Annotated in this window: 52 protein-coding genes (2 of these 52 running past the window's edge); 29 read left to right on the top strand and 23 right to left on the bottom strand. The window is 71.7% G+C overall.

Features of this window, described 5'->3' with window-relative positions; genetic code table 11:
* Positions 1-502, top strand: partial view of an ROK family protein gene (locus tag NBW76_RS11400; protein WP_056554490.1) — the 3' portion only. 728 nt of this gene lie to the left of the window's left edge; 502 of the gene's 1,230 nt are visible here — the last part of the coding sequence; its start codon lies off the left edge, out of view; its stop codon occupies positions 500-502.
* A gap of 22 nt (positions 503-524) precedes the next feature.
* On the opposite strand, the gene NBW76_RS11395 is transcribed toward NBW76_RS11400, so the two are convergent.
* From NBW76_RS11395 to xylB, 3 genes are read right to left on the bottom strand one after another with little or no spacing between them, the layout of a single operon-like run.
* A complete protein-coding gene (locus NBW76_RS11395) occupies positions 525-1,673 on the bottom strand; it encodes an ROK family protein (protein WP_056554491.1) in 1,149 nt (382 codons plus the stop codon).
* Between the two features lie 2 nt (positions 1,674-1,675).
* A complete protein-coding gene (gene xylA / locus NBW76_RS11390; protein WP_055967922.1) occupies positions 1,676-2,836 on the bottom strand; it encodes a xylose isomerase in 1,161 nt (386 codons plus the stop codon).
* Between the two features lie 44 nt (positions 2,837-2,880).
* Positions 2,881-4,275, bottom strand: a complete 1,395-nt coding sequence (gene xylB / locus NBW76_RS11385) for a xylulokinase (protein WP_055967924.1) — start codon at positions 4,273-4,275, stop codon at positions 2,881-2,883.
* Positions 4,276-4,405: 130 nt separating this feature from the next.
* Between xylB and NBW76_RS11380 the strand changes: the two genes are divergently transcribed.
* Genes NBW76_RS11380 through NBW76_RS11365 form a run of 4 tightly spaced genes read left to right on the top strand, consistent with a single transcriptional unit; the run spans position 4,406 to position 9,563 of the window.
* A complete protein-coding gene (locus NBW76_RS11380; protein WP_235492958.1) occupies positions 4,406-6,160 on the top strand; it encodes an alkaline phosphatase in 1,755 nt (584 codons plus the stop codon).
* A 50-nt stretch (positions 6,161-6,210) separates the two neighbouring features.
* Complete coding sequence (locus NBW76_RS11375; RefSeq protein WP_055967926.1) at positions 6,211-6,714, top strand: flavin reductase family protein; 504 nt, start codon at positions 6,211-6,213, stop codon at positions 6,712-6,714.
* Between the two features lie 46 nt (positions 6,715-6,760).
* Entirely contained in the window at positions 6,761-8,650 is a 1,890-nt protein-coding gene (dxs, locus tag NBW76_RS11370) for a 1-deoxy-D-xylulose-5-phosphate synthase (RefSeq protein WP_055967931.1), read from the top strand.
* A gap of 10 nt (positions 8,651-8,660) precedes the next feature.
* On the top strand, positions 8,661-9,563 hold the full coding sequence (locus NBW76_RS11365) for a PAC2 family protein (RefSeq protein ID WP_055967934.1): 903 nt from the start codon (positions 8,661-8,663) through the stop codon (positions 9,561-9,563).
* A 36-nt stretch (positions 9,564-9,599) separates the two neighbouring features.
* Here NBW76_RS11365 and NBW76_RS11360 read toward each other — a convergent pair whose 3' ends face one another.
* Entirely contained in the window at positions 9,600-10,262 is a 663-nt protein-coding gene (locus tag NBW76_RS11360; RefSeq protein WP_056554497.1) for a hypothetical protein, read from the bottom strand.
* Between the two features lie 106 nt (positions 10,263-10,368).
* Here NBW76_RS11360 and NBW76_RS11355 point away from each other — a divergent pair, with 106 nt between their 5' ends.
* Complete coding sequence (locus tag NBW76_RS11355) at positions 10,369-11,235, top strand: acyl-CoA thioesterase II (protein ID WP_055967940.1); 867 nt, start codon at positions 10,369-10,371, stop codon at positions 11,233-11,235.
* Positions 11,236-11,247: 12 nt separating this feature from the next.
* Here NBW76_RS11355 and NBW76_RS11350 read toward each other — a convergent pair whose 3' ends face one another.
* The 3 genes from NBW76_RS11350 to NBW76_RS11340 all read right to left on the bottom strand — a co-directional run bounded on the left by NBW76_RS11350 (position 11,248) and on the right by NBW76_RS11340 (position 15,458).
* Positions 11,248-13,167: a CocE/NonD family hydrolase gene (locus NBW76_RS11350; protein ID WP_056554501.1), complete on the bottom strand. Its 1,920-nt coding sequence runs from the start codon at positions 13,165-13,167 to the stop codon at positions 11,248-11,250.
* Between the two features lie 69 nt (positions 13,168-13,236).
* Positions 13,237-14,115, bottom strand: a complete 879-nt coding sequence (locus tag NBW76_RS11345; RefSeq protein ID WP_156364785.1) for a MaoC/PaaZ C-terminal domain-containing protein — start codon at positions 14,113-14,115, stop codon at positions 13,237-13,239.
* Complete coding sequence (locus tag NBW76_RS11340) at positions 14,112-15,458, bottom strand: 3-oxoacyl-ACP reductase (protein ID WP_056554504.1); 1,347 nt, start codon at positions 15,456-15,458, stop codon at positions 14,112-14,114. Before NBW76_RS11340 ends, NBW76_RS11345 begins: the two co-directional genes overlap by 4 nt.
* A gap of 247 nt (positions 15,459-15,705) precedes the next feature.
* On the opposite strand from NBW76_RS11340, the gene NBW76_RS11335 reads away from it, so the two are divergent.
* The gene (locus NBW76_RS11335; RefSeq protein ID WP_082481913.1) at positions 15,706-17,136 is read left to right on the top strand and encodes an acetyl-CoA C-acetyltransferase; all 1,431 of its coding nucleotides are present in this window, start codon (positions 15,706-15,708) and stop codon (positions 17,134-17,136) included.
* Between the two features lie 100 nt (positions 17,137-17,236).
* Here the strand turns inward: NBW76_RS11335 and NBW76_RS11330 are convergent, their stop codons facing one another.
* Positions 17,237-17,977 carry a TetR/AcrR family transcriptional regulator gene (locus NBW76_RS11330; RefSeq protein ID WP_082480822.1) on the bottom strand — a complete coding sequence of 247 codons (741 nt, stop codon included), beginning with the start codon at positions 17,975-17,977 and terminating at the stop codon, positions 17,237-17,239.
* Between the two features lie 81 nt (positions 17,978-18,058).
* On the opposite strand from NBW76_RS11330, the gene uvrB reads away from it, so the two are divergent.
* From uvrB to NBW76_RS11305, 5 genes are all read left to right on the top strand, one after another.
* The gene (gene uvrB / locus NBW76_RS11325; protein ID WP_055968588.1) at positions 18,059-20,143 is read left to right on the top strand and encodes an excinuclease ABC subunit UvrB; all 2,085 of its coding nucleotides are present in this window, start codon (positions 18,059-18,061) and stop codon (positions 20,141-20,143) included.
* Positions 20,140-20,958 carry an aldose 1-epimerase gene (locus tag NBW76_RS11320; protein ID WP_056554509.1) on the top strand — a complete coding sequence of 273 codons (819 nt, stop codon included), beginning with the start codon at positions 20,140-20,142 and terminating at the stop codon, positions 20,956-20,958. The genes uvrB and NBW76_RS11320 overlap by 4 nt, the downstream gene beginning before the upstream one ends.
* A 52-nt stretch (positions 20,959-21,010) precedes the next feature.
* Positions 21,011-21,745 carry an N-acetylmuramoyl-L-alanine amidase gene (locus NBW76_RS11315; protein ID WP_056554512.1) on the top strand — a complete coding sequence of 245 codons (735 nt, stop codon included), beginning with the start codon at positions 21,011-21,013 and terminating at the stop codon, positions 21,743-21,745.
* A gap of 54 nt (positions 21,746-21,799) precedes the next feature.
* Entirely contained in the window at positions 21,800-23,449 is a 1,650-nt protein-coding gene (locus NBW76_RS11310) for a hypothetical protein (protein WP_056554516.1), read from the top strand.
* 200 nt (positions 23,450-23,649) lie between these two features.
* The gene (locus tag NBW76_RS11305) at positions 23,650-24,723 is read left to right on the top strand and encodes a TerC family protein (protein ID WP_082480823.1); all 1,074 of its coding nucleotides are present in this window, start codon (positions 23,650-23,652) and stop codon (positions 24,721-24,723) included.
* 31 nt (positions 24,724-24,754) lie between these two features.
* On the opposite strand, the gene NBW76_RS11300 is transcribed toward NBW76_RS11305, so the two are convergent.
* Together NBW76_RS11300 and NBW76_RS11295 are read right to left on the bottom strand one after the other, a co-directional pair.
* Positions 24,755-25,060: a putative quinol monooxygenase gene (locus tag NBW76_RS11300; RefSeq protein WP_056554519.1), complete on the bottom strand. Its 306-nt coding sequence runs from the start codon at positions 25,058-25,060 to the stop codon at positions 24,755-24,757.
* Positions 25,053-26,501, bottom strand: coding sequence for an APC family permease (locus tag NBW76_RS11295; RefSeq protein WP_055967963.1), 1,449 nt, complete (start codon positions 26,499-26,501; stop codon positions 25,053-25,055). The genes NBW76_RS11300 and NBW76_RS11295 overlap by 8 nt, the downstream gene beginning before the upstream one ends.
* Positions 26,502-26,613: 112 nt before the next feature.
* Between NBW76_RS11295 and NBW76_RS11290 the strand changes: the two genes are divergently transcribed.
* Positions 26,614-27,891, top strand: coding sequence for a cytochrome P450 (locus NBW76_RS11290; protein WP_055967966.1), 1,278 nt, complete (start codon positions 26,614-26,616; stop codon positions 27,889-27,891).
* A gap of 18 nt (positions 27,892-27,909) precedes the next feature.
* Here NBW76_RS11290 and NBW76_RS11285 read toward each other — a convergent pair whose 3' ends face one another.
* Together NBW76_RS11285 and NBW76_RS11280 are read right to left on the bottom strand one after the other, a co-directional pair.
* Positions 27,910-28,308: a hypothetical protein gene (locus tag NBW76_RS11285; protein WP_055967970.1), complete on the bottom strand. Its 399-nt coding sequence runs from the start codon at positions 28,306-28,308 to the stop codon at positions 27,910-27,912.
* Positions 28,309-28,420: 112 nt separating this feature from the next.
* A complete protein-coding gene (locus NBW76_RS11280; RefSeq protein ID WP_056554521.1) occupies positions 28,421-29,074 on the bottom strand; it encodes an MBL fold metallo-hydrolase in 654 nt (217 codons plus the stop codon).
* Positions 29,075-29,126: 52 nt separating this feature from the next.
* Between NBW76_RS11280 and NBW76_RS11275 the strand changes: the two genes are divergently transcribed.
* Together NBW76_RS11275 and uvrA are read left to right on the top strand one after the other, a co-directional pair.
* Positions 29,127-29,330 carry a hypothetical protein gene (locus NBW76_RS11275; RefSeq protein WP_055967976.1) on the top strand — a complete coding sequence of 68 codons (204 nt, stop codon included), beginning with the start codon at positions 29,127-29,129 and terminating at the stop codon, positions 29,328-29,330.
* Between the two features lie 99 nt (positions 29,331-29,429).
* Positions 29,430-32,297: an excinuclease ABC subunit UvrA gene (uvrA, locus tag NBW76_RS11270; protein ID WP_056554524.1), complete on the top strand. Its 2,868-nt coding sequence runs from the start codon at positions 29,430-29,432 to the stop codon at positions 32,295-32,297.
* Between the two features lie 100 nt (positions 32,298-32,397).
* Here the strand turns inward: uvrA and NBW76_RS11265 are convergent, their stop codons facing one another.
* On the bottom strand, positions 32,398-32,907 hold the full coding sequence (locus tag NBW76_RS11265; RefSeq protein ID WP_156366957.1) for a hypothetical protein: 510 nt from the start codon (positions 32,905-32,907) through the stop codon (positions 32,398-32,400).
* Positions 32,908-33,612: 705 nt separating this feature from the next.
* Between NBW76_RS11265 and uvrC the strand changes: the two genes are divergently transcribed.
* The 10 genes from uvrC (at position 33,613) to NBW76_RS11215 (ending at position 42,880) form a co-directional block, all read left to right on the top strand.
* Entirely contained in the window at positions 33,613-35,553 is a 1,941-nt protein-coding gene (gene uvrC / locus NBW76_RS11260; RefSeq protein WP_055967986.1) for an excinuclease ABC subunit UvrC, read from the top strand.
* A complete protein-coding gene (gene rapZ, locus NBW76_RS11255; protein WP_055967989.1) occupies positions 35,550-36,410 on the top strand; it encodes an RNase adapter RapZ in 861 nt (286 codons plus the stop codon). The genes uvrC and rapZ overlap by 4 nt, the downstream gene beginning before the upstream one ends.
* A 44-nt stretch (positions 36,411-36,454) precedes the next feature.
* Positions 36,455-37,390, top strand: a complete 936-nt coding sequence (gene yvcK, locus NBW76_RS11250) for a uridine diphosphate-N-acetylglucosamine-binding protein YvcK (RefSeq protein WP_056554920.1) — start codon at positions 36,455-36,457, stop codon at positions 37,388-37,390.
* 37 nt (positions 37,391-37,427) lie between these two features.
* Positions 37,428-38,411 carry a DNA-binding protein WhiA gene (gene whiA, locus NBW76_RS11245; RefSeq protein ID WP_055967991.1) on the top strand — a complete coding sequence of 328 codons (984 nt, stop codon included), beginning with the start codon at positions 37,428-37,430 and terminating at the stop codon, positions 38,409-38,411.
* Positions 38,401-39,192, top strand: a complete 792-nt coding sequence (locus tag NBW76_RS11240; protein ID WP_056554923.1) for a putative protein N(5)-glutamine methyltransferase — start codon at positions 38,401-38,403, stop codon at positions 39,190-39,192. Before whiA ends, NBW76_RS11240 begins: the two co-directional genes overlap by 11 nt.
* A 63-nt stretch (positions 39,193-39,255) precedes the next feature.
* Positions 39,256-40,260 carry a type I glyceraldehyde-3-phosphate dehydrogenase gene (gene gap / locus NBW76_RS11235; RefSeq protein ID WP_056554530.1) on the top strand — a complete coding sequence of 335 codons (1,005 nt, stop codon included), beginning with the start codon at positions 39,256-39,258 and terminating at the stop codon, positions 40,258-40,260.
* A gap of 25 nt (positions 40,261-40,285) precedes the next feature.
* Positions 40,286-41,479 (top strand): phosphoglycerate kinase, encoded by a 1,194-nt coding sequence (pgk, locus tag NBW76_RS11230; RefSeq protein WP_156364807.1) that lies wholly within the window; start codon positions 40,286-40,288, stop codon positions 41,477-41,479.
* Entirely contained in the window at positions 41,479-42,273 is a 795-nt protein-coding gene (gene tpiA, locus NBW76_RS11225) for a triose-phosphate isomerase (protein ID WP_055967999.1), read from the top strand. Before pgk ends, tpiA begins: the two co-directional genes overlap by 1 nt.
* A gap of 15 nt (positions 42,274-42,288) precedes the next feature.
* A complete protein-coding gene (gene secG / locus NBW76_RS11220) occupies positions 42,289-42,525 on the top strand; it encodes a preprotein translocase subunit SecG (protein WP_055968002.1) in 237 nt (78 codons plus the stop codon).
* A gap of 1 nt (position 42,526) precedes the next feature.
* Positions 42,527-42,880, top strand: coding sequence for an RNA polymerase-binding protein RbpA (locus NBW76_RS11215; protein WP_056578594.1), 354 nt, complete (start codon positions 42,527-42,529; stop codon positions 42,878-42,880).
* A 74-nt stretch (positions 42,881-42,954) separates the two neighbouring features.
* Here the strand turns inward: NBW76_RS11215 and pgl are convergent, their stop codons facing one another.
* Genes pgl through tkt form a run of 6 tightly spaced genes read right to left on the bottom strand, consistent with a single transcriptional unit; the run spans position 42,955 to position 51,032 of the window.
* Positions 42,955-43,677: a 6-phosphogluconolactonase gene (pgl, locus tag NBW76_RS11210; RefSeq protein ID WP_056554536.1), complete on the bottom strand. Its 723-nt coding sequence runs from the start codon at positions 43,675-43,677 to the stop codon at positions 42,955-42,957.
* Positions 43,677-44,576, bottom strand: a complete 900-nt coding sequence (locus NBW76_RS11205) for a glucose-6-phosphate dehydrogenase assembly protein OpcA (protein ID WP_056554539.1) — start codon at positions 44,574-44,576, stop codon at positions 43,677-43,679. Before NBW76_RS11205 ends, pgl begins: the two co-directional genes overlap by 1 nt.
* Positions 44,576-46,108, bottom strand: coding sequence for a glucose-6-phosphate dehydrogenase (zwf, locus tag NBW76_RS11200; RefSeq protein ID WP_055968015.1), 1,533 nt, complete (start codon positions 46,106-46,108; stop codon positions 44,576-44,578). The genes NBW76_RS11205 and zwf overlap by 1 nt, the downstream gene beginning before the upstream one ends.
* Positions 46,105-47,709, bottom strand: a complete 1,605-nt coding sequence (locus tag NBW76_RS11195; RefSeq protein WP_156364787.1) for a glucose-6-phosphate isomerase — start codon at positions 47,707-47,709, stop codon at positions 46,105-46,107. Before NBW76_RS11195 ends, zwf begins: the two co-directional genes overlap by 4 nt.
* 3 nt (positions 47,710-47,712) lie before the next feature.
* Positions 47,713-48,801, bottom strand: coding sequence for a transaldolase (gene tal, locus NBW76_RS11190; RefSeq protein ID WP_056554542.1), 1,089 nt, complete (start codon positions 48,799-48,801; stop codon positions 47,713-47,715).
* Positions 48,802-48,839: 38 nt separating this feature from the next.
* Complete coding sequence (gene tkt / locus NBW76_RS11185) at positions 48,840-51,032, bottom strand: transketolase (RefSeq protein ID WP_055968025.1); 2,193 nt, start codon at positions 51,030-51,032, stop codon at positions 48,840-48,842.
* Positions 51,033-51,243: 211 nt separating this feature from the next.
* Here tkt and NBW76_RS11180 point away from each other — a divergent pair, with 211 nt between their 5' ends.
* From NBW76_RS11180 to NBW76_RS11170, 3 genes are read left to right on the top strand one after another with little or no spacing between them, the layout of a single operon-like run.
* Positions 51,244-52,158 carry a heme o synthase gene (locus NBW76_RS11180; protein WP_055968594.1) on the top strand — a complete coding sequence of 305 codons (915 nt, stop codon included), beginning with the start codon at positions 51,244-51,246 and terminating at the stop codon, positions 52,156-52,158.
* Entirely contained in the window at positions 52,155-52,511 is a 357-nt protein-coding gene (locus NBW76_RS11175; protein ID WP_056554545.1) for a hypothetical protein, read from the top strand. Before NBW76_RS11180 ends, NBW76_RS11175 begins: the two co-directional genes overlap by 4 nt.
* Positions 52,508-52,972, top strand: coding sequence for a GNAT family N-acetyltransferase (locus NBW76_RS11170; RefSeq protein ID WP_056554548.1), 465 nt, complete (start codon positions 52,508-52,510; stop codon positions 52,970-52,972). The genes NBW76_RS11175 and NBW76_RS11170 overlap by 4 nt, the downstream gene beginning before the upstream one ends.
* 25 nt (positions 52,973-52,997) lie before the next feature.
* Here NBW76_RS11170 and NBW76_RS11165 read toward each other — a convergent pair whose 3' ends face one another.
* From NBW76_RS11165 to NBW76_RS11150, 4 genes are read right to left on the bottom strand one after another with little or no spacing between them, the layout of a single operon-like run.
* A complete protein-coding gene (locus NBW76_RS11165; protein ID WP_156364788.1) occupies positions 52,998-53,699 on the bottom strand; it encodes a hypothetical protein in 702 nt (233 codons plus the stop codon).
* Between the two features lie 59 nt (positions 53,700-53,758).
* Positions 53,759-54,721 carry a heme A synthase gene (locus NBW76_RS11160; RefSeq protein WP_235492959.1) on the bottom strand — a complete coding sequence of 321 codons (963 nt, stop codon included), beginning with the start codon at positions 54,719-54,721 and terminating at the stop codon, positions 53,759-53,761.
* Positions 54,712-55,485 carry an ABC transporter permease gene (locus NBW76_RS11155; RefSeq protein ID WP_056554553.1) on the bottom strand — a complete coding sequence of 258 codons (774 nt, stop codon included), beginning with the start codon at positions 55,483-55,485 and terminating at the stop codon, positions 54,712-54,714. Before NBW76_RS11155 ends, NBW76_RS11160 begins: the two co-directional genes overlap by 10 nt.
* Positions 55,482-56,402 carry an ABC transporter ATP-binding protein gene (locus NBW76_RS11150; protein ID WP_200931154.1) on the bottom strand — a complete coding sequence of 307 codons (921 nt, stop codon included), beginning with the start codon at positions 56,400-56,402 and terminating at the stop codon, positions 55,482-55,484. Before NBW76_RS11150 ends, NBW76_RS11155 begins: the two co-directional genes overlap by 4 nt.
* Before the next feature lie 60 nt (positions 56,403-56,462).
* Here NBW76_RS11150 and NBW76_RS11145 point away from each other — a divergent pair, with 60 nt between their 5' ends.
* A protein-coding gene (locus NBW76_RS11145) for an ATP-dependent DNA ligase (protein ID WP_056554559.1) crosses the window boundary here: on the top strand, positions 56,463-57,305 show its 5' portion. It continues 246 nt past the right edge of the window; 843 of the gene's 1,089 nt are visible here — the first part of the coding sequence; the start codon lies at positions 56,463-56,465; the stop codon falls past the right edge of the window.

Raw genomic sequence — 57,305 nt, 5'->3', positions numbered from 1 at the left:
GGGTGGGTACGCCGGAGAGATCGGGCACATGTCCCTCGACCCCGCCGGCCGGGAGTGCCACTGCGGCAACCGAGGGTGCTGGGAGACCCAGGTCGGCGCGCACGCGATCGCCGAGGCGATCGGCTGCCCGCCGGACCGGGTCGGGTCCCTGGGGGAGATGCTCGACGGGCTGCAGGAGGTCGACGACGACCTGCGGGAGGTCGGTCGGCTCCTCGGCCGTGGGCTCGCGAACGCCGTCAACCTGCTCAACCCGCGGGTCGTCGTCCTCGGCGGCTTCCTGCGCTCGCTGTACCCGCACGTGCAGGACGAGGTCGACCGCACGCTGCACGACACCGCCCTCGTGGCGCCGCGCGAGCTGGTGCGGATCGAGCTGCCGGGACTCGGCGCCGACGCCGTGCTCGTCGGTGCGGCCGAGACGGCCTTCGAGCGGCTGCTCGCGGACCCCGTCACCTGCCTGGCGGCGGCGCAGGTCGACGTCGAGTCAGCGCTCAGCGTCGCCTGAGCACGACACGACCGGCGGGTCCTCAGAGCGCGACGGAGCCCTCGAGCACGTCGGTGAGGGCCTGCTCGGCCGCGCCCAGGGCGGCGGCCTCGATCCCGAGCGTGCCGACCCGGACGTCCGGGCGCTGGTGGTGGGCTGCGGGCAGCCGTCGGTGCACCACGTCCTGCGCGCTGTGCAGGATCCATGGGGCCAGCGGCTGGAAGTAGCCACCGAGGACGATCACCTCGGGGTCCAGGACCGTGCACAGGGTGGCCAGTCCGTGACCGAGCTGCGCGCCGAGCACGTCCAGCGCGGTCGCCACGTCGGCGTCGGTCTCAGCCCTCGCCGCCACCTTCGCCGCACGTTCCATCGGAGTGCCCGAGGCTCGCATCCCGACGGCGGCGAGCGCGGCACGCAGTCCCACGGTGGTCTCCCAGCACCCCTGCCGACCGCAGGCGCAGCGGCGACCCAGGTCGCCGATCGGCATGTGGCCCACCTCGCCGGCGAATCCCGATCCCCTCACCAGGCGGCCGTCCTGCACGATGCCGGCGCCGATGCCGACGGTCCCGGTGATGTACAGCGTCGAGACGGACTGCTGGGCGGCTCCGTGCGTCGACTCGGCCACCGCGGCGAGGTTGGCGTCGTTGTCCACCAGGACGGTGACGCCCAGCGCCTCAGCGAGCACGTCACCGGGCCGTGTGCCCGTCCAGCCGAGGTTCGGCGCGAGCGCGACCGTGGCGTGGTCACGCTCCACCAGCCCCGGCACGGCGAGGTGTGCCCCGACGATGCGCCCGGGGGCCTGGTCGGCGACCTCGAGGGCGAGCTCGACCAGGGTCTCGAGCGCGTCGGCACCGTCGGGCACCTGGCGCGTCGTGGTGAGGACCTGCGTGGCGGCGAGGTCGACGAGTGCGGCGGCCACGTAGTCGACGTTGACCTCGAGGCCCAGGCCGAGCACGGAGCCCGCCGCGAGCTCCACCGGCCGGGACGGTCGGCCCCGGCCCTGCGACGACGCGTCTCCCTCGACGACGACAGCCCGCTCCGACAGCTCCCCGACGATCGCCCCGACCGTGGCCTTGGCCAGACCGGTGCGTCGGGCCAGCGACGTGCGGCTGCTCGGGCCGGCGTCGCGCAGCGTGCGGACGACGAGCGCCGTGTTGGCCCGGCGCAGCTGGTCGGGGGCGGCCGGGGGCATGCTCAGCGCACCCCGTACAGGTGCTCGAGCGCGAGCTGGTCGAGGTGCTCGAAGGCCATGCCGCGGGCGCCGAGGACCTCGGGGTCCTCGCCGGTCTCGGCCTGCAGGTCGGCCCAGGTCTCGCCGGCGGCCAGCGTCGGCTCGGAGAGCTCGGGCACACGCGCTGCGCCGAGCGCCTCCTGGACCTCGGGGTCGGCACGGAAGGCCAGGGCCTTCTCGCGCAGCACGAGGTAGTTGGTCATGCAGGCGGCGGCCGCCGTCCACACGCCGTCCTCGTCCTCCGTGCGCGGGGTCTTGAAGTCGAAGTGCACCGGCCCGTCGTACCCGCCCTGCAGGAGGGTGTCGACGATCCAGAACGCGCCACGCGCGTTGCCGGCGCCGAAGCGGAAGTCCTGGTCGTAGCGCGGCCCCGACTGGCCGTTGAGGTCGATGTGGAACAGCTTCCCGTGCCACAGCGCCTGGGCGTAGCCGTGGGCCGCGTTGAGCCCGGCCATCTCCTCGTGCCCGATCTCGGGGTTGACGCCGACCATCTCGGGGCGCTCGAGGCTGTCGATGAAGGCGAGCGCGTGCCCGATGGTGGGGAGCAGGATGTCGCCGCGGGGCTCGTTGGGCTTGGGCTCGATGGCGAACTTCAGGTCGTAGCCCTGGTCCACGACGTACTGGCCCAGCAGGTCGAAGCCCTCCTTGTAGCGCGAGAGTGCCGCCTGCACGTCCTTGGCGGCACCGCTCTCGGCGCCCTCGCGCCCGCCCCAGCAGACGTAGACCTGGGCGCCCAGCTCGGCGGCCAGGTCGATGTTGCGCATGACCTTGCGCAGGGCGAACCGGCGAACGGCGCGGTCGTTGGACGTGAAGCCGCCGTCCTTGAAGACCGGGTGGCCGAAGAGGTTGGTGGTCGCGGTCGTCACGGCGAGCCCGGTCTCGGCCAGGCCCTTGCGGAACCGGTCGAGGATCGCGTCGCGCTCGGACTCCGAGGAGCCGAAGGGCACCACGTCGTCGTCGTGGAAGTTGACGCCGTAGGCGCCGAGCTCGGCCAGCTTCTCCAGCGCGTGGACCGGGTCCATCGCCGCGCGGGTGGGCTCGCCGAAGGGGTCGCGGCCGGCGTACTGCACCGTCCAGATGCCGAAGGAGAACTTGTCGGTGGGGACGGGGGTGGGGACGGTCATGTCAGGCCTTTCGAGGGGTTCGGGTGGTCGGTCGTGAAGGGAGGTCAGGTGGTCCAGGGCGCCGTGAGCTCGCGCAACGAGGCGTAGGCGTCACGGACGTGGGGGAGGGGGGCGGCCTCGAGCACGCGGCTCTCGGGCAGCGCCCACACCGGCGGCTCGGCGGAGCCGGAGAGCGACCAGGCGGCCTGTCGGGCCGCGCCGAGGGCGACGTACTCCGCGTCGCCCGGGAGCGTGACCGCTCGGCCGAGCACGGCCGGCGCCAGGGCCTGGACGGCGCGGTTCCGCGCGCCACCACCGATCATCAGCACCCGCTCGACGGTGCCGGGGCTGTCGAAGCCCTGGGCGACCGCCTCGAGGGCGTCGGCGAGCGAGCAGAGCAGGGCCTCGACCGCAGCCCGTGCGACGTCCTCGCGGCTCGTCGAGGGGGTCAGTCCGGCCCAGGTGCCGGTGGCGTCCGGACGGTTCGGGCTGCGCTCGCCGGCGTAGTAGGGGCTGACCGTGAGCCCGTGGGCGCCGGCCGGTGCGGCGAGGGCCAGGTCCGCGAGGCCGTCGTGGTCGACCCCGAGAAGCCTCGCGTGCAGGTCGAGGATGCGCGCGGCGTTCATGGTGGTGGCCATGGGGAGGTACCGGCCGGTCGCGTCGGCGAAGCCGGTGACGACGCCGGTCGCGTCGGCGACGGGCTTCTCGCTGACCGCCGAGGCGACCCCGGAGGTGCCGATCGACAGCGACACGTCGCCGGCCACCAGTCCGAGACCGAGGGCCGCGGCCATGTTGTCCCCGGTGCCCGCGGCGACGACGCACCCGTCGGCGGTCGTCGTCACCTGCTCCGCCGGCTGGGCGACCCGCGGCACGTGCGGGACGCGGCCGAGCGCCAGCTCCAGCAGGTCGGCCCGGTACGCGTCGTCGACGGCGGAGTAGTAGCCCGTGCCGGAGGCGTCGCCGCGATCGGTCACGGGCTCGGCCCGCTGACCCGAGGCGTGCCAGGTCACGTAGTCGTGCGGCAGCATCACGCGGACGGTCCGCCGTGCGGCGTCGGGCCGGTGGTCGCGGAGCCAGCGCAGCTTGGTGATGGTGAAGGAGGCCACGAGCACGCTGCCCACGGCCTCCGCGCACGCGGCGGGGCCACCCATCTCCTCGACGAGGTCCGCCGCGGCGCCGGCGGAGCGGGTGTCGTTCCAGAGCAGGGCGTCGTGCACCGGGAGGTCGTCGGCGTCGAGTGCCACCATGCCGTGCTGCTGCCCACCGACGGCCAGCGCTGCCGCCCGCGGCAGCAGGGGCCCGGCGGCCTCGTCGAAGGCGGCCAGCCAGGCGCGGGGATCGACGCTCGAGCCCTCGGGGTGCCGGGCGGTGCGCGACTCGACGACGGTGCCGTCGTCGGCGTCGACGAGCAGCGCCTTGGTGGACTGCGTCGAGGAGTCGACGCCAAGCACGAGGGGCATGTCCCGATTATTCGTTCAGTGTCCGAACAAAGTCAAGCGCGGACGTGTCCCAGGTCACGACGCCGTTCGGACCACCGACGCTTCCCTCCGTGTCGGACGGCGTTCACCCAGTGCCGCTGCGATGAGCGGCGTGAGCCACTCCAGCCCTCGTCCACCCGTCCCCGTGTCGCAGGCAGGCCCTCGGACCGACCCGACCGGACCCGCCGCCACCGCCTCCCGGCGTCGGCTCCTGGGCGGTGGCCTGGCGCTCGGCGCCGCCGCCGTCGCCGTGCGACCGACGACGGCCTCGGGGGCCGCCGTCGACCGCCGCACCCACGCGGTCTCCCTGCGACGGTCGCCGTTCACGCTCGGCGTCGCGTCGGGCGACCCGGTTCCCGACGGGTTCGTGCTCTGGACCCGGCTCGCGCTCGACCCGACGGCAGCCGACGGGCTCGGCGGGATGCCCCCGCGTCCGGTCGAGGTGAGCTGGCAGGTCGCCGCCGACGAGGGGTTCCGCCGCGTGCTGCGCAGGGGCAGCGTGACGGCCCTGCCGCGTGACGCGCACAGCGTGCACGTCGAGGTCGACGGCCTCGACCCCGGCCGTGAGCACTGGTACCGGTTCCGTGCGGGGCGCCACGTCTCGACCGTCGGACGGACCACGACGTCGCCCTCGGCCGGCAGCATGCCGACGTCGCTCAGCATGGCGTTTGCGTCGTGCGCCCAGTACGAGCACGGGTTCTTCACCGCGTACCGACGTCTGGCCGAGGACCGGCCCGACCTGGTCCTGCACCTCGGCGACTACCTCTACGAGTACACCGCGAACGACTACGTGGCCCCGGGTGGGAACGTGCGCAACCACGAGGGGCCCGAGACGGTCGACCTCGCCTCCTACCGCCAGCGCCACGCGCAGTACAAGGCCGACGCCGACCTGCAGGCCGCGCACGCCGCCGCACCCTGGCTCGTCGTGTGGGACGACCACGAGGTCGACAACAACTGGGCGGGTGGGACCCCGGAGGACCCGCTCGAGACGCCCGGGTTCGCCGCCCGGCGTGCAGCCGCGTTCCGTGCCTACTACGAGAACATGCCGCTGCGACGCTCCTCGATCCCGCGCGGGGACCACCTGCAGCTCTTCCGGCGTCTGCACTGGGGCAGGCTCGCGTCGTTCCACATGCTCGACACCCGGCAGTTCCGCGACGACCAGGGGTGCGGCGACGGCTACCGGGCCGACTGCCCGGCCGCGGTCGACCCGAACCGCACGATCGTGGGCCCGGCCCAGGAACGGTGGCTCCTCGACGGCTTCCGCAGGTCGCGGGCCCGGTGGGACGTGATCGGCCAGCAGGTCTTCTTCGCCCAGCGCGACAGCACCGACGGGCCGGTCAAGACCGTCTCGATGGACGCGTGGGACGGCTACCGGGCCTCACGCGACCGGATCACCCGCGGCTGGGTCGACGCCGGCGTGCGCAACCCGGTCGTGCTCACCGGGGACGTGCACGCGCACTGGGCCGGCGAGCTCAAGCTCGACTACGACGACCCCACCACGCGCAGCGTCGGGACCGAGCTGGTGTGCTCGTCGATCACCTCGGGCGGCAACGGGGCGGACGGGCCCGTGGACGGGCACGCCTGGCTGCGGTGGAACCCGCACCTGCGCCTCCAGAACAACCTCCGCGGGTACGTCAGGACCAGGATCACGCCCGAGGACATGACGGCGGAGTTCCGCTGCCTCGCCCAGGTCCGGGCGCCGGGGGCCGAGGCCTTCACCAGGGCGACCTTCGTGGTCGAGGACCGGGTCCCCGGGCTGAACCTCGTGCAGGACCGCGGTGTGCCCGGAGCCCGGACGTTCGCCGGGAGGTCGGCCGAGCAGGACACGCGCGAGACGATCGAGCGGGAGACGGACCGGCCGGACTGAGGCGACGGCTCACGCGGTGGGGGACGAGGTGGCGGGCCTAGGCTGGCGAGGTGACGATCCACGACGAGCACCCCTTCGCGTCCCCCGAGGGTGACCGGGACGGATTCCGTCGTCTGCGCGGACGCCTGCCCGCCGCCGTGACGGTGTGGGCGGCAGGGGAGGGGCGGGCGCGCGTCGGCCTCACCGTCTCCTCGCTGCTGCTCGCCGCCGGCGATCCGCCCAGGGTCCTGGCCCTCGTGGACGAGGAGTCGACGCTCTGGGACGCGCGGCCGACCACGGTGGTCGTGAACGTGCTCGGGCCCGACCACGCCTTCCTCGCCGACGCGTTCGCAGGGACCGCACCGGCCCCGGGAGGACCGTTCACCCTCGGGGCCTGGGACGACGGCCCCTGGGGCCCGCGGCTCGCCGACGCCGTCGGCTGGGTGGGGGTGCGCCTGGACGCGACCGAGCCGCGTCGCGAGGGCTGGGGGCTGCTGCTCGCCGGCACCGTCGAGCACGTCGACCTGCGGGACGGGGAGGCCCTGACGCACGTGCGGGGTCGCTACCGGACCTGAGCGGAGGCAGACGGCGGGGGTGGGACGGGATCGCTAGACTGACCGAATGGCGTTGCTCGACCAGATCACCGGCCCCGCGGACCTGCGGGCCCTGTCCGACGCCGAGCTGGAGACCCTCGCGCACGAGATCCGCGAGCGGACGATCGACGCGGTCGCCGCGCACGCCGGTCACCTCGGACCCAACCTCGGCGTGGTCGAGCTGACCCTCGCCATCCATCGCGTCTTCGAGTCCCCGCGCGACCGCGTCGTCTGGGACACCGGGCACCAGGCCTACGTGCACAAGATGGTCACGGGGCGCGCCGGCGACTTCGACACGCTGCGCCAGGAGGGTGGCCTGTCGGGCTACCCCTGCCGCGGCGAGTCCGAGCACGACTGGGTCGAGAACTCGCACGCGTCCACGAGCCTCTCCTACGCCGAGGGCATGGCGCGGGCCAACCAGGTCCTCGGCCGCGACGACCACGTGGTGGCCGTCATCGGCGACGGCGCCATGACCGGCGGCATGGCCTGGGAGGCGATCAACAACATCGCCGCCTCTCAGGACCGGCGCCTCGTCATCGTGGTCAACGACAACGGCCGGTCGTACCAGCCCACGGTCGGCGGCCTCGCCAACCGGCTCACCGACATCCGGACCAACCCGCGCTACGAGCCTGCCCTCAGCGCCATCCGCGACCGGCTCAACCGCGGCGGACCGGTCGGACCTGCGGCGTACGGCGCCCTGCACGCCATCAAGAAGGGCGTCAAGGACGCCCTCGCGCCCCAGGGCATGTTCGAGGACCTCGGCCTCAAGTACGTCGGTCCGGTGGACGGTCACGACCGCGCGGCGCTCGAGCAGGCCCTCACGCTGGCCAAGCGGTTCGGCGGGCCGGTCCTCGTGCACGTGCTCACGACCAAGGGGCAGGGCTACGACATCGCGGTGGCCAACGAGAACGACCAGATGCACCAGGCCCCGCCCTTCGACCGTGAGACCGGCGACGCGGTCTCCGTCGCCCCCGCCGGCTGGACCTCGGTGTTCCGGGACGAGGTCGTGCGGATCGCCGACGAACGCCCCGACGTCGTCGGCATCACGGCGGCCATGCTCTACCCCGTCGGCCTCGACGCCTTCGCCGACAAGTTCCCCGACCGGGTGTTCGACGTCGGCATCGCCGAGCAGCACGCCGCCACCAGCGCGGCCGGCATGGCCATGGCGGGCCTCCACCCGGTGGTGGCCGTCTACGCCACGTTCCTCAACCGCGCCTTCGACCAGGTGCTCCTCGACGTCGCCCTGCACCGATGCGGCGTGACCTTCGTGCTCGACCGGGCCGGGGTCACCGGTGACGACGGCGCCAGCCACAACGGCATGTGGGACATGTCGATGCTGCAGATCGTCCCGGGCCTGCGGCTCGCCGCGCCCCGCGACGGCACGCGGCTGCGCGAGCTGCTGCGCGAGGCCGTGGCCGTCGACGACGCCCCCACGGTGGTCCGCTTCGCCAAGGGCGCCGTGCCCGCCGACGTCGACGCGATCGACACGGTCGGCACCGCCGACGTCCTCGCGCGCGGGGAGTCCGACGACGTGCTCGTCCTCGCCGCGGGATCCATGGTGCCCGTGGGCCTCGGAGCCGCCGAGAGGCTGTCCGCCGAAGGACTCGGCGTCACGGTCGTCGACCCCCGCTGGGTCAAGCCGTTCGACCCGGCCGTCGTCGCGCTCGCGGCGTCCCACCGCCTCGTGGTCACCATCGAGGACAACGGTCGCATCGGCGGTGTGGGTGCCGCGTTCACGCAGGCGCTGCGCGACGTCGAGAGCGACGTGCCGGTCCGCGTGCACGGTGTCGCGCAGGAGTTCCTCGACCACGCCAAGCGCCCGGTGATCCTCGAGCGCCTCGGGCTCACGCCCGATGCCGTGGCCGCCGACACCCGTGCCGCCTGGCAGCGGGTCGTCGGGAACAATCTCGAGCCGTGAGGCCTTGACCATGAAGTGGCCCTCTCGACGTGACCCCGAATCCCAGGACCCGACGCCGCGTGGCGACGGACCGGTCCTCATCCATGCCCTCGACGGCTTCCTGACGGCGGGTGGGGCCTCGCGGATCGCGGCCGAGCACCTCGTGAGCGGACGGGGCGAGGTGGTGCGCAGCTTCGACGTCGACGAGCTCTACGACTACCGTGCCCGTCGGCCCATGATCACGTTCCGGCAGGACCACTACGTCGACTACGACGAGCCGCGCCTCGACATCGTGCGCGAGCACGACCGCTCCGGCACGCCGTACCTGGTGCTCGCCGGTCCCGAGCCGGACTTCCGCTGGGAGTCCTTCGTCGACGGCGTGCAGGAGGTCGTCGAGGACCTCGACGTCAGCCTGACCCTGGGCCTGGGTGCCGTGCCGATGGGCGTCCCGCACACGCGGCCGCCCATGATCACGGCCCACGGCTCGCGACCGGAGCTCGTCGACCGCAAGAACCTGTGGCAGGCCGAGGTGCGCGTGCCGTCGTCCGCCCAGTCGCTCCTGGAGTACCGGCTGACGCAGCGCGACATCGACAGCGCCGGCTACGTGGTCCACGTCCCGCACTACCTCACCCAGGTCGACTACCCGCCGGCCGCGCTGGCGCTGCTCGAGGCGGTCGTCGACCGCACCGGGCTCGACCTCGACCTCGACCCGATCCGCGCGGTGCAGGGCGCCACGGTGGCCGACATCGAGCGGCAGATCGCCGAGCAGGGCGGCGCCGAGGTGCTCTCGGGGCTGGAGGAGCAGTACGACGCCTTCACCCGTGGAGCGGCCCAGTCGCTGCTCGCCGACGACGACTCGATCCCGAGCGGCGAGGAGCTGGCCGACCAGTTCGAGCAGTTCCTGGCGCGGCAGCGCAAGAACGACGAGGGATAGCCCGACCACGAGGGTCGGCCCGGCTCCGGCTCCGGCTCAGGTGCCGCCTGCGTCGGCTGCCGGCACGGGATGCGTGCTCAGGAGGCCGGTGGGCCCCGAGCGCCGACCGCGCCCCCGGAGTCCGTGGACGACGATCGCGGCGACGACGCAGCCGAAGGAGCCCAGCGCGAGGTCCGCGAGCGTGTCCCCGTAGGCGCTCCGGCGCTCGCTGGACCGACTGATGAAGGCGAAGTACTCCGCGATCTCCCAGAACACCGCAGCCGGCACCCCGAAGGCGAGCGACCGCTCGAAGGTGGCGCCGAAGGTGGCCGTGCGGGGCAGCGTGAGCAGGATGAACGCAGCCGCGAGGAGGCCGGTGTTCATGAAGTGCATCCAGTCGTCGAACCAGACGATGCGGTCGTAGAGGTCGAGCCGGTTGCCGAGGACGTCGGTGAAGCAGGTGATGGTGACCATGAGGTCGGCCGCCCAGGGGAACGGACGACGCTCGCGCCAGAAGATCCACCAGACCACCGGGACGGTGAACGAGAGCAGCGGGTAGGCGACGGCTCGAAGACCGGCCGCCTTGTCGGCCATGTTGCCGAGGTCCGGCGCGGACATGGCCAGCGCCAGGAGCAGCACGAGGGCAGCCTTCGCGACGAGGTCCAGGGTGCGGACGAGCTGCGGGACGGGGTGGCGCGCGGGAGCGGGAGCGACGGACATCTGTGTGAACTCTAGGTGATGTGCCTGGACGCCGGGTCGCCGCTGCGGCGAGGCCGTCGCGTCGGGTCGTGGCGTCGGTGAGGCCTCGAGTCGATACGATCTCGGCGTGCCCGCCTCACTGGACCAGCTCGTGACCCTCCTGGACCTCGAACCCCTGGAGGTCGGCCTCTATCGGGGCGGGCAGCCGGAAGGATCGAGCCTCACCCGCGTCTTCGGTGGTCAGGTGGCCGCGCAGGCGGTCACGGCCGCGCAGCTGACGGTTCCCGAGGACCGCTACATCCACTCCCTGCACGCCTACTTCCTGCTCGGCGGTGACCCGTCGATCCCGATCGTGTACGACGTCGAGAACGTCCGCGACGGTGGCTCCTTCACCACGCGCCGGGTGGCCGCACGCCAGCACGGCGAGACCATCTTCTACATGACCGCCTCGTTCCAGAAGGCCGAGGAGGGCTGGGACCACCAGGACGTCATGCCCACGGTCCCCGCGCCGGCGGACTCCACACCGCTGCTCGAGGTGATCCGTGCCGTCCGTCCGGACGAGGTCGACACCTGGAAGCGGGAGTGGTCGTCCTTCGACCTGCGCTACATCGGCGACAACCGACCGGAGGACGACCCGACCCGGCAGAGCGTCCCCGCGGTCCAACGACTCTGGTTCCGCGCCGACGGCACGCTCCCGGACTCGCGCATCGTCAACACGGCGGCCTTCGTCTACATCAGCGACTTCAGCCTCCTCGGCGTCGCGCTGATCCCGCATGGACAGTTCATCGGATCCCCGGAGGTCGTCCCGGCCTCGCTCGACCACACCATCTGGTTCCACCGGCCCATCCGTGCCGACCAGTGGCTGCTGTACGACCAGACGTCGCCGTCCGCCTCCGGCGCGCGCGGGCTCAGCACGGCCCGCGTGTTCACCGAGGACGGCACGCTGGTGGCCACCGTGGCCCAGGAGGGCCTGATCCGTCGCCGTCGCTCCTGAGCGGACCGCCGCTCAGGGGGTCCCGAAGGTCAGCGCCGACGGGTGCTGCGGGCCCGTGTGGACGGTCATCGGGGCCAGCGATGGCAGCAGGGATCCCAGTGTCGGCAGCAGGTGCGGCACGTCGAACCCCTGCACCGAGACCCGCAGGCGGTGCCCCTTGGCCAGTCGGGCGCGCGTGGGGAACACCTCCACGTCGACCGGGGCGACGGTGCCGGCGGCCAGGGGCGCCTGGGCCTGCTTCGTGAACGGGTGGTGAGGCTGGACCAGGGTGCCGCGGACGTAGCGGGAACGCGTCGTGTCGAGGGCCCGGTGGGACACGACCTGCCAGCCGCCGGTGAGCCGTGAGACGGTCCCGTCGGGCGCCACGTCAGAGATCGTGACCGAGAGCATCCCGTCGCCCGTCGGCGTCGACGTGTACAGCCGGGCATTGAGCGGGCCGTGCACGACGACGTCGGAGGTCAGCGGTGCGGTCTCGAAGACCGGCCCGAGGGTGTCGTTGAACTGGTTGTTCGTGAAGCAGGGCAGGTCGGGCATCACCAGTCCGACGACGCCGGCCGTCCACTGGTTGGTGGACCGGCTGCACAGCCCCTGGACGGGGATGGCGGGCACGGTCGTCCGGCCGGCGGTCGGCGTCCCCGTGGTCAGGCCTCCGGCCGACCCGGCGGTCCGGGCGGTCCCGCTGAGGCGGAACGTGCGCGGCGTGAGGCTCGACGGCATCCACTCCGTGCCGCGGACCCAGCGTCCGCTGCCCTGCTCGAAGTAGCTGAGCCCGGCGATGTCGGAGAGTCGCTGGTTCGGCAGCTTCTTGACGTAGTGGTCGAACCACCGGAGCTGGAGCTCGCCGAGGCTGCCGTAGCCGGCCGACTCGAGGCCCTGGCCGCCGGAGGCCTGGAGGTGGTCCCACGGGCCGACGATCATCTTGGTGGGCACGCCTCGACGCTGGAGGTTCTCGTAGAGCAGGGGAGTCCCACGCTGGAAGAGGTCGTACTCACCGGCCACCAGGAACGTGGGCGTGGTGATCCTCGAGACCACCTCGATGGGGGAGCGCTGCGTGTAGAACGCGCCGTCGTAGGCGGGCTCACCGCCGCCGAGGGCACTGACGAGGAGGTCGAGGCTGAAGGCGCCGTTGCCGAGCAGGTGCGTGACGAGGGTCCCGAGGCCTCCGGCCGGGTCGGTGGCGGAGAGGTAGGGCGGGATGATCGCGGTGCCGTTGACGAGACCGATCCACAGCGGGATGAACCCGACGTCGAGCGCGCCGCCGGAGGCGACCACGTCGCGGTACACGTCCGCGCCCGGGACCTGCGGGAAGATCGCCTCGAGGCCGGCCGGTCGGTCGGCGGCCGCGAACATCTGCGCGATGCCCATGTAGGAGGGCCCTCGCATGGCGGTGCTGCCGTTCGACCAGGACTGCTTCGCGGCCCAGGTCATGACCTCGCCGAAGTCCTTGCCCTCCCGCGAGCAGAAGGCGCACCAGGTCCCGGCCGAGCTGCCCGTCCCGCGGGCGTCGACGGTCAGCTGCAGGTACCCGCGCTTGACCAGGTAGGAGCCGTCGCCGCCCCCCAGCCCGCCGGCCTGGTCCTGCACGTTCTTGTTGTACGCGGTGATGGTGACGACCACCGGCAGCCGACGGGTCTCGACGCGTCCGGCTGCGTCGACCGGCCGCATGAGGTTGCCCCTCAGGACGGTCCCGTCGGACATCGGGATCGCCAGGTCACGCTCGGTGGTCGTCGTCGGGTACTGCTCGGGACGTGGCGACCACGCACCCGTGGCCTGCGCGGGTCCCGCTGCCGCGGCCACCGACCAGGCAGGTGCACCGGAGGCGGGCGAGGGTGCCGCCGCGGAGGCAGGGACGCTCGAGAGCGCGAGCGCCGTCGTCGCGGCCAGGGCGGCCGCGACGACGGCGAGGGGACGACGTGTGGTGCGACGGGTCATGACGGGCTCCTCCTGGGGTCCAGGAGGTCCAACGAGGAGACGCCCGTCACGTCACTGCCGGTCCGTCGCTCAGGACGGGGTGATGCGTCCGACCAGGTGCGTCGAGTCCTTCTTCTGCGCACGGACCCCGAAGTCGGTGCCGTCGTCGCCGGTCGTCGACCCGAACACCACGGTCGTGGGCAGGAGCACCGGCTTCTTGAACTCCACGTCGACGCTGAACGCGTCGGGGAGCCGGTTCTGCAGGGCCGCCAGGCTGCGGGCCTTCGTCCACATGCCGTGCGCGATGTTGCTCGGGAAGCCGAACGCCTTCGCGGTGACGGGGTACAGGTGGATGGGGTTGCGGTCTCCGGACACGGCGCCGTAGCGCCGGCCCAGGTCACCGGCGAGCCGCCAGTGGACGACGCCCCGGGGTGCCTCCACGCCCTCCAGGGGCGCGGGCGACGTCTCCGGCGCTCCGCCACGACCACGCGAGAAGAGCGTCGTGACCTCGTCCCACACGAGCTCGCCGTCGATCGTGACGGCCGTGAGGAGGTCGACGAGTCGTCCCTTCGGGTGCGGTCGCAGGTCGGCGGCCCGCACGGACACGTCGAACACCTCGTCGGCGCCGATGGGACGGTGCTGCGTGATGCGGTTCCGCAGGTGCACCAGGCCCATGGGGGCGAGGGGGAACGCGGTGTCCGTCATGAGTGCCATGTGCAGGCCGAACGCCGCCATGTGCGGGTACGTGGCGGGCAGGTGCTCGACGTGCGGGAAGCCGCACACGTCGAGGTAGCGCTCGAGGTGCGCCGGGTCCGTGCCGACGCCGGAGCGCTCCAGCACGAGGTCGGGCACCGCGCCCGACGCGTGCTTGACCCCCGGCAGCGAGCCCACGACGGGCAGGGCCGGCAGGGCGGCCTTCAGCATGAGGGGCAGCGTGGACGGTGCGTCCTCGAAGCGCCTGGTGGTCACGAGGCCCCCAGCAGCATCTGGCCGTTCACGCCGAGGACGTTCCCGCTCACGGCACCCGAACCCGGGTTGGCGAACCAGGCGATCGCCTCGGCCACGTCGACCGGCAGCCCGCCCTGGGACATCGAGTTCATGCGGCGCCCGGCCTCGCGGATGCCGAGCGGGATGGTCTTGACCATCTCGGTCTCCATGAAGCCCGGGGCGACGACGTTGGCCGTGATGCCGTCGGCGGCGACCCGCTCGGCGAGCGACTGGATCCAGCCGATCACGCCGGCCTTGGCCGACGCGTAGTTCGTCTGGCCGTTGTTGCCCGCGATGCCCGCGATCGATGCGATGCCGATGATCGTGCCGCCGGTGTTGACGAGGCCCTGGGCCAGCAGCTCGTCGGTGATCCGCTGGGGCGCGCCCACCGAGATGTCGACCACCAGCTGCCAGTTCTCGGCCTTCATGTTCCGCAGGCGCTTGTCGCGCGTGATGCCGGCGTTGTGCACCACGACGTCGACCGCGCCGTAGTTCTCCTTGACGTAGGCGGCGATCGTCGCCGGGGCGTCGGGCGAGGTGATGTCACCCACGATGTAGCCGCCGCCCAGCTCCTCGGCGAGGGCCTTGAGGTCACCCTCGAGCGGCGGGACGTCGAGGCCGATGACGGTGGCTCCGTCGCGGGCGAGGGTGCGCATGTCGGCCTCGCCGAGGCCGCGCGAGGCGCCCGTGACGAGCGCGACCTTGCCGGCGAGCGGCTTCTGGAGGTCGGCCGGCTCGGTCACCTTCGTGATGCCGGTGGAGCCGATGCGGACGACCTGGCCCGACACGTAGGCGGACTTGGCGGAGAGCAGGAAGCCGAGCGTCGAGGCGACGGACTTCTCGGCGCCCTTCGCGAGGTAGACGAGGTTTGCGGTGCTGCCGGCCCCGACCTCCTTGGCGAGCGAGCGGGTGAAGCCCTCGAGGGCGCGCTGGGCGACCCGCGCACCCTCGGTGGCGGCGTCCTCGGGGACGGAGCCGACGACGACGATCCGGCCACAGCCCTGCAGCTGACGGAGCACCGGGGTGAAGAACTCCTGGAGCGCGACCAGCCCGGCGGCGTCGGAGATGCCCGTCGCGTCGAACACGAGGCCCTTGTAGCGCTTGCCCTGCGCGGGCACGCCCGTGGCCTCGATCTTGTCGGCCTTGAGCGCCGCGGTGATCGCCTTGGAGACCGTCCCGGCCTTCGCCGTGCCGGTGAGGACGGTGCCGGCGACCAACGGGCCGCCGTCGTAGCGCTCCAGGTACGGAGGGTTCGGCAGTCCCAGGTTCTTCACGAGGAACTTGCCGATCGGGTTGTGGGCCAGGTCCTGGTAACGATCGCTCATCAGGGTGTGTGTCCTATCTCTCGCATACCATCGGTATCTGGAATCGCACGTGAACTGTAACTTGGAGTGACAACCGCGTCCACCGGGCGTGGTGAGGCGCACACCGCACGGTCTCGGCCCTGGCCGGGACCCTCGCGGGCTGCCGCCTCACCCTGCCGCGTGGCACCATCGTCCCGCACGCACCTGCCCGGTGTCGCACGACCCGCACCACCACCTCGCCCACCCCGAAGCGCAAGGAGCACGCGCCATGGCGGAGAACACCCCCGCGAAGAAGACGGCCGCGAAGAAGTCACCGGCCAAGAAGGCCCCCGCTGCCAAGAACGCTGCGACCAAGGCCGCCGGCACGAAGGCCGCGACGAGCACGGCTGCGGCCGGCGCCTCCGGCAGCGAGCAGACCGTCCGCAAGGTCGTCGTCGTCGGCGGCAACCGGATCCCGTTCGCCCGGTCGAACACGGTTTACCAGAACGTCTCCAACCAGGACATGCTCACGGCAGCCCTCGACGGTCTCGTCGAGCGCTACGACCTCGAGGGCGAGAAGGTCGGCGAGGTCGTCGCCGGCGCCGTGCTCAAGCACAGCCGCGACTTCAACCTGGCGCGCGAGACGGTCCTCGGGTCCAAGCTCTCGCCCGAGACGCCCGCCGAGGACATCCAGCAGGCGTGCGGCACCGGCCTGCAGGCCGCGTTCCAGGTCGCTGCGAAGATCTCGCTCGGCAAGATCGAGTCCGGCATCGCCGGCGGCACGGACACCACGTCCGACGCCCCGCTGGCCGTGGGGGACAAGCTGCGCAAGATCCTCATCGAGGCCAACAACGCCAAGGACAACAAGGGCCGTCTCGCCGCCATCGCGAAGATCCGTCCCGGCTACCTCGCCCCCGACCAGCCCCGCAACGCCGAGCCCCGCACCGGGCTGTCGATGGGTGACCACCAGGCCATCACGACCCATGCCTGGGGCATCACCCGCGAGGCCCAGGACGAGCTCGCGGCGGCCTCGCACCAGAACCTCGCCGCCTCGTGGGACGCCGGCTGGCAGGACGACCTGGTCACGCCGTTCAACGGCGTCATCAAGGACAACCACCTGCGCCCGGACTCGACGGTCGAGAAGCTCGCCAAGCTCAAGCCCGTCTTCGGCAAGCAGCTCGGCGACGAGGCGACCATGACCGCCGGCAACTCCACCCCGCTGTCCGACGGTGCCTCCGTGGCACTGCTCGCCTCGGAGGAGGAGGCGCAGCGCCGCGGCTGGACGCCCCGCGCGTACTTCGTGGACTACGAGACGGCGGCCGTCGACTACGTGAGCGGGGCCGAGGGCCTGCTCATGGCCCCGGCGTACGCCGTGCCGCGCATGCTCGCGCGCAACGGGCTCACCCTGCAGGACTTCGACTACTACGAGATCCACGAGGCCTTCGCCGGCCAGGTGCTGTCGACCCTCGCCGCGTGGGAGGACCCCGACTTCTGCAAGGAGCGTCTGGGCCTGGACGTCCCGCTCGGCTCGATCGACCGCAGCAGGCTGAACGTGAAGGGATCCTCGCTCGCCGCAGCGCACCCCTTCGCGGCCACCGGTGCGCGGATCGTCGCCAACCTGGCCAAGCTCCTGCACGAGAAGGGCCCGGGCAGCCGCGGCCTCATCTCGATCTGTGCGGCCGGTGGCCAGGGCGTCGTCGCCATCCTCGAGGGCGCCTGACCCCTGCGGCACCGACGACAGGACCCCCACGGCCCAGCCGTGGGGGTCCTGTCGTGGGGGTCCTCCGCGTCGGGCGGGCGTCCTGCGGGGACGAGGCAGGTCAGCGGCCACGCGCCATCGCGAGGGCTCCGCGCAGCAGGTGGTCGAGGAGGTCGTCGGTCACGACCGGGTCCACGACGGGGAGCCCGGAGATGTGCTCGCGGACGGAGATCTGCAGGTGCGCCAGGTTCAGGGCACCGAGGCCCTGCGTGTAGAGGATGTTGGCGAGGAGGTTCGGGTCGGCCACGGCGAACTCGCCCTCGGCGTCCCCGGTCTCGAGGACCCGCACCACGTGGCCGAGGCAGGCGCTCATGGCGGTGCCGAGCCGGATCATCACGTCCTCGCTGACCTCTTCCATCAGCTCGACGCCGCGCCGACGCAGCAGCGTCTGCGCACAGTCGACGAAGGCCGGGTGCTCGAGTCCGTAGCCGAAGAACGCCCGCACGAGTGCGTCGAGGCGCTGGGGGCCCGTGCGGTCGGGGTCGTCACCCGGCGTCAGGGCCTCGTCGAGCTCGGTCAGGTAGCCCAGGAGGGTCACCGCGAACAGCTCCTCCTTGCTGGAGAAGTGCCGGTAGATGATCGCCCGGTTGATGCCGACGGCCTTGGCGATGTCCTCGATCTGCGCCTCGCGCACGCCGCGCTCGTCGAAGAGTGCCCGGGTGGCGGCGACGATCTCCGCCGAGCGCGCGGCACGTCGCTGCTCGGTGCGGGACCGGGGCCCGCGCGGGGCACCCACCGTGGGGGCGGCGGTCGTCCCACCCTCGTCGTGGGTCTCGCCCGTGCTCGTCTCCGCTGCAGACATGCATGCATCCTAGGTGTGGCCGATCACGGCCCCGCGGCAGGAGCGACGCCGGTGTCGGTGGCGGGTCGTACGGTGGAGGTCATGAGGCCCAAGTCCGCGCTGCGCCGTCAGGTCGCGCCGTTCTCCGTCGTGTCCGAGTACGAGCCCGCCGGCGACCAGCCGGCCGCGATCCAGGCCCTGCAGGAGCGCATCGAGTCGGGCACGCAGGACGTCGTGCTCATGGGCGCCACCGGCACCGGCAAGACCGCCACCACCGCATGGCTCACCGAGCGCCTGCAGCGTCCGGTGCTCGTGATGCTCCCCAACAAGACGCTCGCCGCCCAGTTCGCCACCGAGCTGCGCGAGCTGCTGCCCCACAACGCGGTCGAGTACTTCGTCTCCTACTACGACTACTACCAGCCCGAGGCCTACGTCCCGCAGACCGACACCTACATCGAGAAGGACTCCTCGATCAACGAGGAGGTGGAGCGCCTTCGCCACTCCGCGACCTGGTCGCTGCTCACCCGACGCGACGTCATCGTGGTCGCCACGGTCTCGTGCATCTACGGCCTCGGCTCGGCGCAGGAGTACACCGAGCGCATGATCGGCTTCAAGGTCGGCGAGGAGAAGCCGCGCGAGGAGCTGCTCCGATCCCTGGTCCAGGCGCAGTACGTGCGCAACGACGTCGCACCCACGCGCGGCACGTTCCGGGTCAAGGGCGACACCCTCGAGATCTTCCCCGTCTACCAGGAGATGGCGGTCCGGATCGAGTTCTTCGGCGACGAGATCGAGCGGCTCATGACGCTGCACCCGCTCACGGGCGAGGTCCTCAGCGAGGACACCGAGCTCTACGTCGGGGCCGCGACGCACTACACCGTGGGCCCCGACGTCATGACGCGGGCGATCGAGAGCATCGAGGTCGAGCTGGCCGAGCGGCTGGCCGAGCTCGAGGGCCAGGGCAGCCTGCTGGAGGCGCAGCGGCTGCGCATGCGCACCACCTACGACATCGAGATGATGCAGCAGGTCGGTACGTGTGCCGGCATCGAGAACTACTCGCGCCACATGGACGGGCGTGCTCCGGGTACGGCGCCGAACTGCCTGCTCGACTACTTCCCCGAGGACTTCCTCCTGGTCCTGGACGAGTCCCACGTGACCGTGCCGCAGATCGGCGCGATGTACGAGGGCGACATGTCGCGCAAGCGCACGCTCGTCGAGCACGGGTTCCGCCTGCCCAGTGCCATGGACAACCGGCCCCTCACGTGGGGCGAGTTCCTGGAGCGCATCGGGCAGACCGTCTACCTCTCGGCCACGCCCGGCACCTACGAGATGGAGAAGACCGGCGGCGAGGTCGTCGAGCAGATCATCCGTCCCACGGGCCTGGTGGATCCCGAGGTGATCGTCAAGCCGACCCGGGGCCAGATCGATGACCTCATCGCGCAGATCCGCGACCGGGTCGAGAAGAACGAGCGCGTCCTCGTCACCACGCTCACCAAGAAGATGTCCGAGGACCTCACCGACTACCTCCTCGAGGCCGGCATCCGCACCCGCTACCTGCACAGCGAGGTCGACACGCTGCGTCGCGTCGAGCTTCTCCGCGAGCTGCGCATGGGGGAGTACGACGTGCTGGTGGGGATCAACCTCCTGCGCGAGGGACTCGACCTGCCCGAGGTGAGCCTGGTGGCCATCCTCGACGCGGACAAGGAGGGCTTCCTGCGGTCGGGGCGGTCCCTGATCCAGACGATCGGTCGAGCCGCGCGCAACGTCTCCGGCCAGGTCATCATGTACGCCGACCGGATCACGGACTCCATGGCGCTGGCGATCGACGAGACCAACCGACGTCGTGAGAAGCAGGTCGCCTACAACCTCGAGCGCGGGGTCGATCCGCAGCCGCTGCGCAAGAAGATCGGCGACATCACCGACATGCTCGCGCGCGAGGACGCGGACACCGCCACCCTGCTCGCGGCCACGGGTGACCACAAGCGACGCGGTGCGCCCGTGCCGCTCGGACAGCACACCGCCGGGCTGGCGGACCTGCCGTCGGCCGACCTCGCCGCCCTCATCGAGCAGCTCAGCGAGCAGATGCACGCCGCCGCGGCCGACCTGCAGTTCGAGGTCGCGGCCCGTCTGCGCGACGAGATCGGCGAGCTCAAGAAGGAGCTGCGCGGCATGCTCGAGGCGCACGCGTGACGGTGCGGGCCGTCGAGGGGCCGCTCGCGGTCGAGATCGATCCCGACCACGGGGCGCGGCTCGTCTCGTTCACGGTGGCCGGGCTGGAGCTCATCGCGACGCAGCCGGTGCCCGGAGTGCCCGACACCATCACCCGGGGCAGCTATCCCATGGTCCCGTGGGCGGGCCGGATCGGCCACGGCGTCGTGGAGCACGGGGGCGTCCGGCACCGGTTGCCGACGGCCGACGACGGCAACGCGCTGCACGGTCTCGGACGCGACGCCGTCTGGACGCAGGTCGACGACCTCGCCTTCGAGGCCGAGCTCGGTGATCCGTGGCCGGCCGCGGGCACGGCGACCCTCCGCTACGCCCTCACCGCCTCGCGACTCACCTGCACCCTCGGGTGGGACGGCGCAGGCCCCGGGGCCTCGCTCGGGTTCCACCCCTGGTTCCGCCGCAGGCTCGCCGACGGCTCCGAGGCGGTCCACGACGTCGCTCCCGAGCGCATGGTCGAACGCGGCGACGCGATGCTCCCCACGGGCCTGTTCGTCGAGCCGGTGGCCGAGCCGTGGGACGACTGCTTCGCGCTGCAGCGGCCGCCGTCGATCCGCTGGGGCGACACGCTCACCCTGCGGCTCAGCAGCGACGCACCGTGGTGGGTCGTCTACACCCGACCCGAGCACGCCGTCTGCATCGAGCCGCAGACCGCCCCGCCCGACGCCTTCGCCCACCCGTCGTGGCACCGGTGGCTGGACGCGACGTCGATCACCTTCGCCCTCGACGTCGAGCAGCACGGCGCGGCGGGTCGTCCTGCAGGTGTTGCCGCAGCCCCGTAGCGTCGAGGCGTCGGATGGTCCCGGGCGAGGGACACGAGCCCAGGGAGCCGCCATGCAGCAGACGGACGACATGCCCCGGCCCCGGCTCGAGCCCGGCTCGGGGGGCACCAGCCGGCGGGTGCTGCTCGGTGGCGCGCTGGCGGCGACCGCCACCATCGGGGGTCTCGCCCTCCTGGACCGCATGCCCTACGTCCGCGACCTGCCGATCCCCGGCCGCCGCAAGGTCCAGCTCACGTGGCTGCCCACCGCACTGCGTGACGCCGGGCTGCAGGTCGAGGCCACCGAGGGCTGGGCGGACCGCGGCCGCCCGTGGGCGTTCGACCCGTCGGGCGTGCTCGTGCACCACACGGCGTTCCGTGCCACGACCGCCGACCCGCACCCCGCGCTGGACACCGTGGTCGACGGCAGGACCGGACTGCGCGGCCCCCTGTGCCACCTGCTCATCGACCGCGACGCCGTGTGCCACGTGATCGCAGCAGGGCGGGCCAACCACGCGGGCGAGGCGCGCTCCAGCGGCCCCATGCCCGCCGGGGACGGCAACGCGTCCTACGTCGGCATCGAGATCGACTACGCGCCCCAGGAGCCGTACGGCCAGCGACCCACGGCGCGGCAGGGTGAGGCGGCGGTGCGCGCCGCGGCGGTGATCGTGGCCCGGTTCGGCACCGGCGCCGACCACGTGCGCTACCACTCCGAGACCAGCACCGCCGGCAAGTGGGACCCCGGGAACACGGTCGACGCCGACGAGTTCCGACGCCGTGTCGCGGTCGAGCTGGGCGACCGGTCCTGAACGTCTTTCTCGGGTCCCCGCGCGCGCCGCGGTGGCAGGGGGCAGGATGTGCCCATGAGGTGGCGTGACGAGCTCGACGCGCTGACGTTCGAGTCCGTGAGCCGCATGATCGCCGGCGGCATCGTCCTGGGGGGTCTGGTCGGCGCGACCCTGGTGGGGACGGGCACGGTCGGGGAGCGGTCGTCGGTGTCCGCCGCAGCCGAGCCGGTCGTCGAGACGAAGGAACGCTCGCCCGTCTGCCTGCGGGTCGACCCGCAGGAGATCGGCCTGAGCACACCGCTCGAGGCGGCGGTCGTCCAGGCGTTCCCGACCGCCGGGGACGACCTCTTCTCCGGCTGGCCGCAGCGGGTGGACGGTCGCTGGCGATGGGACCGGAGCACGCCCGACGACTCGGGCGAGGCCACGTCGGTGGACGTCGGTGCCGCCGCCAAGGACTCCCGCGGCGTGGCCTGGACCTCCCTGAGCTACGACCTGGTCGACGGGACGGCGGGACTCACGAAGAACCTTCGACTGGTCGTGCCGGCCGGCTACGTGGACGACGACCCGCCGTCCTCCGGCCTGCCGGGCGCCGGAGACCCGGCGCAGATCCCGCCGGGCGGCTCGCTGGTCCTCGAGGCCGACGCGTTCGAGGCGGCCGGCGACGAGGCGGCCCTGCGCGGGCTCGCCGAGGACCTGCCGGGCGGCGGGGGCGACGAGGTGGCCGCAGCGATCACGCCGATCGGCTCCGACGACGTCGTCGTGACGATCGGGACCGCGGCCGCCGTCGAGCGGACCACCGTGCTGTGGCCTGCTGTCACCGATGCGCACGCCGAGGTCGCGCCCGACGAGGACCTGCCCACGTTCGCCCTGCGCCAGGTCGTCCTCGACCTCTCCGGCGACCCCGGGCGGGAGGCGTACGCGGCGCTGCTCGACGGCGAGCTGCCGGCCGAGGCGTCGAAGGCCGTGCGCGCGACGTCGCTGGTCACCGGTGGTGCGCCCGCCACCGCGCGCGCACGGACGCTCGACTCCGGCCGCCTCGACGTCCCACCCTCGTTCTTCGCCGCGGAGGTCGAGCGGACGGTTCGCGAGGACGGTGACGGCGCAGTCACCCTCACCCGCTCGACCGACTCCCGCCAGGGACGGCTCCGCTTCGGCGAGGTGTTCGGAGCCGACGGGCGGGCCCGCGGCATCGAGGCCGCCATTCGCGTGCGCGACGTGAGCTCGGCCGTCGCCTCGACGTACAACCAGTCCTTCGCCGGCCGCCCGGCCGAGGTCTCGGGCTCGGTCAACCTCGTGCTCGGCCTCGACGCCGAGGACCTCGCGACCATCCGGTCCGACGCCCTCGTCGTCGCTGCCGACTGGTTCAACACCGACGGCGACGGCCGACGCTTCGCGCGTGACGTCCTGCGGCTGAAGGGTCTCGCGGAGGCCGACGACGTGAAGGCATGGATGGATCAGGCTCAGCCCGCCCTGGTCGACCGCATCGCCGGCACCATGGCCGCCGGCGGTGGTGGCACGCCCGACCACGCAGCCGGCGAGGTGCTGCGAGCGACGTCCGCGGACGGTGAGGACCCGTGGGCGACCTACGTGGCGTTCACCGGGGCCATCGATGACGCCACAGCCGGTGTCCCGACCGCGCTGAGCCAGTGGGGGGCCGCCGTGCAACGGGGGAGCCGGTCGGACTACTCCGGGTTCGGCGACGCGACCTGCACGAGCGTGAGCTGACAGGACCGCACCACGTCACACCGCCTCGACGTGCGCCCCGTCGCGCGCTCCTGCAACAATGTCCGGCGGAGGGGAGTATTCCTTCGCTGCAGTGTCGTCATCACGGTGGTCTTCCGACCGTCCGGTGCTGTGGGCTCCGGGGGACCGATCCCGGGGTGGAAGAGACCTCCGGTACACGTCTGTCGACCGGAGGAACCTGAGTGAACGTCTCGACCATGGAGTGGTCCATCACCGTCGGTGTGACCATCGCCATCATCCTCTTCGACGTGTTCGTCGTGGCGCGCAAGCCGCACGAGCCGTCGATGAAGGAGTGCGCCACCTACCTGAGCATCTACGTCGGCCTGGCGGTCGCCTTCGGCATCTGGACGTTCACGTACCACGGGTCCCAGTACGGCGTGGAGTTCTTCGCGGGCTGGTTGACCGAGTACAGCCTGTCGATCGACAACCTGTTCATCTTCATCATCATCATGGCGAGCTTCAACGTGCCGCGGAAGTACCAGCAGGAAGCGCTGATGGTGGGCATCATCATCGCCCTGGTCTTCCGGGCGATCTTCATCGCCGTCGGTGCCGTGGCGATCAACAACTTCTCGTGGGTCTTCTACCTGTTCGGCGCGTTCCTCATCTACACGGCCATCCAGCTGATCCGCGACACCGACCACGACGACGACGCCGAGAACGCCGTCGTCCGGCTGGCCCGCCGCCGCTTCAACCTGACGGACCGCTGGGACGGCCTCAAGCTGGTCGTGAAGGAGAACGGCCGGCGCGCCCTCACGCCGATGGCCCTCGTGATCATCGCCCTCGGCACCACGGACCTGCTGTTCGCCCTGGACTCGATCCCGGCGATCTACGGCCTGACCCGTGAGCCGTACCTCGTGTTCACGGCCAACGTCTTCGCCCTGATGGGCCTGCGCCAGCTCTACTTCCTGCTGGGCGACCTGCTCAAGCGTCTCGTGTTCCTGTCGCAGGGCCTGTCGGTGCTGCTGGCCTTCATCGGCGTGAAGCTGCTGCTGCACGCCCTGCACGAGAACGAGCTGCCCTTCATCAACGGCGGCGAGCACGTCCCCGTCCCGGAGATCCCGACGCTCGCGAGCCTCGGTGCGATCATCGTCATCCTCGGCACCACCGCGGTGGCCAGCCTCTGGTACGCCAACAAGTACCCGGAGCGCGTCAAGGACCACGCGGCTCCCAAGGCCGACGGCCACGAGGCGCACGAGCAGGCCACGCCCGACGTCGACGAGACGCCGGAGAAGGACGCCCGGCGCGGCGACCAGTAGCGGCACGCAGCACGTCGCGGGGAGGGTCCGGCTAGGCCGGGCCCTCCCCGCTCACGTGGTAGCGCCGCACGTGGGCGTCCAGCACGTCGGGGAGGGCGGTCCCGCCGTCGTCGGGGAGCGCGCGGAACGCCATCAGCGAGGACTCGTCGGTCCACTGCTCGTGCACCACGACGAGACCGGGGTCGACGCTGTCGGCCGCGACGGCGAAGGCCACGCACCCGGGTGCACGCCGGGCGAGCTCGACGGCGTGACGGCACGCGTCCACGTACGCGTCGCGGTGGGCGGCGTCGACACGGAGCCAGCCGGCGACGACGAGGGTGGTGGAGCCGTCAGCCACCCAGGCCCTCGACGTCCTCGAACGAGCTGTCGGCCGTGCCGGTGGCCTTGTTGATGAAGTACGTGACGACCCACAGGGCGACGCCGATGAGCATGAGCGCCCCGGCGATCTTGTAGACCTCGGGGTCGCGATCGACCCACGGTCCGGCGAGGAAGAGGCACAGGAAGGCGGCCACGGCGGGCAGGACCCCCGGCGACATGAAGTGGTTCCGCTCGGCGCCGGTGGTGTCGCGCCGCAGGATGAGGCACGCGACGTTGACGATCGCGAACACGCACAGGAGCAGGAACGCGGTCACGTTCGAGAGGTTGGCGACCACGTTGCTGTCGGCGTCGCGGGTGACGTAGAAGATCAGGCCCAGCGCCAGGACCGTGGAGAACCCGACGGCGACCCACGGGGTGCGTCGTCCGGGCAGCACCGCTCCGAGCTGGCGGGGGAGCACCCCCTGCTTGGCCATGCCGTAGAGGAGCCGGCTCGCCATGAGCATGTTGATGAGCGCGGTGTTGGCCACGGCGAACACGGCCAGGAACGGGAACACCCGGTCGATCGGGAAGTCGGGTGCACCCTTCGACACCACCTCGAGCAGTGCGCGCCCCTCGGAGTCGGCGATGTTCTTCAGCTCGGGGGCGGTGAGCACCGCCACGACCGAGACGGCGACCAGCATGTAGAGGATGACGGCGATGCCCAGACCGGTGAGCATGGTGCGGGGGAAGATCTTGTTCGGCTCCTTGACCTCCTCGACCATGTTGACCGCGTCCTCGAAGCCGACCATGGCGAAGAACGCGATGGAGGTGGCGGCGGTCACCGCGAGGAAGAGCCCACGATCCTCGTAGTCGCGGAAGGTCACGATCTCGCTCAGGTCGGCGCCGTTGCGGGTCATGGCGTAGAAGCCCACGCCGATGACGATCGAGAGCGCGGCGAGCTCGACGATGGTGAGGACGACGTTGAACTTCACGCTCTCGCCCACGCCACGCAGGTTGATGATCGCCAGGAGGATCATGAAGCCCATGGCGATCGCGACGATGACCCCGCTGCTGGGCGTGCCGTCGATCCAGCCGTTGACCTCGAGGCCGCCGGTGAAGTTGTCGGCCAGTGTCTTCGCCGACGTCGAGGCGCTGGTGATGCCCGAGCAGACGACCGCGAAGGCGATGAGGAACGTCACGAAGTGGATCCCGAAGGCCTTGTGCGCGTACAGCGCGGCGCCCGCGGCCTGTGGGTACTTCGTGACCAGCTCGAGGTAGGAGAGGGCCGTCATGGAGGCCACGACGAAGGCCAGGAGGAACGGCAGCCAGACGAGGCCGCCGACCTTGCCGGCCATCTGTCCGGTCACCGCGTAGATGCCCGCACCCAGGATGTCGCCGACGATGAAGAGCAGCAGCAGCTTGGGTCCCATGACCCGGCGGAGCTCGGTCGGTTCCTGGACCCCAGCGGTGTCGGTGCTCATGTGGCTCCTCGCGTCGTCACCCCCGGAGCACTGCGCCCCGAAGCAGAGTTTGGAGGACACCTTCCTCCGGCTCCGCCTCCAGCGCAACACCAGTAGTAGGTTCTGTGGGGTGATGGACGTACGCGCACGGCTCAGCTCCTGGTTGGGGAGCGTCGTCGTCCGCCGCATCCGGCGCAAGGGCATCGACCTCTCACGCATGTCCTTCATCCCCGAGGAGACCAAGGTCCCCCTCCAGCGCGACGGCACCGACCCGCTGCCGCGGCTGGCCGAGATCCGCGGCCAGGAGCGCCTGCACAAGCTGGCCCTGCCGTTCTCCTTCAACGCCTACCTCGTGTCGGGGTACGACGAGACGCGCACCGTGCTCACCGACCGCGGGGCCTACTCCAACGACATCCGGCACCTGTTCCACGGCGACGGCCCGGCAACGTCCGACGACATCGGCGGGCTGGGCTTCACCGATCCGCCGCTGCACACCCGGTTGCGCAAGATCGTCACGCCCGAGTTCACGATGCGTCGGCTCTCCCGGCTGGGTCCGGTCATCGAGAACATCGTCGACGACGCGCTCGACTCCTTCGAGGCCTCCGGCTCACCCGGCGACCTGGCGAAGCACCTCGCCTTCCCGGTGCCCTTCCAGACGATCTGTGCCCTGCTCGGTCTCGACTACGAGGACCGCGAGGCCTTCGCCGCGCTGGGCAGCGCGCGCTTCGACGCGACGAACGGAGCGGCTGCCGCCTTCGGCGCGGTGTCGGCGCAGCGGGAGTTCCTCTTCGAGGCCGTCGCCCGACAGCGGCTGGAGCCCGGCCCCGGCCTGATCGGCCAGATCATCCGCTCCGAGGGCGACGCGATCAGCGACGTCGATCTCGCCGGGCTCGCCGACGGCGTGTTCACCGGTGGCTTCGAGACCACCGCCGGCATGATCGCGCTCGGCACCATCGTGCTGATGCGCGACGAGAAGCACGCGGCTCTGGTGCGCAACGGCACGTCGCAGGACGTCGAGAAGGTGGTGGAGGAGCTGCTGCGCTACCTCGCCGTCGTGCAGGTCGCGTTCCCGCGCTTCGCCAAGGAGGACATGACGCTCTTCGGTCGGCGGATCCGCAAGGGCGACGTGCTGCTCGCGTCGCTCAGTGCGGCGAACCGCGACCCGGCCGGCGCCGGTGACGAACCGGAGGAGTTCGACCCCTTCCGCGTGCCGCGCAGCGCTCATCTCGCCTTCGGGCACGGCATCCACCGCTGCATCGGCGCCGAGCTGGCGCGCATCGAGCTGCGGACGGTGTTCCCTCGTCTGCTGCGTCGCTTCCCCGACCTCGCCCTCGCGGTGCCGGAGTCGGACCTGTCGTTCCGGCAGCTGTCGTTCGTCTACGGCGTCGACGAGCTGCCGGTCACCTTCTGAGCGACCGCCGGTCCGACGTCAGGCCTCGGACTCCTGGCCGGGGGAGTCCTCCGGCTGCGCGTCGCCGCACTGGCCGAGCGTCGTCGCCTGGTGGCGCTTGAACTCCGGGGAGCTCTCGAACGCCTTGCGGTAGTCCTTCGCCGGCAGTGTCGCGTAGTACTCGACGGCCTCGAGCAGCTCGTCGGCACGTTCGTCGTCACTGACCTCTGCGAGGTCCCGGGCGGGCTCCAGCGCCGCCTCGAACCGTTCGACCGTCTCGGCGTAGTCGTTCTCGTTGAACGCCGCCACGCCCGAGCGCACGAGCGAGCACGTCCGGTCGAAGGCCTGCTGGGAGGCGTCGGGCTCGTCGGACCCACCACCGATCGAGCACGCGCTCGCGAGCACCAGGACCATGGACGCGGCGGCGATCGACCTCATCGGACGAGCGTAGGCAGCCGGGCGCGTTCCCGCAGGGGAGCGGGGCGACCGGGTCGGTCGTGCGCCCCGTGGCGTCGAGCGAGTCGGTGGCCCGCGTCGTGTCGTCGGACGGCTACCAGCCGCGCTCGCGCCACTCCGGCAGGTGGGGGCGCTCCGCGCCGAGGGTCGTGTCGTTCCCGTGGCCGGGGTAGACGTGCGTGTCGTCGGGGTGGCGGCCGAAGATCTTGGTCTCCACCTCGTCGATCAGCGTGGTGAAGTCCTCGGGCGACCAGGTCTTGCCCACACCACCGGGGAAGAGGTCGTCGCCGACGAAGAGGTGCACGACGCCGTCGGGGTCGTCGTAGGCGAGCACGATCGAGCCGGGCGTGTGGCCCACGACCTCGGTGACCTCCAGCTCGCAGGAGCCGACGCGGACGCGCGCGCCGGTCGAGACCAGCCGGTCGGTGGGCACGTCGATGCCCTCGGCGTCGTTCTCGCCCGCCACGGTCTCGGCTCCGGTGGCCTCGACGACGGCGGCGAGCGCCTGCCAGTGGTCGCCGTGGCGGTGGGTCGTCACGATGCGGGCCAGGCCGCCCTCGCCGACCAGCTCGAGGAGCCGATCCGGCTCGGCGGCGGCGTCGACGAGCACCTGCTCGCCGGTCAGCTCGCACCGCAGGAGGTAGGCGTTGTTGCTCATCTCGCCCACCGCGAGCTTCGTGATCCGCAGGTCACCTGCGTGCTGGACGTCGGCCGGACCGCCGACCTCGACCTCACCCGTGTACGTCATGCTGTGATCCTAGGCGGACGGGGCTCGCCCGCCCGCGGGACGAGGGGGACACGTGGACGGCGCAGAGCTGGCAGGGCGACTGATCGGGCTCGTGCTCGTCCTGACCATCCCGATCGCGATGATCGTCGTCGCGCGACGTCGCAAGACGGCCTCGGCCGGGCAGAAGGGCGGCAAGCTGCTCGTCGCGGGCGTCGTCCTGCTGGTGCTCGTGGTGCTGGGAGTGCTCGCGCAGGCCGGTCAGGTGAACCAGGTCTGACCCCCGTGGGTGAGGTCACCGTCGCTCGAGGTGTTTCTGTCGGCGGTCGCCACTAGGCTCGACACGTATGCCTACACCTGCTGCCGGAACCTCGGAGGGATGTCCGTGACGTCGGACCGCATCGTCGTGCGCGGCGCGCGCGAGAACAACCTCAAGGACGTCTCGCTCGACCTTCCACGTGACTCGCTCATCGTCTTCACCGGCCTGTCGGGGTCGGGCAAGTCGTCGCTCGCCTTCGACACGATCTTCGCCGAGGGCCAGCGACGGTACGTGGAGTCGCTGTCGGCCTACGCGCGCCAGTTCCTCGGCCAGATGGACAAGCCCGACGTCGACTTCATCGAGGGCCTGAGCCCGGCCGTCTCGATCGACCAGAAGTCCACGTCGAAGAACCCGCGGTCCACGGTCGGCACCATCACCGAGGTCTACGACTACCTGCGCCTGCTCTACGCCCGCGCCGGGCGCGCGCACTGCCCCGACTGCGGCGAGCCCATCTCGCGCCAGACGCCGCAGCAGATCGTCGACCGCATCCTCGCCCTCGAGGAAGGCAGCCGGTTCCAGGTGCTGGCCCCTGTCATCCGGGGCCGGAAGGGCGAGTACCTCGAGCTGTTCAAGCAGCTGCAGCAGCAGGGCTTCAGCCGCGCGCTCGTCGACGGCGAGGTGCACAACCTCGCCGACGAGCCGCCCAAGCTGGCCAAGCAGAAGAAGCACACGATCGACGTCGTCGTCGACCGCCTGCAGGTCAAGGACTCGATGAAGCAGCGGCTCACCGAGTCCGTCGAGACCGCCCTCGGCATCGCCGACGGGCTGGTCCTGGCCGACTTCGTGGACCTGCCCGAGGACGATCCGCACCGCATCCGCCGTTTCTCCGAGAAGCTGGCGTGCCCCAACGACCACCCTCTCGCGGTCGACGAGCTCGAGCCGCGGTCGTTCTCGTTCAACGCCCCGTTCGGCGCGTGCCCCGAGTGCCACGGCCTGGGCACCCGCATGGAGGTCGACCCCGAGCTCGTCGTCCCCGACCCGTCGGCGTCCGTGGCCGACGGCGCCATCGCACCGTGGAGCTACAACCAGGTCTCCGAGTACTTCCTGCGGATCACCCAGGCGCTGGCCGAGGAGATGGGGTTCTCCACCTCCACCCCCTACGGTGACCTGCCGCAGAAGGTCCAGGACGTGCTGATGCACGGCCACCCCGACAAGGTGCACGTCACCTACAAGAACCGCTACGGACGTCAGCGGTCCTACTACACGGCCTTCGAGGGCGCGATCGCGTTCATCGAGCGTCGCTACGCCGAGACCGAGTCCGAGACCAACCGCGAGCGGCTCGAGGGCTTCATGCGCGAGGTGGCGTGCGGCGAGTGCGGCGGCAGCCGGCTCAAGCCCGTCATCCGGGCCGTGCTTATCAACCACCCCGAGCTCGGGCCCAAGAACATCGCCGAGGTCAGCAACCTGTCCATCGCCGAGGCCGCCGAGTACCTCTCCGGCCTCGAGATGAGCGACCGCGAGCGCCAGATCGGCGAACGGGTGCTCAAGGAGATCCACGAGCGCCTTCGCTTCCTGCTCGACGTCGGCCTCGACTACCTCAGCCTCGACCGCGCCGCCGGATCGCTGTCCGGCGGCGAGGCCCAGCGCATCCGCCTCGCCACGCAGATCGGTGCGGGCCTGGTCGGCGTCCTGTACGTCCTCGACGAGCCGTCCATCGGCCTGCACCAGCGCGACAACCACCGGCTCATCGAGACGCTCGTGCGCCTGCGCGACATGGGCAACACGCTCATCGTCGTCGAGCACGACGAGGACACCATCCGGGCCGCCGACTGGGCCGTCGACATCGGACCGGGCGCGGGCGAGCACGGCGGTCAGGTCATCGTGTCCGGGCCCGTCAAGGACCTCTACAAGAGCAAGGACTCGATCACCGGCAAGTACCTCTCCGGACGGGAGAAGATCCCGCTCCCCGAGGTCCGTCGGCCGCGTCAGAAGGATCGCGAGATCACGATCCACGGTGCTCGCGAGCACAACCTCAAGGACATCGACGTCACGTTCCCGCTCGGCCAGCTCGTCGCGGTCACGGGCGTCTCGGGCTCGGGCAAGTCGACGCTCGTCAACGACATCCTCTACACCTCGCTGGCCCGCCAGATCTACGGCGCGCGCACCATCCCGGGCCGTCACCGCTCCATCAGCGGCGCCGAGCAGATCGACAAGATCATCCACGTCGACCAGTCGCCCATCGGTCGCACACCGCGATCGAACCCCGCCACGTACACCGGCGTGTTCGACCACGTGCGCAAGCTGTTCGCGCAGACGCCCGAGGCCAAGATGCGCGGCTACCAGCAGGGTCGCTTCTCGTTCAACATCAAGGGTGGTCGCTGCGAGGCGTGCTCCGGCGACGGCACGATCAAGATCGAGATGAACTTCCTGCCCGACGTCTACGTGCCGTGCGAGGTCTGCCACGGAGCGCGGTACAACCGCGAGACGCTCGAGGTCCGCTACAAGGGCAGCACCATCGCCGAGGTCCTCGACATGCCGATCGAGGTGGCCGTCGAGTTCTTCGAGGCCATCCCTGCGATCGCCCGCCACCTGCGGACGCTCGTCGACGTCGGACTGGGCTACGTGCGACTCGGTCAGAGCGCCCCGACCCTGTCGGGCGGCGAGGCCCAGCGCGTCAAGCTGGCCTCGGAGCTGCAGAAGCGGTCCACCGGCCGCACCATGTACGTCCTCGACGAGCCCACCACCGGCCTGCACTTCGAGGACATCCGCAAGCTGCTCCTGGTCCTCGGCCGCCTCGTCGACGCCGGCAACTCCGTCGTCGTCATTGAGCACAACCTCGACGTCATCAAGACGGCCGACTGGCTCGTCGACATGGGTCCCGAGGGCGGCTCCGGCGGCGGCACCCTCATCGCCGAGGGCACCCCCGAGCACGTCGCTACGGTGAAGGCCAGCCACACCGGCCAGTTCCTCGCCCCCCTCCTGCAGTAACACAGATTCCCAGGTCGACCTGGGATTCTTCCGGTTTGCACGAGAACCGCGCAGGAGCACGGGTTGCTTCCCGTGCTCCTGCAGGGAAATCGGGCATTGCTCACACCAGGTGCCGCCGTGCCCGCTCATGGAGCTGACGCGACCGAGCGAGCTCGTACGACCACCGGAGACCGGTGTCGTGCGACTGGCCTGGTCGCACCTCGTGGGCTGTCGCCCTGGACACTCCGAAGCTCAGTCCGCGGATCCGGTCCTCGCGGTGCTTCTCACGCACCACGACGTCGCTGGCGTCCTCACCCGGTCGCAGGTCGCGCCAGTACTTCCTCTGACCGTCCACTTCTCCGATGTGCCGATGCTCGGGCCAGGCCACGTCGGTCCACGCGAACACCTCGCCGTCCTCGACGATCGGGAACTGCGTGACCGGGACCGGCATGGATGCCTCGAAGCACGTCTGGCGCAGCAACGACTCTGCCGCAGTCTGTGCGCCGGGGTCGGCACGACGCAGCACGAACCGCGCCTGCCGCGACCCGGTCCAACCTCTGAACCTGCCTGAGATGTCCGCCAGCTCCTCGCGCACGGCGAGCTCCCGGTTCAGCGCCGAGTCCAGCACCACGAGGGCGCCTCGGACATCACCGGCACACGCCACCTGGAACGTCGCGTGAGCCGGTTCGACCGCCAACAGGCCTGAGGGCGTCTCGACGAAACCGAGCCCGGCGATGTTCCGGTGGTGGTGAACAGCCGACTCTGCGCGCCCCGACCCTGGATCGAGACGAACGACGTGCACCGTCGTCAGATCGACCGCCCAGGTCGCAAGTCCGTGGGCGATCGCTGCGCTGTGGTGCGACAGAGCGACGCTTCCTTCGGGGAACTTGGCCAGGACCGACCTTGCGAGCAGGAGGTGCCTGTCCTCGGGACTCGACGAGGCCAGGACGGCCGGGGTCGTGTAGGTGCCCACGCGGAGTCGGACGAGCATCTTCGCCCGACGAGCCTGACCGATGGCGCGATCCGTCCACCCCAGGCCCAGCAGGTCGCTTCTGAACACGAAGCCGCCGCGGGCCGCGATTGCCAGCTCCAGATCGTCCATCCCTCCACGGTGATGCGCTCGAGACAGGGGCGGGAGGGGTGCGACACATTCTGTGGACGACGCGACGCGGCCTCCGGAGGCATGTGGACGACGCCGACAGATGCACGGCTTCCCTACGTCTGCACGGGTTGCAGCCCGTGCAGACGCAGGGAAACCGTGCAGTCCGGCAGATTCCCAGGTCGACCTGGGAATCTCCGGGACGGGTGTGTCGGTGGGGGCTCGTAGGGTGGGGGCGTGGCGGATCCAGCGACCTACCGGCCGGCGCCGGGGGAGATACCGGTCGAGCCGGGGGTCTACCGCTTCCGCGACGCGCAGGGTCGGGTCATCTACGTCGGCAAGGCCAAGTCGTTGCGGGCGCGGCTCAACAGCTACTTCCAGGACGTCGCGGGGCTGCACGAGCGCACGGCGCGCATGGTCACCACGGCCGCGTCGGTCGACTGGACGGTGGTCACCACCGAGGTCGAGGCGCTCCAGCTCGAGTACACGTGGATCAAGGAGTTCGACCCACGCTTCAACGTCAAGTACCGGGACGACAAGAGCTACCCCTGGCTCGCGGTCACGGTCGGCGAGGAGGTGCCGCGAGTCCAGGTGATGCGCGGTGCACAGCGCAAGGGCGTGCGCTACTTCGGTCCCTACGGCCACGCGTGGGCCATCCGCGACACGGTCGACACGCTGCTGCGGGTCTTCCCCATGCGCTCGTGCTCGGCCGGCGTCTACCGTCGCGCCCAGGGCATCGGTCGGCCGTGCCTGCTCGGCGACATCGGCAAGTGCGCGGCACCGTGCGTCGGGCGGGTCACGCCCGAGGAGCACCGCGGCATCGTCGACGACTTCATGGCGTTCATGGGCGGGCAGACCGCCGGGTTCACCCGCTCCATCGAGCAGCGCATGAAGGAGGCTGCGGCCAACCAGGAGTACGAGCTCGCCGCGAAGTTCCGCGACGACCTCGGTGCCCTGAGCCGCGCCCTCGAGAAGCAGACGGTCGTGCTCGGCGACGGCACCGACGCCGACGTCCTCGGCTTCGTCGACGACCCGCTCGAGGTCGCCGTGCAGATCTTCTCGGTCCGCGGCGGGCGCATCCGCGGCCAGCGCGGCTGGGTGGCCGACAAGGCCGACGAGGCGGGCTTCCCCGAGCTCGTCCAGCGTGCCGTCATGACCCTGTACGAGAACACCGCCGCCGAGGCGATCCCGCGCCAGGTGCTCGTGCCGCGGCTGCCGGCCGACGTCGAGGCGGTCACCGAGCTGCTCACCGAGCTGCGTGGGGGACCGGTCCGCATCCGCGTGCCGCAGCGGGGCGACAAGAAGCGGCTGCTCGAGACGGTGGAGCAGAACGCCCAGCAGGTCATGGCGCGCCACAAGCTCAAGCGTGCCGGCGACCTCACGGCCCGGAGCAAGGCGCTCGAGGAGATCCAGGAGTACCTCGAGCTGCCCACGGCTCCGCTGCGCATCGAGTGCTACGACATCTCCAACCTCCAGGGCACCGAGATCGTCGCCTCGATGGTCGTGTTCGAGGACGGCCTTCCCCGCAAGGCCGAGTACCGCCGCTTCACCATCCGCCACGAGGGCCAGAGCGACGTCGCCGCCATGCACGAGGTCATCACCCGACGCTTCCAGCGGCTGCTCAAGGCCCGCAAGGAGGGTGACGAGATCCCGGGCATCGATCCCGAGACCGGTCTGCCGCGCAAGTTCGCGTACGCACCGGGCCTGGTGGTCGTCGACGGCGGTCCGCCGCAGGTGGCGGCCGCCCAGGCCGCGCTCGACGAGCTCGGCATCACCGACGTGGCACTCTGCGGACTCGCCAAGCGGCTCGAGGAGATCTGGGTGCCGCACGACGTCGATCCGGTCATCTTCCCGCGCACGAGCGAGGCGCTGTACCTGCTGCAGCGCGTGCGCGACGAGGCCCACCGCTTCGCCATCGCCCACCACCGACAGCGTCGGGCCAAGGCCATGACGGGCAGCGCCCTCGACGACGTGCCGGGCCTCGGCCCCACGCGGCGCAAGGCGCTGATGGCCGCGTTCGGCTCCGTCCGGAAGATCCGGGCCGCCACGGTCGACGAGGTGGCCGCGGTGCCCGGGTTCGGCCGGGCTACGGCAGAATCCGTCGTGGCGGCGCTCGCCGCCGACGCCCCAGGGCCCGCCGTCGACATGGCGACGGGCGAGATCGTGGAGGACCGATGACGCCGTTGACCACGTTCGTGCTCGTGACCGGCATGACCGGCGCCGGGCGCGGCACGGCCGCCAAGGCGCTCGAGAAGCTCGGCTACTACGTCATCGACAACCTCCCGGCCAGGATGATCGAGGGCGCCGTCGACGCCGCGGAGGGCGCCGACGTCGCCCGGCTGGCCGTGGTCGTGGACTCCCGCTCCGGGGCGTTCTACTCCGGGCTGGTCGACGCGCTCGAGTCGCTGCGCGAGCGTGGCATCCGCGCCCGGGTGCTCTACCTCGAGGCGGCCGACGAGGTCCTCGTCCGACGCCAGGAGGCTGCGCGCCGGCCGCACCCGCTCAGCATGGAGGGCCGCCTGCTCGACGGCTTCGACCGCGAGCGCGAGCTGCTGCGTGCCGTCCGTGGCCGGGCCGACATCGTCGTCGACACCTCGAACCTCAACGTCCACCAGCTCGCCCGCCGGGTGCAGGCCGCCTTCGAGGAGCCGGGGGCCACGGGTCTGCGTGCGTCCGTCATGTCGTTCGGCTTCAAGTACGGCATCCCCATCGACGCCGACATGGTCGCCGACATGCGCTTCCTGCCGAACCCCTACTGGGTCGACGAGCTGCGACCGCTGAGCGGGCTCGACGCGCCGGTGAGCGACTACGTGCTCAGCCAGCCGAAGGCCCCGGAGTTCCTCGCCGCCTACGAGAACCTCGTGGACATGCTGACGGACGGCTTCCTCCACGAGGACAAGCGGTTCCTCACGATCGCGATCGGCTGCACCGGCGGGCGGCACCGCAGCGTGGCCATGTCGGAGGCGTTCGCGGAGCGCTTGAGGTCCCACGGGGTCCGGACCCTCGTGGTGCACCGCGACCTGGGGCGCGAGTGAGCGGGTCGGCCGCACCCACGTCACCGACCGCCCCGAACGGCGGCGTGAGGGTCGTCGCCCTCGGGGGCGGTCACGGGCTGGCGGCCAGCCTGTCGGCCCTCCGGCTGCTGCACACCCGGCTGACCGGCATCGTCACCGTGGCCGACAACGGCGGTTCGTCCGGTCGGCTCCGCGAGGAGCTCGGCGTGCTTCCTCCCGGTGACCTGCGCATGGCCCTGGCGGCCCTCTGCGCCGACGACCAGTGGGGGCGTCAGTGGGCCACGGTGCTGCAGCACCGGTTCCAGAGCGGCGGCGCCCTGAACGAGCACGCCGTCGGCAACCTGCTGATCGCCGCCATCTGGGACATCCTCGACGACCACGTGGCCGGCCTCGACCTGGTCGGAGACCTGCTCGGGGCACGGGGTCGGGTGCTGCCCATGGCGGCCGTCCCCCTCGACATCGAGGCCGACGTGCGCCTGCACGCCTCCCCGGACCACGTCACGGTCGTGCGGGGCCAGACGCAGGTCGCCTCGGTCGACGGGCAGGTCCTGGCAGTGCGGCTCGATCCGCAGGACCCGCCGGCGTGCCCGGAGGCGGTGCGCGCCGTCGAGCACGCCGACTGGGTCGTGGTGGGCCCTGGCTCCTGGTTCACCAGCGTGATGCCGAACCTGCTCGTCCCGCAGCTCCGCGACGCCCTCGAACGCACCTCGGCACGCCGTGCGCTGGTGCTCAACCTGCAGGAGCAGGAGGGCGAGACCGAGGGGCTGTCGCCCACCGACCACCTCGACGTCCTCGCCGCCCACGCGCCCGACCTGCGCATCGACGTGGTGCTCGCCGACCACTCGCTGGTCGACGACGACGGTGTGCTGGAGCGTGCGGCGCGCGCCCTCGGGGCCCGCGTGGTGGCCGCGGAGGTGGCCGCCCGACCCGGCGCCGACCAGCACGACCCGGGCCGGCTGGCGGAGGCCTTCGAAGGGTTCTTGCACCCGGGCATACAGTGAGGGCTGACTGCCCGCGACGACGTTGGAGGACGCCCGGATGGCGATGACGGCCCAGGTGAAGTCGGAGCTCGCGAGCACGACGATCTCGAAGGCGTGCTGCCGCAAGGCCGAGGTGGCCTCGATGCTGCGGTTCGCCGGCGGCCTTCACATCGTCGCAGGACGGATCGTCGTCGAGGCCGAGCTCGACACCGGGGCGGTGGCACGTCGGCTGCGTCGTGACATCCAGGAGGTCTACGGACACGACAGCGAGGTGCTGGTCGTCCAGGGGACCAACCTGCGCAAGGGCACCCACTACGTGGTGCGGGTGGCCAAGGACGGCGAGGCGCTGGCGCGTCAGACCGGTCTGGTCGACGCCAGCGGGCGCCCCGTCCGGGGTCTGCCGCCGCAGGTCGTCTCCGGTGCGTCGTGCGACTCCGTGGCGGCCTGGCGCGGCACGTTCCTCGCCCACGGGTCCCTCACCGAGCCTGGTCGGTCGTCCGCCCTCGAGGTGAGCTGCCCCGGACCCGAGGCCGCCCTCGCCCTGGTGGGTGCAGCCCGACGTCTCGGCATCAGCGCCAAGGCGCGTGAGGTGCGTGGCGGCGACCGGGTCGTCATCCGCGACGGTGAGGCGATCGGCGCCCTGCTCACCCGCCTCGGTGCCCACGAGACGCTGCTCGCGTGGGAGGAGCGCCGCATGCGGCGCGAGGTGCGCGCCACGGCCAACCGGCTCGCCAACTTCGACGACGCCAACCTGCGCCGCTCCGCACGTGCCGCGGTCGCCGCCGGCGCACGCGCCCAGCGCGCGCTCGAGATCCTGGCCGAGGACGTGCCCGACCACCTCAAGATGGCCGGCGACCTGCGCGTGGAGCACCGTCAGGCCAGCCTCGAGGAGCTCGGCCAGCTGCACGTGCCGCCGCTCACGAAGGACGCGATCGCCGGTCGGATCCGCCGCCTCCTCGCCATGGCCGACAAGCGTGCGTCCGACCTCGGCATCCCCGACACCGAGGCCAGCGTCAACGAGGACTCCCTCCCTGAGGCCTGAGTCCGGGACCGGACCCACGGTCGAGGCGCTCGCCGCGCGGCTGCGAGCCGCGGGCTGCGTCTTCGCCGAGGACGAGGCACACCTGATCCTGCAGGCCACCGACGACGAGGTCCTGCGCGACGAGATGGTGAATCGACGCGCTGAGGGCGCCCCGCTCGAGGTGCTGCTGGGCTGGGCCGAGCTCGCCGGGGTGCGCGTGAGCCTCCGGCCGGGCGTGTTCGTGCCACGTCGGCGGTCGTCGCTGCTCGTCGCGCAGGGGCTGGGCGCGCTGGGCCGCGACGGCGCCGTGGTGGTCGACCTCTGCTGCGGGTCCGGAGCCCTGGGACTGGCCCTGGCGCGCGCCCGACCCGACGTCGAGCTCCACGCGGCCGACCTGGACGAGGTGGCGTGCGGGTGTGCGGCCGAGAACCTGCGCGGCATCGGCGAGGTGCATCGCGGCGACCTGTTCGACGCCCTGCCGGTCGGCCTGCGCGGGAAGGTGGACCTCCTGCTCGTGAACGCTCCCTACGTGCCGAGCGCCGAGGTGGCGCACCTGCCGCGTGAGGCGCGCGACCACGAGCCGCGCGCCGCGCTCGACGGAGGAGCCGACGGCGTCGACCTGCACCGCCGCGTGGCCGACCGGGCAGGGGAGTGGGTGGCGCGCGGTGGGACGGTCCTCGTCGAGACCTCCGAGCGCCAGGCCCCGAGCACCGCCGGGGCCTTCGACCCGGACCGGTGGACCGTCGAGGTCGTGACCGACGACGAGATCGGGGCCACCGCCGTGCGGGCGACTCGCCGGTAGCCACGGCGACTCGATAGGCTGCAGACGATCATCACCTCGACCCCAGTAGGAGCAGGTTTCATCGTGACCGTTCGCGTGGGCATCAACGGCTTCGGCCGCATCGGCCGCAACTTCTTCCGGGCGGCCCGTGCCGCCGGCGCCGACATCGAGATCGTCGCCGTCAACGACCTGACCGACAACAGGACGCTCGCGACGCTCCTCAAGTACGACTCGATCCTGGGCCGCCTCGACGCCGACGTGTCCTTCGACGACACCTCGATCACCGTCGGCGACCAGAAGATCGCCGCCTTCGCCGAGCGCGACCCCGCGAAGCTGGACTGGGCCTCCGTGGGCGTCGACGTCGTCGTGGAGTCCACCGGCTTCTTCACCGACGCCACCAAGGCCAAGGCCCACGTCGACGGCGGTGCGAAGAAGGTCATCATCTCCGCGCCCGCGAAGAACGAGGACGCCACGATCGTCATGGGCGTCAACCACGAGACCTACGACGCCGACGCGCACACGGTCATCTCCAACGCCTCCTGCACCACCAACTGCCTCGCGCCGATGGCCAAGGCCCTCAACGACGCGCTCGGCATCGAGCGTGGCCTGATGACCACGATCCACGCGTACACGCAGGACCAGAACCTCCAGGACGCACCGCACAGCGACCTGCGCCGCGCGCGCGCCGCCGCGCTGAACATCGTCCCCACGTCGACGGGTGCCGCCAAGGCCGTGAGCCTCGTGCTCCCCGAGCTCAAGGGCAAGCTCGACGGCTACGCGCTGCGCGTCCCCGTGCCGACCGGCTCGGCCACCGACCTCACGTTCACCGCCTCGCGCGAGACGTCGGTCGAGGAGGTCAACCAGATCCTCAAGGACGCCGCCGAGGGGCCCCTCAAGGGCTTCCTGACGTACACCGAGGACCCGATCGTCTCCACCGACATCGTCACCGACCCCTCGTCGTGCATCTTCGACTCGGGCCTGACGAAGGTCATCGGCGACCAGGTCAAGGTCGTCGGCTGGTACGACAACGAGTGGGGCTACTCCAACCGTCTCGTCGACCTCGTCAAGCACGTCGGCGCCTCTCTCTGACGTGGCGGCCCAGACGATCGACGGCCTGCTCGACGAGCGCGGCGGGGACCTCTCCGGCACGCGGGTGCTGGTGCGCAGCGACCTGAACGTCCCGCTCGACGGCAGCACCATCACCGACGACGGCCGGGTGCGCGCCAGCGTGCCCACCATCCGCCGTCTGGCCGAGGCCGGCGCGCGCGTGCTCGTGATGGCCCACCTGGGTCGTCCCAAGGGTGCGCCGGACCCGGCGTACTCCCTGGCCCCGGTGGCCGAGCGGCTGGCCGAGCTGCTCGGCAGCCCGGTGCTGTTCGCCAACGACACCGTCGACGTCGAGGCGCAGCGGATCTCCGCGGCGCTGCAGGACGGTCAGGTCGCCGTGCTCGAGAACGTCCGGTTCAACGAGGGCGAGACGAGCAAGGACGACGCGGTTCGTGGCGCCTTCGCGGACCAGCTCGCGGCGCTGGCCGACGTGTTCGTCTCCGACGGCTTCGGTGTCGTGCACCGCGAGCAGGCCAGCGTCTACGACGTCGCCACGCGGCTCCCCGCCGTGGTCGGCGGGCTGGTGCAGGCCGAGGTCGAGGTCCTGCAGCGGCTGACCGAGACCCCCGAGCGGCCCTACGTGGTCGTGCTCGGCGGCTCCAAGGTGTCCGACAAGCTGGGCGTGATCGACAACCTCATCGACAAGGCCGACAGCCTGCTCATCGGCGGTGGCATGGTCTTCACGTTCCTCAAGGCCGCCGGCCACGACGTCGGCTCCTCGCTGCTCGAGGCCGACCAGCTCGACGTCGCCCGTGAGTACGTGGAGCGCGCCGAGGCGAAGGGTGTCGAGCTCGTGCTGCCGACCGACGTGGTCGTGGCGCCGGAGTTCTCCGCCGACGCGCCGGCCACCGTCGTCGCGGCCGACACCATCCCCTCCGACCAGATGGGTCTCGACATCGGTCCCGACAGCGCGGCCCGCTTCGCCGAGGTCGTGCGGGGTGCGCACACGGTGTTCTGGAACGGCCCGATGGGAGTGTTCGAGTTCGACGCGTTCGCCGCCGGCACGAAGGCCGTCGCGCAGGCCCTCACCGAGGTGGACGGCCTGTCGGTCGTCGGCGGTGGCGACTCCGCCGCCGCCGTGCGCCGCCTCGGCTTCTCCGACGACCAGTTCGGTCACATCTCCACCGGGGGTGGAGCGAGCCTGGAGTACCTGGAGGGCAAGACGCTCCCCGGCCTGCAGATCCTGGAAGGCGACAGCTGATGGCACGCACACCGCTCATGGCGGGCAACTGGAAGTCCAACCTCAACCACCAGGAGGCCGTCGTCCTGGTGCAGAAGCTGGCGTGGACCCTGCAGGACAAGAAGCACGACGGCACGCGCTCCGAGGTCGTGGTGATCCCGCCGTTCACCGACATCCGCAGCGTCCAGACACTCGTCGACGGGGACCGACTGTCCCTGCGCTACGGGGCGCAGGACGTCTCCGAGCACGACGGCGGTGCGTACACCGGTGAGATCACGGCGGCCATGCTGGCGAAGCTCGGCTGCTCCTACGTGGTCGTCGGACACTCCGAGCGTCGCGAGTACCACCACGAGACCGACGCCGTCGTGAACGCCAAGGCCAAGCGCGCGCTCGCCGCCGACATCACCCCGATCGTCTGCGTCGGCGAGGGACTCGAGGTCCGGCAGGCCGGTGAGCACGTCGCCCACACGCTCGCGCAGGTCGACGGCTCGCTGGCGGGCCTCACCCCGGAGCAGGTCGCCGGGCTGGTCGTCGCGTACGAGCCCGTGTGGGCCATCGGCACCGGCGAGGTCGCCACGCCCGAGGACGCCCAGGAGGTGTGCGCGGCCATCCGTGCCCGCGTGGCGGAGACCTGCTCGTCGGAGGCTGCTGACGCAGTGCGTATCCTGTACGGCGGATCGGTCAAGGCGGCCAACATCGCCGCGATCATGGCGAAGTCCGACGTGGACGGCGCCCTGGTCGGCGGTGCAAGCCTCCAGGCGGAGGAGTTCGCCGCCGTCGCCCGGTTCTACGACATGCCGGCCCTGCCCTCCTGACGGAAGACCCACACTGTGATCATCCTGTTCTCGTCCGTGCTGACGATCGCGAGCCTGCTCATGATCGTGCTGATCCTCATGCACAAGGGGCGCGGCGGCGGCTTGTCCGACATGTTCGGCGGCGGCATCTCGAGCTCGCTCGGAGGCTCCTCGGTCGCCGAGCGCAACCTCGACCGCATCACCGTCGGCATCGCCGTCATCTGGGCGATCTCGATCATCGCCCTCGGGCTGCTGCTGAAGGTGAGCAACTGACATGGCGGCAGGAGCCATCCGCGGCAGCCGCATCGGTTCGGGGCCCATGGGGGAGGCGGAGCGTGGTGAGGCCGCGCCTCGCAAGGCCGTCACGTACTTCTGCATCAACGACCACCAGACGCTGCTGCACTTCGCCCTCGAGGCCGAGCCGCCGGAGTCCTGGGACTGCCCGCGGTGCGGCATGCCGGCGAGCGCCGACTCCGACAACCGTCCGACGGCGCCCAAGACGGAGCCCTACAAGACGCACCTGGCCTACGTGAAGGAACGTCGCAGCGAGGACGAGGCCCAGGTGATCCTCACCGAGGCCCTCGACTCCCTGCGCGCACGCCGCAAGTCCGGCGACGTCATCTTCTGACCTGCCTCCGGCACGGTCCGGCCTCGACGCCCTCGTCCCACCGGACGGGGGCGTCGTCGCGTTCCGGGCTCGAGCTATCGCAGAGCGCTCGCCGCAGCCTCGTCGAGGAACCAGAGCGTCTCGTCCTGTCCGTGGGCCCCGCGTGCGGGAGTCTCGTCGATCGATCCCTCGCCGGCCCGGGCGCGGGCCACGGCATCGGCCTTGCCCTCGCCGGAGACGAGGAACCACGTGGCCCGGGTGTGGTTGAGGGCGCCGAAGGTGAGGCTGATGCGCTCCGGGGGCGGCTTCGGTGACCCGAACACCTCGACGCACCGGCGCTCCCGCTCGTGCAGCTGCGTGAACCCCGGGAACAGCGAGGCCACGTGCCCGTCCGGTCCGAGACCGAGGAGCACGACGTCGAACGGCTCGTCGGGCAGCGTGGCGCCGTAGGCGTCGGCCGCCTCGGCCATGGACGTGGAGCAGCCGTGCGCCGGCATCGACCGCACGTTCTCGGCCGGGACGCCGCACCGGTCGAGGAAGCTGTCGCGCGCCTGCCGGTCGTTGCGGTCCTCGTGCCCCTGCGGGACGAACCGCTCGTCACCGAACCAGTAGACGACGTCGGCCCAGCGTGCGGCGTCGACGTCGAGCCGCTCGTAGATCTCGATGGCGATGGTGCCCCCGGTGAGCACCACGTGCGGGACCCGTCCCTCCGCCTGGGCCGCGGCCACCCGCTCGGCCAGCCGGGTCGCCACCGCCTCGGCGAGGGTCGCGGCGTCGGGGTGGACGTGGGTGACGGGCTCGGGTGCCGTGGGGCTCATCAGGACTCCAGCAGGTGGGTGATCGTCTCGTGGTACACGTCGTCGGCGTCGAGCCGCCGCAGGTCCTCGGCGAGGAGCTCGGCGAGCGAGCGGGCACCGAGAGGCACGTGACGGGGTGCCGATCCCGGGATGGAGAACAGGCAGGACTCTGCGTCGATCCGCTCGATGGTCACGTCGCCCGTGGCCGTCTCGAGCACGACCCGCGCGATCTGCTCGGTGTCGCTGCGTCGCTGCGTGATCGGGACGCCGAGCCTGCTCTGCAGCCAGGCGGTGAGCAGCGTGGCGGCAGGATTGCCGGACCCGGCCTCGACGACACCACGCTCCACGCTGCCGGTGGCCTGGTCGAGGGCGGCGGCCAGCAGGGCGCGCCAGGGCGTGAGTCGCGTCCAGCTCAGGTCGGTGTCGCCCGGGGCGTAGTTCCGGGCGGTGCTCTTGAGCGTGCGCACCGGGGAGTCGGTCGCCTCGGCATCGGTCAGTCGGCGCTGGGCCAGCTGACCGATCGGGTCCTGCGACGGGCAGGCCGGCGGCTTGCCCGGCCACCACACCACGACGGGGGAGTCGGGGAGCAGCAGCGGCAGCACCACGGACTCGGCGTGCCGGGTGAGCGGCCCCGACAGGCGCAGCAGGATCGACTCGCCGGCGGCGTTCTCGCCCACCCGGACGGTGGCGTCGACCCGCGGGTGTCCGCGCCCGTCGCCCAGGACGATGCCGATGACGCGTGACGGGTGCTCGCGCGAGAGCACCGCGGCCGTGCGCAGCGCGTCGCCCACGGTCTCGTCGTCGGTCACGACCAGGGCCGTGAGCACCATGTCCATGGCCGGGCTGCCGGAGTCGACTCGCGCGCGCACCATGGCACGCGCGATCTCCGGTGAGGTCGTGTCGTCGAGGTTGATCTGCATCAGGGTCGCCTCCAGACGCGGCCGTCACGTTCCATCATGGCGTCGGCGGTCGGTGGTCCCCACGTCCCCGACGTGTAGGTGTCGATGGAGCGCTGCCGCGTCCAGTGCTCGATGACGGGGTCGAGGATCTTCCAGGACAGCTCGACCTCCTCCTGCTGCGGGAACAGCGGCGGATCACCGAGCAGCACGTCGAGGATGAGGCGCTCGTAGGCCTCCGGGCTGCTCTCGACGAACGCGCCGCCGTAGGCGAAGTCCATGAGCACGTCACGGATCTCCATCGTGGTGCCGGGCACCTTCGCACCGAAGCGCAGCGTGACGCCCTCGTCGGGCTGGATGCGCATGACGAGGGCGTTCTTGCCGAGCTCCTCGATGTCGTTCTTGCTGAACGGCTGGTGCGGTGCCGCCTTGAACACCACGGCCACCTCGGTGACCCGACGACCGAGCCGCTTGCCCGTGCGCAGGTAGAACGGGACCCCGGCCCAGCGGCGGGTGGCCACGTCGACGCGCACGGCCGCGTAGGTCTCCGTGCGGGACTCCTGCGGGATGCCCTGCTCCTCGAGGTAGCCGACGACGTGCTCGCCGCCGGCCCAGCCGGCGGTGTACTGGGCCTGGGCCGTGTGGTCGGCCATCGGCGTGGCCGGGCGGGCGTTGGCCAGGATCTTCTGCTTCTCGATCCGCAGGCTCTCGGCGTTGAAGGAGACGGGCTCCTCCATCGCGATGAGGGCCATGAGCTGGAGCAGGTGGTTCTGGATCACGTCACGCGCGGCGCCGATGCCGTCGTAGTAGCCCGCGCGCGTGCCGATGCCGATGTCCTCGGCCATCGTGATCTGCACGTGGTCGACGTAGTGGCTGTTCCACAGCGGCTCGAACATCCCGTTCGCGAAGCGCAGCGCCAGGATGTTCTGCACCGTCTCCTTGCCGAGGTAGTGGTCGATGCGGAACACGCTCTCGCGGGGGAACACCTCGGAGACGAGCGAGTTGAGCGTCCGCGCCGACTCGAGGTCGTGGCCGAACGGCTTCTCGATGACGACCCGACGCCACCCACCCGACTGGTCGGCCAGACCGTGCTGCTTGATCTTGCCGACGACCACCGGGAAGAGGCCCGGGGGGATCGAGAGGTAGAAGGCGTGGTTCCCGCCGGTGCCCTGCTGCTCGTCGAGCTCGGCCATGGTGGCGGCCAGCTGGAGCCAGGCGGCGTCGTCGTCGAACTCACCGGGCACGAAGCGGATGCCCGCCTCCAGCTGCGCCCAGACCGTGTCGCGCCAGGGTGTGCGGGCGCCCGCCTTCGCCGAGTCCTTGAGCATGTCGGCGAACTGCTGGGTGCCGAAGTCGTGGCGGGCGAAGCCGACGAGCGCGAACCCCGGCGGCAGGAGACCGCGGTTCGCGAGGTCGTAGATCGCCGGGATCAGCTTCTTGCGGGCGAGGTCGCCCGTGACGCCGAACATGACGACGCTGCAGGGCCCGGCGATCCTCGGGAGCCGACGGTCGCGCGGGTCCCGCAGCGGGTTGGAACCGGTGCTCGTGTCGGTCATGCGAGCAGGTCGCGCACGGTGGCGGCGGCAGCCTCGGGGTCGGCCAGGTGGAGCCGGAGCACAGGTCTGCCGTGGTCCTGGAGCACCTGCGCGTCGCCGGCGGCCTGGGACGCGATGAACTCACCGAAGGTGAAGTCGCGACCGGGCACGGCGAGGTCCTGCGCGGCGTCGCTCGTGAGCTGCAGGTAGACCCCGGTGGCCGGGCCACCCTTGTGGTACTGCCCGGTGGAGTGCAGGAACCGCGGCCCCCAGCCGAACGTGACGGGGCGTCCCGTGCGGCGGGCCAGCAGCTCGCGCAGACCTGCGTACGCGCTGAGCTCCCAGCGGTCGAGGTAGGCGTGCACGGCGACGTAGCCGTGCTCGGGGTCCAGCTGGTCGAGGAGTCCCTGGACCGCGTCGGTCAGGGAGTCGGCACTCGTGCCGAAGGCGCTGACCGGTCCGTCCGTGACGTCGGCCGCGACCTCGTCGTCCGAGCCGCCGCTGAGCTTGTCGCGCGCGGCCTGCTTGGCGCTCTCGACGTCGGGCTGGTCGAAGGGGTTGATGCCGATGAGGGCACCGGCCACGCTGACCGCGACCTCCCAGAGCAGCATCTGGCCGCCGAGGCCGCCGGTCACGCCGGCGGACCAGCCCGAGGTGCTCGTGGGGGGCTGGGCGGAGCCCGTGACGACCAGGAACGAGTCGGGCGTGCTGGGGTCGACGTTGACGGCGTGCGTGCTGGGCACGACGACGGGCAGGATCCCGCGACCCTGCTTGCCCGTCGACTCGGCCACCAGCTGCTCGATCCAGTCGCCCACGCCCCACGCCCCGGAGGTGCCGGCGTCGTGGTCGAGCAGGACGAGCTTGTCGACCGCGGCCCGGTTGGCGACGCCCAGTGCCGCACCGAGGCGCAGCGCGGGGTTGGCGGCGTCGTCGGCGAACAGCTCCGGTCCGGCCGACTCGGCCTCGTCGAGCAGGGCGCCGACGTCGGCGCCGGCGAGGCCGCTGGGCACCAGCCCGAACGCAGTGAGCGCCGAGTAGCGGCCGCCGACCTCGGGGTCGGCGTGGAAGACGCGGTACCCCGCGGCGGTGGCCTGCTCGTCGAGCGGCGAGCCCGGGTCGGTGACCACCACGAGGTGGTCGGCGGGGGAGAGACCCGCGTCGCTGAAGGCCTGCTCGTAGGCACGACGCTGGCTGTCGGTCTCAACGGTCCCGCCGGACTTGCTGGAGACGACGACGACCGTGCGCTCCAGACGGTCCGCGAGCGCGGACCGCACCATGTCGGGCTGGGAGGAGTCGAGCACGGTCAGCTCCACGCCTGCGGCGGCGCAGATGACCTCGGGGGCCAGCGACGACCCACCCATGCCGCAGAGCACGACGTGGTCGAGCCCGCGCGCGTGCAGCTCGGAGCGCAGGGCCTCGATCTGCCCGACGAGGGGCCGCGACGTCTGGGCCAGCGACGTCCACGAGAGTCGCTTCGAGGCCTCGGACTCGGCGTCCGAGCCCCACAGGGTGGCATCACCGGCGAGCAGACGGGACGCGAAGCGCTCGGTGACCAGGTCGCCGACCGCAGCCTCGAGGTCCCCCTCGTCAGCGACGGTCAGGGTGACGTCGGGTCGGGACACGGCTCAGGCCTTCTCGAGCTCGGCGGTGACGGTCTCGAGCAGCTCGGCCCAGGACGCGTCGAACTTCTCCAGGCCCTCGTCCTCGAGGACCTTGACCACCTGGTCGTAGGAGACGCCGGCCTCCTCGAGCGCGGCGATGACCGCCCGCGAGTCGTCGTAGGTCCCGTGCACCGTGTCGCCGGAGACCTCGCCGTGGTCGCCGAACGCCTGGAGCGTCTTCTCCGGCATGGTGTTCACCGTGCCGTCGACGACCAGCTCGCTCACGTAGAGCGTGTCGGGCAGGGCGGGGTCCTTGACGCCGGTGGAGGCCCACAGCGGCCGCTGCGGGTTGGCGCCCTTGGCCTCGAGCGCGGCGAAGCGCTCGCTGCCGAAGACCTCCTCGTACGCCTCGTACGCCAGACGGGCGTTGGCCAGGGCGGCCTTCCCGCGCAGCTCGTGTCCCTCGCCGAGCTGCTTGTCGACCTCGGAGTCGACGCGGCTGATGAAGAACGACGCGACGGAGTGGATGGCCGACAGGTCGCGGCCCTCGGCCGCCGCCGTCTCGAGACCCTCGAGGTAGGCGTCCATGACCCCGCGGTACCGCTCGAGGGAGAAGATCAGCGTGACGTTGACGCTGATGCCCTGGCCGATCGTCTTGGCGATCGCGGGCAGGCCCTCGACCGTCGCGGGGATCTTGATCAGCGTGTTGGGCCGGTCGACCCGGTCCCAGAGCTTGCGCGCCATGGCGGCCGTCGCGTCGCTGTCGCGGGCCAGACCCGGCTCGACCTCGATCGAGACCCGTCCGTCGACGCCGCCCGTCGCGTCGTAGACGCCCGTGAAGATGTCGCACGCCTGCTGCACGTCGGTGGTGGTGATCTCGAAGACCGCCTCGTCGACGTCGGCACCGGCGGCTTTCAGCTCCTTGACCTGCTCGGCGTACTTCTCGCCCTTGGACAACGCCGACGCGAAGATCGTCGGGTTGGTGGTGACGCCGACGACGTTCTGGTCACGGATCAGCTCGGCGAGGTTGCCGCTCTCGATCCGCTCACGGGACAGGTCGTCCAGCCAGATGGACACTCCGGCGTCGCTGAGGTTCTGCAGTCGCTCGTTCATGGTCGTCTCCCGATCGGGGTTGAGGTCTCGTGACGTGCTCAGGACTGGCGGTGGCTCCCGCCACCGGCCGCGTCCTGGTTGTCGCCCGGTCCCACCGGTCCGGAGGGGCGGGCGAAGAACGGGACGCCGCCGGTGTGCTGCGACGCCTCGATGGACTCCTTGGCCGAGGCCACGACGGCCTCGGCGGTGATGCCGAACTTCTCGTACAGGGTCCCGGCGTCGGCCGAGGCACCGAAGTGCTCGATGCCGACGAACCGGCCGGCGTCGCCGAGGACGTCGCGCCAGCCGAAGGACACGCCGGCCTCGACGGCGACACGGGCACGCAGGTGCGGGGGGAGCACGCTGTCGCGGTACCCCGAGTCCTGCTGCTCGAACCACTCGCGCGACGGCATCGAGACCACGCGGGCCTGGATGCCCTCGGCGGCCAGGAGGTCGCGGGCCCGAACGGCGAGCTGGACCTCCGAGCCGGTGCCGACGAGGACGACGTCGGGCTCACCGTCGGTGTCGAGCAGCACGTAGGCGCCACGGGCGGCGCCGTCGGCGGCTGCGTACCCCTCGGTGCCGCGGGGGAAGGTCGGCACGTTCTGGCGGCTGAGCGCGAGGGCGACCGGTCGGTTGGTGATGCCCATGAGCGTGCGCCACGCGACCGCGACCTCGTTGGCGTCGGCGGGTCGCACGACGTCGAGGCCGGGGATGGCGCGCAGGGCGGCCAGGTGCTCGATGGGCTGGTGGGTGGGACCGTCCTCGCCGAGGCCGATGGAGTCGTGCGTCCAGACGTAGGTGACCGGGAGCTCCTGCAGCGCCGCCAGGCGGACCGCGGGACGCATGTAGTCGCTGAACACGAGGAACGTGCCGCCGTACGGGCGGGTGAGCCCGTGCTGGACCATCCCGTTCATGATGGCGCCCATCGCGTGCTCACGGATGCCGAAGTGCAGCACGCGGCCGTACCAGCCGCCCTGGAACTTCTCGGTGGACCACTCAGGGGGCAGGAACGACGGCTCGCCCTTGGGCGTGGTGTTGTTCGAGCCGGCGAGGTCGGCGGACCCGCCCCACAGCTCGGGGAGCTCGGGCGCGATGGCCGTGAGCACGTCGCCGGACGCCGCGCGGGTGGCCACGCCCTTCTCGCTGGCCTCGAACGTCGGCAGGGCCGACTCCCAGCCGTCGGGCAGGACCCGGTCGGTGAGGCGCTGCAGCAGGGCGGCGCCGTCGGGGTTGGACGTGGCCCAGGCGTCGAACGACTTCTGCCACTCCTCGCGCGCCGTGGCGCCGCGGTCGCGCACGGCGTGCGTGTGGGCGATGACGTCGTCGGCGACCGCGAAGGACTGCTCGGGATCGAAGCCCAGCAGCTCCTTCGTGGCCTTGATCTCGTCGGCGCCGAGGGCGGACCCGTGCGAGGCGCCGGTGTTCTGCGCCGACGGGGCCGGCCACGCGATGATCGTGTGCAGCTGGATGAAGGACGGCTTGTCGGTGACCGCCTCGGCGGCCTGGTACGCGTCCCAGAGCGCCTGCAGGTCCTCCTCGTAGCCCGTGCCGCCGTTGGTCCAGTCGACCGTCTGCACGTGCCAGCCGTAGGCGGCGTAGCGCGCGGCGACGTCCTCGGTGAACGCCACGTCCGTGTCGTCCTCGATCGAGATCTTGTTCGCGTCGTAGAGCACGGTCAGGTTGCCGAGCTTCTGGTGCCCGGCGAGGGAGGAGGCCTCGGCGGAGACACCCTCCTGCACGTCGCCGTCGGACGCGATCACGTAGACCTGGTGGTCGAAGGGGCTCTCGCCGGCGGCGGTGTCGGGGTCGAGCAGCCCACGCTCGCGGCGGGCGGCCATGGCCATGCCCACGGCGTTGGCGATGCCCTGGCCCAGCGGGCCGGTCGTGACCTCGATGCCCGGGGTGTGGCGGTACTCCGGGTGGCCCGGTGTCTGGCTTCCCCACGTGCGCAGGCTCTTGAGGTCGTCGAGCGTCATCGAGTAGCCGGCGAGGTAGAGCTGGATGTACTGCGTCAGGCTCGAGTGGCCGCACGAGAGCACAAACCGGTCGCGACCGACCCACTGCGGGTCCGTGGGGTCGTGGCGCATCAGCTTCTGGTACAGCAGGTAGGCCGCCGGGGCCAGGCTCATGGCGGTGCCGGGGTGGCCGTTGCCGACCTTCTCGACGGCGTCCGCCGCGAGGAGTCGGGCGGTGTCCACCGCCTTGGCGTCGAGCTCGGTCCAGTCCAGGGTGGTGGAGGTGCTGGTCACGGTGTCTGGCGCTCCTGCGATCGGGTTCGGATCAGGCTGTCGGGGCCCTGTGGAGCCCTCGGTTCGACCCTACTCGCGTGCGACTAGACTCTGCTACGTGAGTGCCCCGAGGTTGAGACGACGCGACATGTCCTCGGCCACCCCTCCCTCTGGAGCTCCCTCCGACGACGGTCCGGCCGACGCCGGACCCGCTCTCGGCCAGGGCCCACGGATGGTGACGTCGGCCCAGGTGACCCGATCCGGTCCGGTCGACGTGGTCAACGCGTACGTCGCGCTCATGAAGCCGCGGATCATCGAGCTGCTGCTGCTCACGACCGTCCCGGTGATGTTCCTCGCCGCACGCGACGTCCCCTCCTTCTGGCTGATCGTGGCCACCGTGGTGGGTGGCACGCTCTCGGCCGGGAGCGCCAACGCGCTCAACAACGTCTTCGACGCCGACATCGACCAGAAGATGCGCCGCACCGCGCGACGTCCGCTCCCGCGGCACGGCGTGTCGACCGCCGGGGCGCTGTGGTTCGGTCTCGCGCTCGCCGTGGTCTCCACGCTGGGCCTCGGCCTGCTGGTGAACTGGCTGTCGGCCTGGCTGGCACTGGCCGCGAACGTGTTCTACGTCGTGGGCTACACCATGATCCTCAAGCGCCGCACGCCGCAGAACATCGTGTGGGGCGGGGCGGCCGGGTGCTTCCCGGCCCTGATCGGCTGGACCGCCGTCACGAACGAGCTCGCGTGGCCCCCGGTCGTGCTGTTCCTGGTGGTCTTCTTCTGGACGCCGCCGCACTTCTGGTCGCTCGGGCTGCGCTACCGCGACGACTACGCCGCCGCAGGCGTGCCGATGCTGCCGTCGGTCGCCAGCGCCGCCGTGGTCTCCCGCCAGATCGTCGCCTACTCGTGGGTGATGGTCGCGACCTCGCTGGCCCTGTGGCCGGTCGCCGGCATGGGCTGGTTCTACCCGGGTGCGGCGATCGTGCTCGGCATCGTCTTCCTCGTCGAGGCCTACGACCTCCGCTCGCGTGCCAAGGAGTCCGAGGAGCTCTCGGTGATCAAGCCCATGCGGCTCTTCCACTTCTCCAACGCGTACCTCGCCCTGCTGTTCGTCGCCGCCGCGGCCGACCCGTTCCTGCGATGATCCCGGCGGCCTGGGAGCCGTACCAACGCCCGGACGACGGCGAGCACGTCGGCTACCTGCGTCCCGACGGCGACCTGGTGGTGCCCTGCACCCTGCTCGGGACCGACCTGTCGGGACCGCTCGAGCGCGACGACGCGGAGACGGTCCTCGAGGACGTCGGGCTGTCCTACCTCGCCGAGACCTGGTTGCTGCTCGACGACGACGGCACGCAGCGACGGGTGGTGCTCGTGGAGGTCGACGCGGCCCGGGCCGTGGTGGCCGATGCCGGCTCGGCGCTCGTGGTCGGTGCGCCGGCCGACGAGCGTGGCCGCAGGGAGGTCGCGCTCCCGACCGACCGGCTGCGACTCCGGTGACCACGACCGTCGAGCGGCTCGGTCCCGACGACTGGGCACGGTTTCGGACCGTGCGGCAGGCCTCGCTGCGCGGCGACCCCTCCGCGTTCGCGGCCTCCGCACACCGATGGCTCGACGAGCTCGACGTCGAGCTGCACTGGCGGGCGCGCCTCGCCGACGTCGTGACGCTCGTGGCCACGCGGTCCGGAGTGGACGTCGGCACCGCAGGGCTCGACCGGTCCGGGCAGCTGATCGGCATGTGGGTGGACCCCGCGGTGCGGGGCACGGGGGTCGGGTGGTCGCTGGTGGAAGCCGTCCTGGCGCTCGCGCCGCCGGACGTGCCGGTGCACCTGCGGGTGATGGCCGACAACGGCCCCGGCGTGCGGTTCTACGAGCGCTGTGGCTTCCGCCTGGTGACGGTCGACGCCGACGCCGAGGGCTGCCTGGCGATGACCTACGCGCCGTCGCCCGGTCGCGCCTGAGCTGCGGAGCTCGACGGGACCGCGGTCAGGCCGTCAGCCGCCAGCCCGCGACGTCGATCAGGAAGTGGGCGAGCACGAGCGCCCCGAGGTAGAAGGTCGAGACCGCCAGGGCGCCCGCGACCCGGTGCACGAGAGGGCGTCCGCGGGTGAGCAGGAAGGCCGTGGCCGTGGCCCAGCCGAGCGCCGCCTCGGCGGGCAGGACGTAGAGCGCGACGCCGAGGACGCGCGTGGTCGCACCCGTCGGTTCCCACAGGCCGACCACCGGAGCGAGGAGCTCGGCGCCGGCGAACACCGCGAGCGCCGCCAGTGCCGACCTGCCGGGCCTCAGGCCTGCCAGGACCACGGCGAGGAACAACGGGGCGATCCACATCGCCGCCATCGCGAGCGGGATGACGTCGTCGACCCGCGGGCCACCGCGATCAGGGAACGCCAGCGTCCCCACGAGGTCCGCGAGCACCCAGTCGGGCAGGACCTGGAAGACGGAGACCGGCACCAGGAAGATCGCCAGCGCCGCCCAGTCGCCCCGGCCGACCGCCCGGCAGACCAGCGGGAGAGCCACCGCGTACGCCACGACGACGACCAGGATGCCCCACCCCTGCGCGGGGACGGGGAGCGACAGGGCCACGCCGCCCCCGACGAGCAGGGCTGCGTGGACGAGCAGGAGGCCACGCAGGGCCGCGGCGTCCGGGGCCATGGCGTCGTCGGTCGGAGCAGGGGTGGGGGACACGCGGTCAACCTAGGGTCGACGCACCGCACCGTCAACGGTCCCGTCGGGACCTGCGTCCCTCAGGCCGAGCGGCCGACGACCGCGTCGTGCTCGAGCGGCCGCGGCGAGGAGGGGGACGGGTGGACGGTCACGACGAGCCTGGTGGCCACGGCCACCAGCACCGCCGCACCGACGAGGTGCACCGCCACCAAGGCGACCGGCAGGTCGGTGAAGTACTGCACGAACCCGATCACACCCTGCCCGAGCTCGGCGACGAGCAGCCAGACGGCGGCCTGCAGCGCCGGCGTCCGGGACGTCGTGTCGCGGTCTCGACGCACGAGGACGATCGTCGCCAGCGTCAGCCCGACGAGCAGGTAGACCGCCCAGGCGTGCACGTGGCTCCACAGCTGGGGGTCGAGGCCGTTGCGCGGCACGTCGAGGTCACCGGCGTGCGGGCCGCTGCCGGTGACGACGGTGCCGAGGTAGACCACCACCCAGAGCGTCGCGTAGACCGCCAGCACCAGCCGCCGGACCAGGACCGAGGAGGTGGAGGCGGCCTCGGCGCGCACGCGCAGGAGCAGCCAGGTGGACCCCGCGACGAGGAACAGCGAGAGCACGAGGTGCAGCGCGACGATCCACGGGTTGAGGTCGGTGAGCACCGTGATGCCACCGATGACGCCCTGGAACGGGACGCCGGCGGCCAGCACGACCGCGTGCCGGCGGAGGCGGCGACCCTCGCTCCAGCGCCAGACGGCCACGAGGGTCCCGATCGCGATCGCGATGAGCACGTACGTCAGCAGCCGGTTGCCGAACTCGATGAGACCGTGCAGGCCCAGCTCGCTGTGCGGCACGAAGGACTCCTCGGTGCACCGCGGCCAGGTCGGGCAGCCGAGCCCCGACGCGGTGAGCCGGACGAGGCCCCCCGTCAGGATGATGACCGTGTTCGCGACGAGGCTCGCCCAGGCCCACCGCTGCACGACGGCACGGTCGGGATGGCGCAGACCCAGGGTCGGGTAGCCGGACGGCGTGGAGGTCATTCCCATCGGAAGGTCCTAGCGGTGAGGGCGGTGCCCACGGCGGCCCACGCCGCGAGCACCGCGAGGGGGAGCAGGTCGACCGTGCCGCCCTCGAAGGCCGAGCGCATGCCCTCGCCGAGCGCGCCCGACGGAAGCAGGGCGAGCAGGCCCTGCGCGCCGTCGGGGTAGCGGGACAGGGGGACCAGCAGGCCCCCACCGACGAGGAGGAGCACGTACACCAGGTTGGCCACGGCGAGCGTGGCCTCGGCGCGCAGCGTTCCCGCGATGAGGAGACCGAGCGAGCCGAAGGCGGCCGTGCCCAGCACCGCCAGCACGACGAGCCACGCCCACGGGGCGACGCCACCGGCCGGGTCCCACCCGAGCAGCAGGGCGACGCACGCGAGCACGAGCAGCTGGACGAGCTCGACGACCACGACGGCCGCCGACTTGCCGGCGAGCAGTCCCCACCGGGGCAGCGGGGAGGCGCCGAGCCGCTTGAGCACGCCGTAGCGGCGCTCGAAGCCGGTGGCGATCGCGACGGAGGTGAACGACGTCGAGAGCACCGCGAGGCCGAGGACGCCGGGGGTGACGATGTCGATGGGGCGTCCTGCGCCGAGGTCGACCACGCGCCCCGACCGGGTGCCGGCGACGAGCAGGAGCAGCGGGATGACCAGCGTGATCAGCAGCTGCTCGCCGTTGCGGGCCAGCAGGCGCAGCTCCATCCGGGTCTGCGCGGCCACCATGGCCGAGGTCGAGGCCGCGCCGGGACGCGGGGAGAGGTCGAGGCTCATCGCAGGGCCCGTCCCGTCAGGTCGAGGAACCGGTCCTCGAGCGTCTGGCGCTCGACGAGCACGGACTCCGCGAGGACGCCCTGCCCGGCGAACCAGGCGGTGAGCGTGGCGAGCAGCGCCGGGTCGACGGCGCCGACGACGACGTACTGGCCCGGAGCCTGCTCGTGCACCTTGCTCTCCGGCGGTAGGGCCGACATGAGGGCGTCGACGTCGAGCGCCGGCCGTGCGGTGAACCGCACCGTGTTCTCCGCCCCGGACCGTGACAGGTCGGCGGGGGTGCCGCTCGCGATGACCCGGCCGGCGTCGACGATGTGGACGACGTCGCTCAAGGCCTCGGCCTCGTCCATGAAGTGGGTGGTGAGCACCGTCGTGACACCGCCGGAACGCAGCTCGTCGATCAGGTCCCACGTCGCGCGCCGGGCCTGCGGGTCCAGGCCGGCGGTGGGCTCGTCGAGGAACACCAGCTCAGGGCGTCCGACCACGGCCATGGCCAGCCCGAGCCGCTGCTGCTGCCCACCCGACAACCGGCGGTAGGCGGTGCGACCGCACGAGCCCAGGCCGAGCCGCTCGCTGAGGGCGTCGACGTCGAGGGGGTGGGCGTGCAGCGACGCCATGTGACGCAGCATCTCGTCGGCCCGCACGCCCGACCAGGCGCCACCGGCCTGGAGCATGACGCCGACGCGCGGGCGCAGGCGCACCGCGTCGCGCACCGGGTCCAGGCCGAGCACGCTGACGCGCCCCGAGGTGGGTCGTCGGAAGCCCTCGCAGGTCTCGACGGTGCTGGTCTTGCCGGCGCCGTTGGGACCGAGGATCGACGTGACCGTCCCGGCCTCGACCTCGAGCGAGAGGCCGTCGACCGCGGTGACGTCGCCGTAGCGGACCACCAGGTCGGTGACGGCGACGGCGGGCTGGTTCACCAGGACAGTCTAGTGATCGCGTGCCACGCAGGCGGCCCCGACCCGGCCTAGGGTGGGCCCGTGGACCTGCCCGTCATGCCGCCGCTGCGACCGATGCTCGCCAAGTCCGTGGCGGCCGTGCCGTCGGCGGTCGGGGACTACCTCTTCGAGCCCAAGTGGGACGGCTTCCGGGCCATCGTCTTCCGCGACGGCGACGAGGTCGAGATCGCGAGCCGTTCGACCAAGTCGCTGACGCGCTACTTCCCCGACGTCGTGGCGGCCGTCCTGGAGCAGCTTCCCGACCGGTGCGTCGTCGACGGCGAGATCGTCACGGCGGTCGGTGACCGGCTCGACTTCGACACGCTGTCGCAGCGCATCCACCCCGCGGCGTCGCGGGTCGACATGCTCGCCCGCGAGACGCCGGCCAGCCTGGTGGTCTTCGACCTGCTGGCCCTGGACGACACGTCGTTCGTCGACACGCCGCTCGGCGAGCGTCGGGCGGCCCTGGAACGCGCACTCTCCGACGTCTCCGCTCCCGTCCACCTCACCCGCACCACGGGGGAGACGGCCGAGGCCACCCGCTGGTTCCACCAGTTCGAGGGGGCGGGCCTCGACGGGGTCATGGCCAAGCGCCTCGACGGCCCGTACGTGCCCAACGGCCGATCGATGCTGAAGATCAAGCACGCCCGGACGGCCGACGTGGTCGTCGCGGGATACCGGTTGCACAAGACCTCCACGCCCGAGCAGCCGCTGCTCGGCTCGATGCTGCTGGGCCTGTTCACCGAGGACGGCCGCCTTCAGCACGTGGGTGTCTGCGCCTCCTTCTCGGCCGCCCGCCGGGCCGAGCTCGTGGACGAGCTGGACCCGTTGCGTGCGGACCTCGACCAGCACCCCTGGGGTGCCTGGCAGAGCGAGGAGGCGCAC

Source organism: Aeromicrobium sp. Leaf245, assembly GCF_942548115.1.
Classification (GTDB): Bacteria; Actinomycetota; Actinomycetes; order Propionibacteriales; family Nocardioidaceae; genus Aeromicrobium.
This window is presented reverse-complemented; position numbering and strand designations above follow the sequence as displayed.

What these genes read in the sequence shown, in the direction of transcription:
- NBW76_RS11215 (WP_056578594.1), top strand. Translation starts at nt 42,527, where the DNA reads ATGGCGGCAGGAGCCATCCGCGGCAGCCGCATCGGTTCGGGGCCCATG.
- NBW76_RS11330 (WP_082480822.1), bottom strand. Translation starts at nt 17,977, where the DNA reads ATGTCTGCAGCGGAGACGAGCACGGGCGAGACCCACGACGAGGGTGGG.
- xylA (WP_055967922.1), bottom strand. Translation starts at nt 2,836, where the DNA reads ATGACCGTCCCCACCCCCGTCCCCACCGACAAGTTCTCCTTCGGCATC.
- tpiA (WP_055967999.1), top strand. Translation starts at nt 41,479, where the DNA reads ATGGCACGCACACCGCTCATGGCGGGCAACTGGAAGTCCAACCTCAAC.
- NBW76_RS11310 (WP_056554516.1), top strand. Translation starts at nt 21,800, where the DNA reads ATGAGGTGGCGTGACGAGCTCGACGCGCTGACGTTCGAGTCCGTGAGC.
- NBW76_RS11350 (WP_056554501.1), bottom strand. Translation starts at nt 13,167, where the DNA reads ATGACCCGTCGCACCACACGTCGTCCCCTCGCCGTCGTCGCGGCCGCC.
- NBW76_RS11315 (WP_056554512.1), top strand. Translation starts at nt 21,011, where the DNA reads ATGCAGCAGACGGACGACATGCCCCGGCCCCGGCTCGAGCCCGGCTCG.
- NBW76_RS11180 (WP_055968594.1), top strand. Translation starts at nt 51,244, where the DNA reads ATGGTGACGTCGGCCCAGGTGACCCGATCCGGTCCGGTCGACGTGGTC.
- NBW76_RS11365 (WP_055967934.1), top strand. Translation starts at nt 8,661, where the DNA reads ATGAAGTGGCCCTCTCGACGTGACCCCGAATCCCAGGACCCGACGCCG.
- tal (WP_056554542.1), bottom strand. Translation starts at nt 48,801, where the DNA reads ATGAACGAGCGACTGCAGAACCTCAGCGACGCCGGAGTGTCCATCTGG.
- uvrB (WP_055968588.1), top strand. Translation starts at nt 18,059, where the DNA reads ATGAGGCCCAAGTCCGCGCTGCGCCGTCAGGTCGCGCCGTTCTCCGTC.
- NBW76_RS11395 (WP_056554491.1), bottom strand. Translation starts at nt 1,673, where the DNA reads ATGCCCCCGGCCGCCCCCGACCAGCTGCGCCGGGCCAACACGGCGCTC.
- NBW76_RS11340 (WP_056554504.1), bottom strand. Translation starts at nt 15,458, where the DNA reads ATGAGCGATCGTTACCAGGACCTGGCCCACAACCCGATCGGCAAGTTC.
- dxs (WP_055967931.1), top strand. Translation starts at nt 6,761, where the DNA reads ATGGCGTTGCTCGACCAGATCACCGGCCCCGCGGACCTGCGGGCCCTG.
- xylB (WP_055967924.1), bottom strand. Translation starts at nt 4,275, where the DNA reads ATGCCCCTCGTGCTTGGCGTCGACTCCTCGACGCAGTCCACCAAGGCG.
- NBW76_RS11155 (WP_056554553.1), bottom strand. Translation starts at nt 55,485, where the DNA reads ATGAGCCTCGACCTCTCCCCGCGTCCCGGCGCGGCCTCGACCTCGGCC.
- NBW76_RS11290 (WP_055967966.1), top strand. Translation starts at nt 26,614, where the DNA reads ATGGACGTACGCGCACGGCTCAGCTCCTGGTTGGGGAGCGTCGTCGTC.
- NBW76_RS11175 (WP_056554545.1), top strand. Translation starts at nt 52,155, where the DNA reads ATGATCCCGGCGGCCTGGGAGCCGTACCAACGCCCGGACGACGGCGAG.
- uvrA (WP_056554524.1), top strand. Translation starts at nt 29,430, where the DNA reads ATGTCCGTGACGTCGGACCGCATCGTCGTGCGCGGCGCGCGCGAGAAC.
- NBW76_RS11280 (WP_056554521.1), bottom strand. Translation starts at nt 29,074, where the DNA reads ATGACGTACACGGGTGAGGTCGAGGTCGGCGGTCCGGCCGACGTCCAG.
- NBW76_RS11205 (WP_056554539.1), bottom strand. Translation starts at nt 44,576, where the DNA reads ATGCAGATCAACCTCGACGACACGACCTCACCGGAGATCGCGCGTGCC.
- NBW76_RS11360 (WP_056554497.1), bottom strand. Translation starts at nt 10,262, where the DNA reads ATGTCCGTCGCTCCCGCTCCCGCGCGCCACCCCGTCCCGCAGCTCGTC.
- zwf (WP_055968015.1), bottom strand. Translation starts at nt 46,108, where the DNA reads ATGACCGACACGAGCACCGGTTCCAACCCGCTGCGGGACCCGCGCGAC.
- rapZ (WP_055967989.1), top strand. Translation starts at nt 35,550, where the DNA reads ATGACGCCGTTGACCACGTTCGTGCTCGTGACCGGCATGACCGGCGCC.
- NBW76_RS11285 (WP_055967970.1), bottom strand. Translation starts at nt 28,308, where the DNA reads ATGAGGTCGATCGCCGCCGCGTCCATGGTCCTGGTGCTCGCGAGCGCG.
- whiA (WP_055967991.1), top strand. Translation starts at nt 37,428, where the DNA reads ATGGCGATGACGGCCCAGGTGAAGTCGGAGCTCGCGAGCACGACGATC.
- NBW76_RS11160 (WP_235492959.1), bottom strand. Translation starts at nt 54,721, where the DNA reads ATGGGAATGACCTCCACGCCGTCCGGCTACCCGACCCTGGGTCTGCGC.
- NBW76_RS11335 (WP_082481913.1), top strand. Translation starts at nt 15,706, where the DNA reads ATGGCGGAGAACACCCCCGCGAAGAAGACGGCCGCGAAGAAGTCACCG.
- NBW76_RS11295 (WP_055967963.1), bottom strand. Translation starts at nt 26,501, where the DNA reads ATGAGCACCGACACCGCTGGGGTCCAGGAACCGACCGAGCTCCGCCGG.
- pgl (WP_056554536.1), bottom strand. Translation starts at nt 43,677, where the DNA reads ATGAGCCCCACGGCACCCGAGCCCGTCACCCACGTCCACCCCGACGCC.